The sequence below is a fragment of the Streptococcus sp. 3167 genome (assembly GCF_013277175.1).
GTDB classification, from domain to species: domain Bacteria; phylum Bacillota; class Bacilli; order Lactobacillales; family Streptococcaceae; genus Streptococcus; species Streptococcus pseudopneumoniae.
In genome coordinates, this window is the sequence record NZ_VMML01000024.1 from 1 (window position 1) to 55,959 (window position 55,959).

The 55,959-nt window shown below is 38.8% G+C and carries 60 protein-coding genes, 2 pseudogenes and 1 riboswitch (1 of these 63 only partly in view); of the genes and pseudogenes, 44 read left to right on the forward strand and 18 right to left on the reverse strand.

Going from position 1 to position 55,959, the window contains the following annotated elements; translation table 11 throughout:
- Window positions 1–180: 180 nt before the first annotated feature.
- The 3 genes from HT678_RS03825 to sdaAB are packed head-to-tail and all read right to left on the reverse strand — an operon-like array spanning window position 181 to window position 2,387.
- On the reverse strand, window positions 181–813 hold the full coding sequence (locus tag HT678_RS03825) for an HAD family hydrolase (RefSeq protein ID WP_023941060.1): 633 nt from the start codon (window positions 811–813) through the stop codon (window positions 181–183).
- Window positions 814–834: 21 nt separating this feature from the next.
- Entirely contained in the window at window positions 835–1,707 is an 873-nt protein-coding gene (gene sdaAA, locus HT678_RS03830; RefSeq protein WP_000500040.1) for an L-serine ammonia-lyase, iron-sulfur-dependent, subunit alpha, read from the reverse strand.
- Between the two features lie 8 nt (window positions 1,708–1,715).
- Window positions 1,716–2,387 (reverse strand): L-serine ammonia-lyase, iron-sulfur-dependent subunit beta, encoded by a 672-nt coding sequence (gene sdaAB / locus HT678_RS03835; protein ID WP_000838914.1) that lies wholly within the window; start codon window positions 2,385–2,387, stop codon window positions 1,716–1,718.
- 241 nt (window positions 2,388–2,628) lie between these two features.
- Between sdaAB and HT678_RS03840 the strand changes: the two genes are divergently transcribed.
- Window positions 2,629–3,201, forward strand: coding sequence for a LysM domain-containing protein (locus HT678_RS03840; protein ID WP_016398064.1), 573 nt, complete (start codon window positions 2,629–2,631; stop codon window positions 3,199–3,201).
- A gap of 51 nt (window positions 3,202–3,252) precedes the next feature.
- Here the strand turns inward: HT678_RS03840 and HT678_RS03845 are convergent, their stop codons facing one another.
- Window positions 3,253–4,116 (reverse strand): helix-turn-helix transcriptional regulator, encoded by an 864-nt coding sequence (locus tag HT678_RS03845; protein ID WP_172924604.1) that lies wholly within the window; start codon window positions 4,114–4,116, stop codon window positions 3,253–3,255.
- A gap of 465 nt (window positions 4,117–4,581) precedes the next feature.
- Between HT678_RS03845 and HT678_RS03850 the strand changes: the two genes are divergently transcribed.
- The 15 genes from HT678_RS03850 (at window position 4,582) to mnmG (ending at window position 18,866) form a co-directional block, all read left to right on the forward strand.
- A complete protein-coding gene (locus HT678_RS03850; RefSeq protein WP_031222872.1) occupies window positions 4,582–6,801 on the forward strand; it encodes a peptidase domain-containing ABC transporter in 2,220 nt (739 codons plus the stop codon).
- The gene (locus HT678_RS03855; RefSeq protein ID WP_001096141.1) at window positions 6,794–7,261 is read left to right on the forward strand and encodes a hypothetical protein; all 468 of its coding nucleotides are present in this window, start codon (window positions 6,794–6,796) and stop codon (window positions 7,259–7,261) included. Before HT678_RS03850 ends, HT678_RS03855 begins: the two co-directional genes overlap by 8 nt.
- On the forward strand, window positions 7,258–8,610 hold the full coding sequence (locus tag HT678_RS03860; RefSeq protein ID WP_023941054.1) for an HlyD family efflux transporter periplasmic adaptor subunit: 1,353 nt from the start codon (window positions 7,258–7,260) through the stop codon (window positions 8,608–8,610). The genes HT678_RS03855 and HT678_RS03860 overlap by 4 nt, the downstream gene beginning before the upstream one ends.
- 145 nt (window positions 8,611–8,755) lie before the next feature.
- Entirely contained in the window at window positions 8,756–9,079 is a 324-nt protein-coding gene (locus HT678_RS03865) for a hypothetical protein (RefSeq protein WP_023941053.1), read from the forward strand.
- A gap of 109 nt (window positions 9,080–9,188) precedes the next feature.
- Window positions 9,189–10,247: a hypothetical protein gene (locus HT678_RS03870; RefSeq protein ID WP_023941052.1), complete on the forward strand. Its 1,059-nt coding sequence runs from the start codon at window positions 9,189–9,191 to the stop codon at window positions 10,245–10,247.
- Window positions 10,248–10,561: 314 nt separating this feature from the next.
- Window positions 10,562–11,539: a hypothetical protein gene (locus HT678_RS03875; RefSeq protein WP_023941050.1), complete on the forward strand. Its 978-nt coding sequence runs from the start codon at window positions 10,562–10,564 to the stop codon at window positions 11,537–11,539.
- The gene (locus tag HT678_RS11910; RefSeq protein ID WP_023941048.1) at window positions 11,520–11,702 is read left to right on the forward strand and encodes a hypothetical protein; all 183 of its coding nucleotides are present in this window, start codon (window positions 11,520–11,522) and stop codon (window positions 11,700–11,702) included. Before HT678_RS03875 ends, HT678_RS11910 begins: the two co-directional genes overlap by 20 nt.
- Window positions 11,703–11,914: 212 nt before the next feature.
- Window positions 11,915–12,289, forward strand: coding sequence for an SPH_0224 family bacteriocin-like peptide (locus HT678_RS03880; RefSeq protein WP_000424406.1), 375 nt, complete (start codon window positions 11,915–11,917; stop codon window positions 12,287–12,289).
- A 6-nt stretch (window positions 12,290–12,295) separates the two neighbouring features.
- Window positions 12,296–12,478 (forward strand): hypothetical protein, encoded by a 183-nt coding sequence (locus tag HT678_RS11465; protein WP_000511666.1) that lies wholly within the window; start codon window positions 12,296–12,298, stop codon window positions 12,476–12,478.
- A gap of 18 nt (window positions 12,479–12,496) precedes the next feature.
- Entirely contained in the window at window positions 12,497–13,399 is a 903-nt protein-coding gene (locus tag HT678_RS03885) for a hypothetical protein (RefSeq protein WP_023941046.1), read from the forward strand.
- A 183-nt stretch (window positions 13,400–13,582) separates the two neighbouring features.
- The gene (locus tag HT678_RS03890; RefSeq protein WP_000424423.1) at window positions 13,583–13,888 is read left to right on the forward strand and encodes an SPAR17_0115 family bacteriocin-like peptide; all 306 of its coding nucleotides are present in this window, start codon (window positions 13,583–13,585) and stop codon (window positions 13,886–13,888) included.
- 333 nt (window positions 13,889–14,221) lie between these two features.
- On the forward strand, window positions 14,222–14,524 hold the full coding sequence (locus HT678_RS03895) for a hypothetical protein (RefSeq protein ID WP_023941044.1): 303 nt from the start codon (window positions 14,222–14,224) through the stop codon (window positions 14,522–14,524).
- Window positions 14,525–15,225: 701 nt separating this feature from the next.
- On the forward strand, window positions 15,226–16,347 hold the full coding sequence (gene mnmA / locus HT678_RS03900) for a tRNA 2-thiouridine(34) synthase MnmA (protein ID WP_079253030.1): 1,122 nt from the start codon (window positions 15,226–15,228) through the stop codon (window positions 16,345–16,347).
- A 140-nt stretch (window positions 16,348–16,487) separates the two neighbouring features.
- Complete coding sequence (locus tag HT678_RS03905; RefSeq protein WP_023941040.1) at window positions 16,488–16,943, forward strand: NUDIX hydrolase; 456 nt, start codon at window positions 16,488–16,490, stop codon at window positions 16,941–16,943.
- Window positions 16,944–16,952: 9 nt separating this feature from the next.
- Window positions 16,953–18,866 carry a tRNA uridine-5-carboxymethylaminomethyl(34) synthesis enzyme MnmG gene (gene mnmG / locus HT678_RS03910; RefSeq protein ID WP_023941038.1) on the forward strand — a complete coding sequence of 638 codons (1,914 nt, stop codon included), beginning with the start codon at window positions 16,953–16,955 and terminating at the stop codon, window positions 18,864–18,866.
- 306 nt (window positions 18,867–19,172) lie between these two features.
- Here mnmG and HT678_RS03915 read toward each other — a convergent pair whose 3' ends face one another.
- Together HT678_RS03915 and HT678_RS03920 are read right to left on the reverse strand one after the other, a co-directional pair.
- Window positions 19,173–20,852, reverse strand: coding sequence for a ribonuclease J (locus HT678_RS03915; protein ID WP_000331983.1), 1,680 nt, complete (start codon window positions 20,850–20,852; stop codon window positions 19,173–19,175).
- Window position 20,853: 1 nt separating this feature from the next.
- A complete protein-coding gene (locus HT678_RS03920) occupies window positions 20,854–21,087 on the reverse strand; it encodes a DNA-dependent RNA polymerase subunit epsilon (protein WP_000639571.1) in 234 nt (77 codons plus the stop codon).
- A 501-nt stretch (window positions 21,088–21,588) separates the two neighbouring features.
- On the opposite strand from HT678_RS03920, the pseudogene HT678_RS11915 reads away from it, so the two are divergent.
- Together HT678_RS11915 and HT678_RS03935 are read left to right on the forward strand one after the other, a co-directional pair.
- Window positions 21,589–21,682: pseudogene (locus HT678_RS11915) on the forward strand (phospholipase); the annotation flags it as partial.
- Window positions 21,683–22,056: 374 nt separating this feature from the next.
- On the forward strand, window positions 22,057–22,272 hold the full coding sequence (locus tag HT678_RS03935; protein WP_023935522.1) for a hypothetical protein: 216 nt from the start codon (window positions 22,057–22,059) through the stop codon (window positions 22,270–22,272).
- Window positions 22,273–22,593: 321 nt separating this feature from the next.
- Here HT678_RS03935 and cibB read toward each other — a convergent pair whose 3' ends face one another.
- Both cibB and cibA read right to left on the reverse strand, forming a co-directional pair.
- Window positions 22,594–22,746 (reverse strand): fratricide two-peptide bacteriocin subunit CibB, encoded by a 153-nt coding sequence (gene cibB, locus HT678_RS03940; protein ID WP_000974046.1) that lies wholly within the window; start codon window positions 22,744–22,746, stop codon window positions 22,594–22,596.
- 1 nt (window position 22,747) lies between these two features.
- Entirely contained in the window at window positions 22,748–22,933 is a 186-nt protein-coding gene (gene cibA / locus HT678_RS03945; protein WP_000180841.1) for a fratricide two-peptide bacteriocin subunit CibA, read from the reverse strand.
- Between the two features lie 177 nt (window positions 22,934–23,110).
- Here cibA and tsaB point away from each other — a divergent pair, with 177 nt between their 5' ends.
- From tsaB to HT678_RS03985, 8 genes are all read left to right on the forward strand, one after another.
- Window positions 23,111–23,794, forward strand: coding sequence for a tRNA (adenosine(37)-N6)-threonylcarbamoyltransferase complex dimerization subunit type 1 TsaB (gene tsaB, locus HT678_RS03950; RefSeq protein ID WP_138699715.1), 684 nt, complete (start codon window positions 23,111–23,113; stop codon window positions 23,792–23,794).
- On the forward strand, window positions 23,791–24,228 hold the full coding sequence (gene rimI / locus HT678_RS03955) for a ribosomal protein S18-alanine N-acetyltransferase (protein ID WP_172924606.1): 438 nt from the start codon (window positions 23,791–23,793) through the stop codon (window positions 24,226–24,228). Before tsaB ends, rimI begins: the two co-directional genes overlap by 4 nt.
- On the forward strand, window positions 24,218–25,228 hold the full coding sequence (gene tsaD / locus HT678_RS03960) for a tRNA (adenosine(37)-N6)-threonylcarbamoyltransferase complex transferase subunit TsaD (RefSeq protein WP_172924607.1): 1,011 nt from the start codon (window positions 24,218–24,220) through the stop codon (window positions 25,226–25,228). Before rimI ends, tsaD begins: the two co-directional genes overlap by 11 nt.
- A 104-nt stretch (window positions 25,229–25,332) precedes the next feature.
- Window positions 25,333–26,196 carry an XRE/MutR family transcriptional regulator gene (locus HT678_RS03965; protein ID WP_138705655.1) on the forward strand — a complete coding sequence of 288 codons (864 nt, stop codon included), beginning with the start codon at window positions 25,333–25,335 and terminating at the stop codon, window positions 26,194–26,196.
- Window positions 26,197–26,692: 496 nt separating this feature from the next.
- The gene (locus tag HT678_RS03970; protein WP_172924608.1) at window positions 26,693–28,618 is read left to right on the forward strand and encodes a protein kinase family protein; all 1,926 of its coding nucleotides are present in this window, start codon (window positions 26,693–26,695) and stop codon (window positions 28,616–28,618) included.
- Entirely contained in the window at window positions 28,618–29,844 is a 1,227-nt protein-coding gene (locus HT678_RS03975) for an MFS transporter (protein ID WP_172924609.1), read from the forward strand. The genes HT678_RS03970 and HT678_RS03975 overlap by 1 nt, the downstream gene beginning before the upstream one ends.
- 158 nt (window positions 29,845–30,002) lie before the next feature.
- Complete coding sequence (locus tag HT678_RS03980) at window positions 30,003–30,698, forward strand: AzlC family ABC transporter permease (RefSeq protein ID WP_172924610.1); 696 nt, start codon at window positions 30,003–30,005, stop codon at window positions 30,696–30,698.
- Window positions 30,688–31,011 carry an AzlD domain-containing protein gene (locus HT678_RS03985; protein ID WP_079252813.1) on the forward strand — a complete coding sequence of 108 codons (324 nt, stop codon included), beginning with the start codon at window positions 30,688–30,690 and terminating at the stop codon, window positions 31,009–31,011. Before HT678_RS03980 ends, HT678_RS03985 begins: the two co-directional genes overlap by 11 nt.
- A gap of 18 nt (window positions 31,012–31,029) precedes the next feature.
- Here the strand turns inward: HT678_RS03985 and HT678_RS03990 are convergent, their stop codons facing one another.
- Complete coding sequence (locus HT678_RS03990) at window positions 31,030–31,173, reverse strand: hypothetical protein (RefSeq protein WP_166736624.1); 144 nt, start codon at window positions 31,171–31,173, stop codon at window positions 31,030–31,032.
- Window positions 31,174–31,267: 94 nt separating this feature from the next.
- On the opposite strand from HT678_RS03990, the gene HT678_RS03995 reads away from it, so the two are divergent.
- The 9 genes and pseudogenes from HT678_RS03995 to HT678_RS11715 all read left to right on the forward strand — a co-directional run bounded on the left by HT678_RS03995 (window position 31,268) and on the right by HT678_RS11715 (window position 39,100).
- On the forward strand, window positions 31,268–32,098 hold the full coding sequence (locus tag HT678_RS03995; protein ID WP_000724930.1) for an amino acid ABC transporter substrate-binding protein: 831 nt from the start codon (window positions 31,268–31,270) through the stop codon (window positions 32,096–32,098).
- 153 nt (window positions 32,099–32,251) lie between these two features.
- Entirely contained in the window at window positions 32,252–33,106 is an 855-nt protein-coding gene (locus HT678_RS04000; RefSeq protein ID WP_000694496.1) for a MetQ/NlpA family ABC transporter substrate-binding protein, read from the forward strand.
- Window positions 33,107–33,205: 99 nt separating this feature from the next.
- Window positions 33,206–34,579, forward strand: a complete 1,374-nt coding sequence (locus tag HT678_RS04005; protein ID WP_050223309.1) for a M20/M25/M40 family metallo-hydrolase — start codon at window positions 33,206–33,208, stop codon at window positions 34,577–34,579.
- Window positions 34,572–35,633, forward strand: a complete 1,062-nt coding sequence (locus tag HT678_RS04010) for a methionine ABC transporter ATP-binding protein (RefSeq protein ID WP_000085651.1) — start codon at window positions 34,572–34,574, stop codon at window positions 35,631–35,633. Before HT678_RS04005 ends, HT678_RS04010 begins: the two co-directional genes overlap by 8 nt.
- A 1-nt stretch (window position 35,634) precedes the next feature.
- Entirely contained in the window at window positions 35,635–36,327 is a 693-nt protein-coding gene (locus tag HT678_RS04015) for a methionine ABC transporter permease (protein WP_000444653.1), read from the forward strand.
- Between the two features lie 130 nt (window positions 36,328–36,457).
- Window positions 36,458–37,327, forward strand: coding sequence for an Rgg/GadR/MutR family transcriptional regulator (locus HT678_RS04020; protein ID WP_050223307.1), 870 nt, complete (start codon window positions 36,458–36,460; stop codon window positions 37,325–37,327).
- A 184-nt stretch (window positions 37,328–37,511) separates the two neighbouring features.
- The gene (locus HT678_RS04025) at window positions 37,512–38,756 is read left to right on the forward strand and encodes a hypothetical protein (RefSeq protein ID WP_025170636.1); all 1,245 of its coding nucleotides are present in this window, start codon (window positions 37,512–37,514) and stop codon (window positions 38,754–38,756) included.
- Window positions 38,757–38,778: 22 nt separating this feature from the next.
- Window positions 38,779–38,997: pseudogene (locus HT678_RS04030) on the forward strand (hypothetical protein); the annotation flags it as partial.
- Window positions 38,975–39,100: a hypothetical protein gene (locus HT678_RS11715; protein WP_257379697.1), complete on the forward strand. Its 126-nt coding sequence runs from the start codon at window positions 38,975–38,977 to the stop codon at window positions 39,098–39,100. The pseudogene HT678_RS04030 and the gene HT678_RS11715, both read left to right, overlap by 23 nt.
- 92 nt (window positions 39,101–39,192) lie before the next feature.
- On the opposite strand, the gene HT678_RS04035 is transcribed toward HT678_RS11715, so the two are convergent.
- On the reverse strand, window positions 39,193–39,762 hold the full coding sequence (locus HT678_RS04035) for an MptD family putative ECF transporter S component (protein ID WP_000415698.1): 570 nt from the start codon (window positions 39,760–39,762) through the stop codon (window positions 39,193–39,195).
- A gap of 134 nt (window positions 39,763–39,896) precedes the next feature.
- Here HT678_RS04035 and HT678_RS04040 point away from each other — a divergent pair, with 134 nt between their 5' ends.
- The 5 genes from HT678_RS04040 (at window position 39,897) to nrdI (ending at window position 44,599) form a co-directional block, all read left to right on the forward strand.
- Window positions 39,897–40,511 (forward strand): DUF624 domain-containing protein, encoded by a 615-nt coding sequence (locus HT678_RS04040; RefSeq protein ID WP_023935553.1) that lies wholly within the window; start codon window positions 39,897–39,899, stop codon window positions 40,509–40,511.
- The gene (locus HT678_RS04045) at window positions 40,489–42,159 is read left to right on the forward strand and encodes a sensor histidine kinase (protein ID WP_078374262.1); all 1,671 of its coding nucleotides are present in this window, start codon (window positions 40,489–40,491) and stop codon (window positions 42,157–42,159) included. The genes HT678_RS04040 and HT678_RS04045 overlap by 23 nt, the downstream gene beginning before the upstream one ends.
- Window positions 42,160–42,170: 11 nt before the next feature.
- Window positions 42,171–43,457 (forward strand): response regulator transcription factor, encoded by a 1,287-nt coding sequence (locus HT678_RS04050; protein WP_050207614.1) that lies wholly within the window; start codon window positions 42,171–42,173, stop codon window positions 43,455–43,457.
- Between the two features lie 60 nt (window positions 43,458–43,517).
- Complete coding sequence (locus HT678_RS04055; RefSeq protein WP_023935558.1) at window positions 43,518–44,051, forward strand: hypothetical protein; 534 nt, start codon at window positions 43,518–43,520, stop codon at window positions 44,049–44,051.
- A 77-nt stretch (window positions 44,052–44,128) separates the two neighbouring features.
- On the forward strand, window positions 44,129–44,599 hold the full coding sequence (nrdI, locus tag HT678_RS04060; protein ID WP_050209058.1) for a class Ib ribonucleoside-diphosphate reductase assembly flavoprotein NrdI: 471 nt from the start codon (window positions 44,129–44,131) through the stop codon (window positions 44,597–44,599).
- Between the two features lie 292 nt (window positions 44,600–44,891).
- On the opposite strand, the gene HT678_RS04065 is transcribed toward nrdI, so the two are convergent.
- The 3 genes from HT678_RS04065 to HT678_RS04075 form a co-directional block, all read right to left on the reverse strand.
- Entirely contained in the window at window positions 44,892–46,154 is a 1,263-nt protein-coding gene (locus HT678_RS04065) for an NRAMP family divalent metal transporter (protein ID WP_000075789.1), read from the reverse strand.
- A gap of 309 nt (window positions 46,155–46,463) precedes the next feature.
- The gene (locus HT678_RS04070; protein ID WP_023939708.1) at window positions 46,464–46,922 is read right to left on the reverse strand and encodes a DUF3021 domain-containing protein; all 459 of its coding nucleotides are present in this window, start codon (window positions 46,920–46,922) and stop codon (window positions 46,464–46,466) included.
- The gene (locus HT678_RS04075; protein ID WP_000861956.1) at window positions 46,919–47,359 is read right to left on the reverse strand and encodes a LytTR family DNA-binding domain-containing protein; all 441 of its coding nucleotides are present in this window, start codon (window positions 47,357–47,359) and stop codon (window positions 46,919–46,921) included. The genes HT678_RS04070 and HT678_RS04075 overlap by 4 nt, the downstream gene beginning before the upstream one ends.
- A 205-nt stretch (window positions 47,360–47,564) precedes the next feature.
- Between HT678_RS04075 and mutL the strand changes: the two genes are divergently transcribed.
- A complete protein-coding gene (mutL, locus tag HT678_RS04080) occupies window positions 47,565–49,514 on the forward strand; it encodes a DNA mismatch repair endonuclease MutL (RefSeq protein ID WP_023939706.1) in 1,950 nt (649 codons plus the stop codon).
- 324 nt (window positions 49,515–49,838) lie between these two features.
- Here the strand turns inward: mutL and ribE (HT678_RS04085) are convergent, their stop codons facing one another.
- Genes ribE (HT678_RS04085) through ribD form a run of 4 tightly spaced genes read right to left on the reverse strand, consistent with a single transcriptional unit; the run spans window position 49,839 to window position 53,252 of the window.
- On the reverse strand, window positions 49,839–50,306 hold the full coding sequence (gene ribE, locus HT678_RS04085; RefSeq protein WP_001099497.1) for a 6,7-dimethyl-8-ribityllumazine synthase: 468 nt from the start codon (window positions 50,304–50,306) through the stop codon (window positions 49,839–49,841).
- Window positions 50,307–51,512: a bifunctional 3,4-dihydroxy-2-butanone-4-phosphate synthase/GTP cyclohydrolase II gene (locus HT678_RS04090; protein WP_031222701.1), complete on the reverse strand. Its 1,206-nt coding sequence runs from the start codon at window positions 51,510–51,512 to the stop codon at window positions 50,307–50,309.
- Between the two features lie 19 nt (window positions 51,513–51,531).
- Window positions 51,532–52,167 (reverse strand): riboflavin synthase, encoded by a 636-nt coding sequence (gene ribE / locus HT678_RS04095; RefSeq protein WP_000493842.1) that lies wholly within the window; start codon window positions 52,165–52,167, stop codon window positions 51,532–51,534.
- The gene (gene ribD / locus HT678_RS04100; protein WP_001284104.1) at window positions 52,152–53,252 is read right to left on the reverse strand and encodes a bifunctional diaminohydroxyphosphoribosylaminopyrimidine deaminase/5-amino-6-(5-phosphoribosylamino)uracil reductase RibD; all 1,101 of its coding nucleotides are present in this window, start codon (window positions 53,250–53,252) and stop codon (window positions 52,152–52,154) included. The genes ribE (HT678_RS04095) and ribD overlap by 16 nt, the downstream gene beginning before the upstream one ends.
- A gap of 132 nt (window positions 53,253–53,384) precedes the next feature.
- A riboswitch (FMN riboswitch) is annotated at window positions 53,385–53,499 on the reverse strand.
- 156 nt (window positions 53,500–53,655) lie between these two features.
- Between ribD and ruvA the strand changes: the two genes are divergently transcribed.
- The 3 genes from ruvA to HT678_RS04115 are packed head-to-tail and all read left to right on the forward strand — an operon-like array spanning window position 53,656 to window position 55,493.
- Window positions 53,656–54,249, forward strand: a complete 594-nt coding sequence (gene ruvA, locus HT678_RS04105) for a Holliday junction branch migration protein RuvA (protein ID WP_000271487.1) — start codon at window positions 53,656–53,658, stop codon at window positions 54,247–54,249.
- A gap of 9 nt (window positions 54,250–54,258) precedes the next feature.
- Complete coding sequence (locus tag HT678_RS04110; RefSeq protein ID WP_050111754.1) at window positions 54,259–54,822, forward strand: DNA-3-methyladenine glycosylase I; 564 nt, start codon at window positions 54,259–54,261, stop codon at window positions 54,820–54,822.
- Window positions 54,819–55,493 (forward strand): type II CAAX endopeptidase family protein, encoded by a 675-nt coding sequence (locus tag HT678_RS04115; protein ID WP_023939702.1) that lies wholly within the window; start codon window positions 54,819–54,821, stop codon window positions 55,491–55,493. The genes HT678_RS04110 and HT678_RS04115 overlap by 4 nt, the downstream gene beginning before the upstream one ends.
- 51 nt (window positions 55,494–55,544) lie before the next feature.
- On the opposite strand, the gene HT678_RS04120 is transcribed toward HT678_RS04115, so the two are convergent.
- Window positions 55,545–55,959, reverse strand: partial view of a S66 peptidase family protein gene (locus HT678_RS04120; RefSeq protein WP_023939701.1) — the final stretch only. It continues 617 nt past the right edge of the window; the window shows 415 of its 1,032 coding nt (coding positions 618–1,032); its start codon lies off the right edge, out of view — the gene reads right to left on this strand; the stop codon is at window positions 55,545–55,547.

A 55,959-nucleotide genomic window follows, 5' to 3' on the forward strand; every position in this document is an offset into this window, starting at 1 on the left:
CTGACTTCGTCAGTTCTATCTGCCACCTCAAAACGGTGTTTTGAGCTGACTTCGTCAGTTCCATCTACAACCTTAAAACAGTGTTTTGAGCAGCCCGCAGCTAGTTTCCTAGTTTGCTCTTTGATTTTCATTGAGTATTACTTCATTTTCTTCTGAAATGGAGTTGTTACCCAGTCTATGCTATTGAAAATACGCCAAAACTTCTAAGGGTTTGTGAGCGATATAATCAGGTTGATAGTTTAGTAGATCTGCTTGCTCTCCAAATCCCCAAGTGATGGCCAATTTCTGAATACCTGTTTCTCGAGCTCCCAGCATATCAAACTTGGTATCTCCGATGATGATGGCTTGTTCTGGTGCTAGTTGATGTGCCTGCAAGGCTTGGTGAATGACATCTGCCTTATGGGGTGCTTCAGGGCTAGAACCATAAATGCCATCAAAGAAATGATGGATTTCCAAGTTTTTTGCCATGTCTTGAGCAGTAGATGTATTCTTTGTCGTGGTGATGTAGAGTGGATAACTGCTCGATAACTCCTCAAGCAAGTCTATAATCTGAGGAAAGAGTTGAGTTTCATAGATGCCTTTTGCCTTATAGTAAGAACGATATATCTGCACGGCTTCAGAAATTTGGTCTTTGGACAGGCAGGTCGCAAAACTACTTTCAAGAGGTGGTCCCATAAAACCACGAATAGTTTTGGCATCAGGGCTAGGTACCCCCAGCTCTTTAAAGGTATAGGTAAAGGCATTGTGAATCCCGATAGAACTATCAACGAGGGTTCCATCCAAATCGAAAAAAATCGCTGTGATAGAGGTCATGGTTTCTCCTATTTGATAAGCTTATTCTCCGAAAATTTCTTTTTGGAGGCGACGACCAGTAGGGGTGGTAGCGAGTCCACCTTCAGCTGTTTCACGAAAGGCAGTTGGCATGCTTGCTCCTACTTGGTACATGGCATCGATCACTTCATCCACAGGGATTTTAGATTCAATACCTGCCAAGGCCATGTCTGCTGCGATGAAAGCAAAGCTAGCTCCCATGGCATTACGTTTGACACAGGGAACTTCGACCAAACCTGCAACAGGGTCACAGATGAGGCCTAGCATATTTTTAATGACAAAGGCAATAGCTTGACTGGCCTGATAAGGTGTTCCACCTGCAGCCAGAGTCAAGGCGGCAGCACTCATAGCAGAGGCTGAACCAACTTCAGCTTGACACCCGCCCTCAGCACCTGAGATGGAGGCATTGTTTGCGATGACTAGTCCAAAGGCACCAGCAGCAAAGAGGAAATCCAATTGTTGCTCGTGGCTGAGGTCTAATTTTTCAATAGCAGCAGTGAGAACGGAAGGGAGACAACCGGCACTTCCTGCGGTAGGAGTAGCGCAGACCAAGCCCATTTTAGCATTGTGTTCATTGACTGCGATAGCATTTCGGGCAGCAGAGAGAATCGTGTAATCTGATAAAGTTTTTTCGTTTTTGATGTAGTGATCCAATTTGGCAGCATCTCCACCTGTCAGGCCACTACGAGATTTATTTTCATTGAGGCCAAGTTGGACAGAGGCTTTCATAACTTCCAGATTGCGTTCCATGAGAAGGAAGACTTCTTCACGTTCGCGACCGGTCAATTCAAACTCTGTTGTAATCATGAGTTCTGCGACATTTCCTTGAAAGTCCAGATCTGCTTGCTCGACCAATTCTTTGATAGAATAAAACATGCTTCCTCCTATTTAAAGAAATTGACATTGTGGAGATGAGGGATTTTTCGAATTTCTTCGATAGCCTCATCACAGTTGCGACTGTCAACTTCGATAATCATAATGGCTTTTTCACCAGCTTTTTCACGAGTGACATTCATCTGGGCGATATTGATACCATAGCGGGAAAGCGCCTCTGTTACAAGAGCAATCATGCCTGGAATATCTTGATGAACGATGATGATAGTCGGTGTATTCATATTGAGAGAGACGGCAAAACCATTGAGTTCGGTTACCTGAATATTTCCTCCACCGATAGAAATACCAGTCACGCTGATGGTCTTGTGGACATTTTTGACGGTAATTTTAGTGGTGTTGGGGTGAGGGGCATTGCTGTCTTTCTGAATGGTCCAGACAATCTTGATACCACGCTTGTGGGCAATCTCCAGACTGTTTGGAATTTCAGGATCATCTGTATCCATGCCTAAAATACCTGCAACAAGGGCTAGGTCTGTTCCGTGACCACGATAGGTCTTGGCAAATGAGTTAAAAAGTTGGAATTCAACTTCTGTCGGAGTATCATCAAAAATGGAAGAGACAATCTTCCCAATACGAACAGCACCAGCGGTATGGCTACTAGATGGGCCAATCATAACTGGTCCGATGATATCAAAGACAGATTGAAAACGAAGTGATTTCATCAGTTTCCCCTTATAAAAATTCTTATCTCTATTATATCAAAGAATGAGGGTCTTGACTTTAATTGTGGATGAAAACCTTTCTAATACCTCAAATAGCATAAAAATAGTATCTTTTATGACAAAAAACACCTTATCTAGGGAAATAAAAAATAATTTTGTAATATTTCTACATAAAAGTGTCAAGAAACGGTAATATTTAAAGGGTATGATAGAACTATAGAAAGAAGGAGAATTTTCGAATATGAAATCAATAACTAAAAAGATTAAAGCAACTCTTGCAGGAGTAGCTGCCTTGTTTGCAGTATTTGCTCCATCATTTGTATCTGCTCAAGAATCATCAACTTACACTGTTAAAGAAGGTGATACACTTTCAGAAATCGCTGAAACTCACAACACAACAGTTGAAAAATTGGCAGAAAACAACCACATTGATAACATTCATTTGATTTATGTTGGTCAAGAGTTGGTTATCGATGGCCCTGTAGCGCCTGTTGCAACACCAGCGCCAGCTACTTATGCGGCACCAGCCGCTCAAGATGAAACTGTTTCAGCTCCAGTAGTAAGTGAAACAGTTGTTTCAACTGTAAGCGGATCTGAAGCAGAAGCCAAAGAATGGATCGCTCAAAAAGAATCAGGTGGTAGCTATACAGCTACAAATGGACGTTATATCGGACGTTACCAATTAACAGATTCATACCTGAACGGTGACTACTCAGCTGAAAACCAAGAACGTGTAGCAGATGCCTACGTTGCAGGACGTTACGGTTCATGGACTGCTGCTAAAAACTTCTGGCTTAACAATGGCTGGTATTAAGAACTAACGAACAAATAATATGTAAAGAGTCGAGGAAATCCCTCGGCTTTTTTATCTTTCCTTCGCTTGGTAATAGATCTCTACTTCTTTTTTGAGATGAGACAGCAGAGAAGTTTCCTCGGTTAGCTCCAGAAGGGAGAACCCTTTTTGGATAAGTTTAGAATCGTCTGTACAAATCCCAATACGGACATAGCAGATAGCCAGCCTGTCGTAGCTTTTCTTATTCTTGGCGTCCTCTAGTAAAGTGTAGCAGATTTGCTTACACATGTTTTTATCTTGATTGTATAGATAGAGTGTGGAAAGGTTGAGCAGGATTGCTATTCGCAAGTCATATAAATATTGATAGTTTTTATAGACTTCTAGGCGTTGCAATATTTTTCCAGTGATGAGATGGAGGTATTCAATGGGAAAACTGAAAAGAATGGTATTGAGGATTTTTAGATCACTCTCATACCATGTATCTTGTTTTTCAATTTTTCTCCAAAGTTTTTTGACAACCTGTTCTGCGTGATCTGATAGTTCACCTGCCCCGTGTTGACGGATATAAATGACAACTTCAAGCATATCTCTGATTTCTTCTATAGGGAGATCGTGGTGGGTCTTGAGGTAGTCTTGGCATTTTTGAAATAAATTGACAAGATCGCTGGTCCCGATAATGGAACGCATATTGAGATAGGTTTGTATAATCTCTGTGCGTTGACTTGGTTGATAAAGTTGACAGATATATTCAAACTCTTCAAAACTCATATTGATTTGACGGAGAAGAAATTCCATATTTTCATATTTTGGGGTTGTCTTGCCACTTTCGATTTTTGATAAGCTGGTTCTTGAGAGAACACCCCCACAGACCTCTTCTTGGGTCAGCCCCTTTGACTCACGTATTTCTTTATAGACCTTTCCGAAATCATAACGCATGATTTTCTCCTTTCTGTGAAAAAAGTTAACAAATAATAAAATCTTGTTAAAAATATTGTATCATAGCAGTGTAAAAAGTAAAAAAGAAAGTAAAAATAAATTTGTGAAAAAAGTTAACGTAATTTTGAAATGAGCTTAATAAGAGGTATGATGTAGGTAGAAAATAAAGATAGGAGAAAAAGTATGAATAAAAAAATATTTTGTATTCTAGTATGTATTATATCATTGATTAGTCTGGCTATAATCTTTCCATGGGGCTGGCCGATATAATGTAAGGGAGCTTGAGTTGTTAAAGGAGGCTTAGTCCTTGGACAAAAATCTGCTGTACTACAATGCTTGGAAAGATATCAAGAACAAAGAATGATACGGTTGAAAATAAACTAATTCAAGAACTACTGGGCAGTGATTGAGGTTTGGGTGACATCAAAGAAAAGTTAGATGAATTCTAAAGAATTGAGTATTTCTATGTTAAAAAAATATCCTTGTACGATGCAACATGACCAGTCAGATTGTGCTGCGGCAGTTGTTTCAACAGTTCTTTTATCTTACAAAAAGGAACTATCAATCATGAAGATTAGGGAAATTATTGGTACAGACATGTATGGAACGACTGTCAGTGGTATTGTTTCAGGTCTGAATAAGTTGAATTTTACAGTAAAAGCTGTTCGAGTAGCACTGGAAGATTTGACTCCAAAATTAACATTTCCTGCGATTCTTCAAGTTAAGAATGATTTAGGTCAAAATCATTTTGTGGTATTACATAGTATCAAAAGGAATAGTAAATTTTACGTAGCAGACCCTGCTAGTGGCATACGCAAGATGTCAAGTGACGAACTGGGAGAAATTTATCAAGGTATTACTCTTTTTATGGTTCCAAATTCGGATTTTGAAAGAGGGAAACTAAAGGGAAAAGGACTTCTTGATTTATTTGGAACGTTAATTTTTAATCAAAAAGGATTGATTAGTACAGTCATATTAGCTTCCTTTGTTTTAAGTATCATTGGTATTTTATCGAGTCTCTTTTCAAAAGTTATCATGGACGAGGTGATTCCATATGCTTTAAAAAATAGTCTGTATATGTTTTTGATAGTATTTGGAATAGTGTCGTTCTTACAGACTCTTCTATCTGCATTTCGTCAGCACGTTCTTTTGTTTCTATCTCGAAAAATTGATATACCGGTTTTAATGGGATATTATGACCATATTATTCATCTTCCTTATAGTTTTTTTGGAAGTCGTAGAGTTGGTGATGTTTTAACAAGATTTCAAGATGCGATGACGATAAAGAATGTGTTTACGTCAGTCTCTATTTCATTAGTCATGGATATCACCTTGTCAGTTATTAGTGCGGTTGTCCTTTGGACTATTAATCAATCTTTATTTCTGATATTAGTTTTTATGGTTATTGTTAACATCATTCTTATATACTGTTTTAAAAAGCCTTATAAAAAAATTAATCATGAACAAATGGAAGCAAATGGACTTCTTAATTCACAGTTAATTGAATCTATTCGTAACATTGATACCATTAAGTCTCAGCATGATGAGGAACAACGTTTAAACAAAATTGAAGAAAAATTTGTTCATACTTTAGAAATTGGTTATAAAGAGGGTGTTTTGCAGAATATTCAATCTACAATATCTTCAATGACCTCAACCATGGGTGGGTTATTATTTATGGGAGTGGGCGCCTTATTTATCATTGATGGAAAAATGACTATTGGGGACCTCTTGGTTTTTCAGACATTAAGTCAATATTTTACAGAACCTATTCAGAATTTAGTTGGCTTGCAGTTAACCTTTCAAGAGGTACAGGTTGCGGTTAGTCGGCTTCAAGAATTGATGGAAGTAGATCGTGAAGACATTGCCTTGGATTATAGTATTAGAGACTTCACCTTATGTGATGACATTGAATTTAAAGATGTAACATTTGCCTATGGTTCACGCCCTCCTGTTATCGAGGACTTTAATTTGCGAATTAAACAAGGAGAAAAAATAGCTTTTGTTGGAGAAAGCGGAGCAGGAAAAAGTACGCTAGTTCGTTTGTTATTAAGATTTATAAATCCGAGTGAGGGGAAAATTCGTATAGGAGAAAATGACTTATCAGATCTTGACTATGGTAAACTACGTAAGAAAATTTCCTACATTCCTCAGACCATAGAACTCTTTACAGGGACAATTATTGATAATCTAAAAATTGGTAATCCTTCTGTTACATATGAGGATATGGTGAGAGTTTGTCGTATTGTTGGTATTCATGATACGATTCAACGTCTTCAAAATCGTTATGGCTCCTTTGTAGAAGAAGGCGGTCAAAATTTCTCGGGTGGAGAGAAACAACGATTGGCTATTGCAAGAGCACTACTGAGTAAAGCTGATTTGTATATATTTGATGAGGCAACCTCTAACTTAGATTCATTTAGTGAACAGATTATTCAGGATTTAATCTTTAATAAAATAATGGATAAGACAACAATTGTAGTAGCCCACAGGCTGTCTACAATTCTTCGATGTGATAAGATATGCTTTTTAGAAAATGGGACTATTATGGAATATGGTACTCATGAAGAACTAATGGCGAAAAATGGAAAGTATGCTAGAATGGTTGGTTTGCAGAGCGTTCAAGTGAATCAACAAATTCAGTCACAGGCTGTGTTAGATACAGAGGAGGTTACTTATGGCTAAGTTAGAGGTAAAAGATAATAAAAAACTGGTACTAAAGTCAGTTATCTGTAAAAAGTTACATGATACAAAAGTAGAAGATGTAGATCAGGAAATTAATAAATTTCATCAACATTTGCAGTTGTTAAAAGCACAAATTTTTGGTCCATTAATTGTAAAAAGTTGTGGTACTACTATTCATGATGATGGATTAATAACGACTGATTTTGAGTTTTATATTCAAGCTCATAATGCTCAACAGTACAGTAACATTTATGATGTACAGGATTCTATCTCTGTTCCATATTGTTTATATGTTCGTTTTGAAGACAGTCCAGAGTATCTACAGTATGCGTATTCTAAATTGGATCTATATGTCTATGAAAATGATATTCAAACGGATGGGATTGTCTATACAGTTTATGTTAATTCTTCTCCTGAAAAAATGGTAGTAGATATTTTTAGACCAATTGTAAGCCTATGAAATTATATAATAAATCAGAATTACGTTATTCTCGTATTTTCTTTGATAAGAGACCACCAGCTTTTGCGTTTATTCTCATTATTTCAACTGCTATTATCTTAAGCGGTGCATTGGTTGGCGCAGCTTATATACCCAAAAACTATATTGTAAAAGCGAATGGAAATTCAGTTATAACAGGTACAGAGTTCCTATCAGCAATTGGTTCAGGGAAGGTAGTTACTTTACATAAGTCAGAAGGAGATATGGTAAATGCTGGAGATGTCATTATTTCGTTATCAAGTGGACAAGAAGGTTTACAAGCGAGCTCTTTAAATAAACAATTGGAGAAGTTACGTGCAAAAGAAGCTATCTTTCAAAAATTTGAACAATCATTAAATGAGAAATACAATCATTTATCTAATTCTGGTGAAGAACAGGAATATTATGGGAAAGTTGAATACTATCTGTCTCAGTTAAACTCGGAAAATTATAATAATGGTACCCAGTATTCAAAGATTCAGGATGAATATACGAAGTTGAATAAAATAACAGCTGAAAGAAATCAGTTAGATGCCGACTTGCAAGTTCTACAAAATGAATTGCTTCAACTTCAACAGCAAGGAGACTCCCCTTCCTTATCAGATACGACATCAGCTGATGATAAAGCTAAGTTAGAAACTAAGATATTAGAAATAACAACAAAAATCGAAGCATTAAAAACAAATATTACTTCTAAGAATAGCGAGATTGATAGTCAACAAAGCAATATTAAAGATATGAACCGTACCTATAATGATCCAACTTCTCAGGCTTATAATATTTATGCTCAATTAGTTAGTGAGTTAGGTACTGCTCGTTCAAACAACAATAAAAGTATTACAGAGCTTGAGGCTAATCTTGGAGTGGCAACAGGTCAAGATAAAGCTCATAGTATATTAGCGCCAAATGAAGGTACTCTGCATTATTTGGTACCTTTGAAACAAGGAATGTCTATTCAGCAGGGGCAAACGATAGCAGAAGTTTCAGGGAAAGAAAAAGGTTACTATGTAGAAGCTTTTGTACTTGCGAGTGATATTTCTCGTGTTTCGAAAGGAGCAAAAGCTGATGTTGCTATTACTGGTGTAAATAGTCAAAAATATGGAACACTAAAGGGACAAGTCAGACAGATTGATTCAGGAACGATTTCCCAAGAAACGAAAGAAGGCAATATTAGTCTTTATAAAGTCATGATAGAATTAGAAACCTTAACTCTAAAACATGGAAGTGAGACAGTCGTCCTCCAAAAGGATATGCCAGTTGAAGTGCGGATTGTCTATGATAAAGAAACCTATCTTGATTGGATTTTGGAAATGTTAAGTTTCAAGCAATAATTGGTTTTAAACATTAAGTCACCTATAAAATAAAGTAAGATAAAGGAAAGATATCTTATCTAGGTAACTAAGTGCTATAAACAAAGTCAACGATCACTTGTTAGGAAACTATCCTAACCATGCTTAATAAAAAAGGAGAATTTTAATGGAACTCGTATTACCAAATAATTATGTTGATCTTGAGCAAGAAGAGATGATGTATCTTGATGGGGGAGATGCACAAAACTTTGCACGTAATATTGGAGGTCTTTTATATAAACTGGGAGTTAATGCAGCTAACAGAGTAGCGGCTGGACTACCTTCTACTCTCACAATTGCGAAATGGGGGTATTGGACAGCGATGGCATATTTTCCAGGAATTACTACTAAATTAACAGCTATGACAGGTAATCCTATAGTTATAGGACTTGCTGCATTAGGAACAGCTGCAGCTGTTCACTATTTATGGAACAACAGAGTATATTATTAGTAGAAACTTTTCTATATAACTAGAATAAAGCAGGGTTTAAAACTCTGCTTTATCAAATATTGCTTTATAGAAAGTCCTCTGTGGGATTGAAAATGATAAGGTGTTTTGAATGAAAGATGATCAGAAATATTTATTAGCGGGACTTTATTCGCTTCTAGTTGCAATATTTTATTTTCCATTGATTGATTCCAAGGGGATTTTTGTAAGTATATTGATGGCGGTTTTACTTTTATATTTAATATACTTCATTGCAACAGTCATTCATATTGTGATAATTAAGTTTATAAGAAAAAAATCTTTTAAGTATTTGGTTCTATATCCATTTACTTACGATGGGAGCTGGAGATTTCAGCCTATAAACTTACTCTACTTTCCAGAAATGGTGAGAGATGTCATTCCGATTAATTTAGTTCAAGAGTATTGCCAAGGACAACCTTACGGACTGTTAAAAAAGATGCTGAAAAGAATTCGATTGTCACGAGAGATAGCTTTACTTCTGGCTACCATTATCGTCTATTTTTTTACGCATAGAATTCTACCTCTTTCAGTATTTACGTTCATGTTTTCTTATATATTGCTATTTGTACAATCTTATTTGGGTAGCAATACCGCTTGGATTGGAAATAGAAGATTAATAATAGATGATGAATTTGAAAAAATCTTGCTTTCAAAAAGTTATATAAAAGAAATATCATCTGCACGATACTCGGAATACTTGACATGTGAATACAAAAACCTTACACCAATCATATTGTTAGCTATTTTTGAAAATTTGCTTGACTCCTACTTGCTTCAGAATCAGAGTAAGGTTGACTTAGATATTTTTTATAAAGTTTTACCTTTGCTTTATAAAGAAAAATATACTATGGGATTCAATTACTTTGTAAGTTTAAATTATTTACTATATAAGGTTGGATTTTTGGGAATCATTTACGATAATGAAGCATTAAGAGATTTGTCAAAACAATATTTAAACAAAAATATTTCGGAATTACAAGATGGTTCTTTCGAGGGCGGTATACAAGATGCTGTTGCCTCTAAACAAATAGTAGTTATAAATGAATTTATAGCTTGTTTAAATTCCAGATGCATGCCATCCCAATATGATAGATTTTTTTATAAAGATAGACCTTATATTTTTTCCAGAAAGAGTCCTATTAAGGGGTGAAAATTTGTTACATTTGGATTAACAAGTGTCCTAGGGATTAGAAATAACTCTAGTATAGCTAGATATTTTTGAGTAACTAGAAATATCATTAGGCTACCCATATGATTGCCAGAAAAGATGGCTGATGAATCTTATTTATACTGTTGCAGTAGGCGTTGTCTAGGATAAATAAGCTATCTTGATGGGGGAGATTGGAATAATTTTAGTAGAAACATTAAAGGATTATGGGCAAGTAGCACAGGATTAGGTGATGCAATGTGCTAAGTTGGCTTGGTGTTAGCAGTAGTATTATTTAACAATGGAAAGTAGACTAAATGAAAAATAAGCGTTATTTTTTTGACACAATTTTAATAATTTTACTGCTTATAAGCACGATATTTTGTGTCAGCCCAGTATTTATAAAATTGGACATCTTAGGAACCCCCTCTCATGCCATCTTAACCTTTGTATTGGCGATACCGTTATTCTATATTTTGTCTCAATGCTTACATACTTTGCTATTACTAGTTTCCTCAATCTTTTGTAAATTAAGACCAATTTATTTTTATTTTATATTTGTGATTATTATAGGAGCTAGGAAATACTATCGAATTCTCTTTCACCAACTAATGGGATTTAGTCCAGGAGTAGCAGTGTTTTATAAGGAGAGTCAAACAACTAAGAATCTGTTTAAATTTTACTACTTCTTGTACTTTACAACACTAATTTCATACTATTTTTTCTTTACTTTTGTGTATGACAAATCGTTGCTTTTGCCTCTTATTCCATTTTCTATTATCATAGCATTAGTACAAAAACTTTATAGAATTGAGAATCAACAATTATTTCTGTTAAAATCAAAGGTACTAACAATACTGGAATCTAAGAGGGATTGTGAGTTTAATCTTCAGGATTATCATGAAATTTGGAAATTGCAATCAAAATCTGAGTTGCCATGCGTGGCTTTATCTTATATCAGTTTGATCAAGCCATATCTTTCAGAGAGTGTGCGTGAACAAATTGATTTATTAGAAGTTAAGCGATTTAAAAAAATAAATCATCCAATATCACTTTATGGTATGTTGGATGTTATAAAATTAAATCTATATTTACGGCATTATAATGAAAAAAATAAATATGAATCAATGTTAAAGAAAATTTTAGAGGTAAGACCAGACTTTGTTTTAATCGAGCAGAATATTGATGATAGTTTAAATAGCTCGCAACCATTATCTTTATCTTTAGCTATTTCAGAAATCCAACTTTTGCTTGAAGTGTATATAGGGATCAAACATGTTTCAATTAGGAGATAAAACTAGAATAACATTTGCTATTATAGGGGCAAGTTGCATATTAGTCAGTATGTATCTTATTCCACTTATTAAAACTGAGAATAAATTTTGGGAAATACTTTTATTTATATTAGGTGTATTGCTAATTGGAATTGCGTTACTAAGTCAAAAAAATAAATTTTGAAATAGTATTAGTGAGTTCGCAATCATTTATTGCTAGTGGTTTAGAACTGTTAAGTTTCAAGCAATAATTGGTTTTAAACCTTAGGTAACCTATAAAAACAAATAAGGTAGAGAAAGGATATCTTATTTAGGTAACTAAGTACTATAAACACAGTCGACAATCACTTTTTAGGAAACCATCCTAACTATGCTTAATAAAAAAGGAGAAAATAAATGGAACTCGTATTACCAAATAATTATGTTGCTCTTGAGCAAGAAGAGATGATGTATTTTGATGGGGGATTTTCTATTCCGAGATGGCCTGTTGCAACAGCCATTAATATAGCTTTTAATGATGTCTTAGGTGGAGGAGCAATCAGTCTAGTTAGAAATTATATTCGTAATTATGGTTTGCGGCGAGTTACAAGCGCAATTGCTGGAGCAGCTGCAAGATATGTTGGGGTACGAGTTGCAAATAGAGTGGCAGGATTTGCACTGTCTGCTATTAATGGATTTGCAGCTTGGATGTCAATTGGCGATGCTATTACAACAATCTGGGCCAATAATGATGTAAATAGGAGAGACCCAAATTTAAACGCCTTGTGGTAACTAGATATGGGTATTAAAATGGAAAAAATTTTTGTTATTATTTTTTTTGTATGTCTATTTATATCATCCATAACTTTTTTAGCCTATGATTTTGTTAGCGAAGAAATAAAAAAGTTGATTATTTGGATTAATGTCGTTTTTTTGATTTTAATCATAGCAATGATGATTTATCCAAAATTAAGAAAATGATAAGGACACTGTAAAATTATGATACGTAAACTAATTGTTTTCTTACTAATGCTCCCTCTTTTTGTCTTGTGGCTAGAGTTGCATGTCCTAGTGAATAACTTACTATTGAATCTAGAATCTCCCCTTGATTTTGTGATTAGTATGAGTCTTGCTTTCTGTAGTTTGATTTTACCAAAAATAGTTTTAGACATACTATACGCATTGAAAGATTTGTACAAGAAAGAAGCTCTTATTACGATTTTTCCTTTTATTTTTATAGGCAGGAAGAAAGTAAATGTGAGGTTCTCACCCTATTTTTCATTCCATCGAAAAAGTTTGTCGGTTGATGATTTAAAATCTAGAATGATATGGAGTTTTATTCTTGAAATAGCTATTATCCTAGTATTTATTTTAAAAATTCCTTTTGCAATCATCATGCTTACTACAATATTTTTCTGGACTATAATGGATATCAATCATCTCGTTTTTAATAAGACGGAATTTCTTTTTAATCAAAATAAGTGGGAAAAAGAAGATTCGTTTGAAAGCGATTTGACGAAAACGTTAAAGGATAAGATACAAAAATCAGAGCTAAGTTATTCTGACTTAATGTCTCTTCAGCTGTATGATGCGATGAACCAATCCACCTTTTTAACGGATAGTGAACTTTTTGAGGATATTTTGAAAAAAATCGAAGATTCTCATAACACCCTTCTGTGTACAGGTCTTGTCGAGTTACTGATGTATGAAATGTCTATTAGTAACAATAACAACTGGTCCAACAAGGTTGATAAAATTAGGATACACCTCATCAGAATCAATCAATTAGATTTTTTCTATTATACAAGTTGGTTAAGAAATAATTTTAATTTCTGTATGAATAGAGAGTATGATAAGATAAAATCACGAAGGATATTGATTAGTAATAAGAAGATAATCTAGATTCATACTGTTCGTACAACAAATGAAATAATTTCAACTAATTAGGTTTGCAAATCTGTTCATCTATAGAATATGATTAGGCAAAAAAGTATCTTATCTAGGTAACTAAGTGCTATAAACAAAGTCGATGCTCACTTGTTAGGAAACTATCCTAACCATGCTTAATAAAAAAGGAGAAAACAAATGGAACTCGTATTGCCAAATAATTATGTTGATCTTGAACAAGAAGAGATGATGTATCTTGATGGCGGAGAACCAATGTCAATTTCGGCCATTGTTGCCTTGGCTATCACAATTGGTGGCGCATCGTATAGCACAGGATATGTGTTAGGAGAAAGAGTCTACTATTCAGGATATAAAAACTCTGATTATCAAAAAAATAAGTGGGGTATTAGGGGAGCAATGCTGGTTGCATTTGGAGCAATAGGTGCAATAGTTATGCTCGGTTTTGAAAATAGATACTATGCTTTGGTTACTGGTAGAGGATAAAATGTTAAGAGTAATAGTAGTTATTCAATCTTTAGTAATAATACTGCTTGCTGTTGCTTTATTATTATCTCGGAAAAACTTTGATTCGTTAAATGTTGTTCTTATAATGATAATCGTATCACAATTGTTGTTATTAGTATATTTGATAAAATCAGGGAATCAGTGATTAGCTGTTATTTGAATTAAGTAAACTGTTAAGCTTCAAGCAGTAACTGGTTTTAAATATTTAAAATAAGATAAAGGAAGGAAGTCTAATTTAGGTAACTAAACAAAGCCTGCGATCACTTGTTAGGAAACTATCCTAACAAGTGATTAATAAAAAAGAGAATTTTGATGGAACTCGTATTACCAAACAACTATGTTACTATTGATGAAGAAGAGATGATGTATCTTGATGGTGAAGGGTGGCTTGCCTTGCTTTGTGGAGGTGTAGGTGGTGTCGCAAGCGGAATAGCAGGAGCTATAACTGGAGCGGCAGCTGGTGCAGCACTAGGGACAATAACCTTACCAGTTATTGGTACAGTTAGCTATGCATTCATTTTAGCTACTTGTGGTGCAGCAACAGGTTATATGTCAGGCTATATTACCGGCTATAATTTCGGTAGGATATTGGAAAGTAATTTAGGCTGGGACTAGTTATGAAAGATAAAAAAGTACAACTATTTGCGACTATAGTATTTATTATGAATCTATTATTAGCTATCGTGAGTTTATTTGATACTAGTATTTTTAAGCATGTTTTCCTTATAGTGAGCTATCTGGTAATCATGTTTGCCTTTCTTATCTATATTGTTGCTAAATACATTCAATCACGGAATAATGGAAGGTAAGTATAGGATATTTTATGTGCCTATTCAATCATGGGCATCTTTATCGATTACCATTTCATTTTCGGCTTAGAAAAGAAAGGACAAGGTTAAAACAATTTCTTCAATAAAGGAGTCAAGATTGGCTCCTTTCCTTGTCTTCTCCAACCAAGCATGTTATAATGAATACTGCTCAAGCGACCTTCAATCGTTAAGCACACACGACCTTCAATCGTGAACTAGTCATTTCGTTTATCTTTTATTACGTCGTTAACTCGAAATGAGATGCAAGCTGAGCTTGTCTGATTTATAACCTCAATCAGTCTCCCAGACTGATTGAGCGAACTCAAGTTATGCCTGCGACTCGTTGCCTATCATATTTTCATTTTAAGATGATAGGCTAAAATGGTCTCCCAGACCATTTTACTACTAAAAGCAAACGAAATGACTGTACTCAAATAAATTCTATTGAAAGTCATAGTAAATAGAATTTTGAGGGGTATAAATAAACGAATAGATGGGAGACCTACCATGAGTGATAACTCTAAAACACGTGTTGTCGTGGGGATGAGTGGTGGTGTTGATTCGTCGGTGACGGCTCTTTTGCTTAAGGAACAGGGCTACGATGTGATCGGTATCTTCATGAAGAACTGGGATGACACAGATGAAAACGGTGTCTGTACGGCGACCGAAGATTACAAGGATGTGGCTGCGGTGGCAGACCAGATTGGCATTCCCTACTACTCTGTCAATTTTGAAAAAGAGTACTGGGATCGCGTTTTTGAGTATTTCCTAGCGGAATACCGTGCAGGACGCACGCCAAATCCAGATGTTATGTGCAACAAGGAAATCAAGTTCAAGGCCTTTTTGGACTATGCCATGACCTTGGGGGCAGACTATGTAGCTACTGGGCATTATGCCCGTGTAGCGCGTGATGAGGATGGCATTGTTCACATGCTTCGTGGCGTGGACAATGGCAAGGACCAGACCTATTTCCTCAGCCAACTTTCGCAAGAACAACTTCAAAAAACCATGTTCCCACTAGGACATTTGGAAAAGCCTGAAGTTCGAAAACTAGCAGAAGAAGCAGGCCTTTCGACTGCTAAGAAGAAAGACTCGACAGGGATTTGCTTTATCGGAGAAAAGAACTTTAAAAACTTCCTCAGCAACTACCTGCCAGCTCAGCCTGGTCGCATGATGACTGTGGATGGTCGCGATATGGGCGAGCATGCAGGTCTTATGTACTATACAATCGGTCAGCGTGGCGGACTCGGTATCGGTGGGCAACACGGCGGTGACAATGCCCCTTGGTTCGTTGTCGGAAAAGATCTAAGCAAGAATATTCTCTATGTAGGACAAGGATTCTACCATGATTCGCTCATGTCAACTAGCCTAGAAGCCAGTCAAGTCCACTTTACTCGTGAAATGCCAGAAGAGTTTACGCTAGAATGTACGGCTAAATTCCGTTACCGTCAGCCTGACTCTAAGGTGACCGTCCATGTCAAAGGAGACAAGGCAGAGGTCATCTTTGCAGAACCACAACGCGCGATTACACCAGGACAGGCAGTTGTCTTTTACGATGGCGAAGAATGTCTAGGTGGTGGTTTGATTGACAATGCTTACCGAGATGGACAAGTTTGTCAGTACATTTAGATTGACAAATTTTCTCAATTTGCTACAATAATAAAAGCAATAGAAATGATGGTCAAAGCTCATGGATGTTGCAGGCTTTTTTGTCCTGCACTTCTTTGGAGTTTTGACTGTTTTTGTGTCGTTTAAGGGAAAGGACAAGAATGATTCAACAAGATTTTCGGACAAAAACAGGAAATACAGTTTTTGGAGTTCGGGCGACAGCTTTGATTGTCCAAAATCGTAAGTTCCTAGTTACTAAAGACAAGGGCAAGTATTATACTATCGGCGGTGCTATCCAAGTCAATGAAAGCACGGAAGATGCGGTAGTCCGTGAAGTGAGGGAAGAACTGGGGGTCAAAGCTCAAGCTGGGCAACTAGCTTTCGTGGTTGAAAATCGTTTTGAACAGGACGGTGTTTCCTATCACAACATCGAATTTCACTATCTGGTGGATTTGCTTGAAGATGCCCCATTGACCATGCAGGAAGATGAGAAGAGGCAGCCTTGTGAATGGATTGACTTGGACCAGCTCCAGGATTTCCAACTAGTCCCAGCCTTTTTAAAAACAGCCTTACCAGATTGGGACGGCCAACTAAGACACATTCATCTTGAGAAATAGGAGAGAAATATGATTTATAACTTTACTGAAGAATACGATATTATTGTAATTGGTGCGGGACACGCTGGGGTTGAGGCTTCCCTGGCTGCCAGCCGTATGGGTTGTAAGGTTTTGCTTGCGACTATCAACATTGAAATGCTGGCTTTCATGCCTTGTAACCCCTCTATCGGTGGTTCTGCCAAGGGGATTGTCGTGCGTGAAGTCGATGCCCTCGGTGGCGAGATGGCCAAGACCATTGACAAGACTTACATCCAGATGAAGATGCTTAACACAGGGAAGGGGCCAGCTGTCCGTGCCCTTCGTGCGCAGGCTGATAAGGAACTTTACTCTAAGGAAATGCGCAAGACGGTTGAAAATCAAGAAAATTTGACCCTTCGTCAGACCATGATTGATGAGATTTTGGTTGAAGATGGTAAGGTTGTCGGTGTCCGTACAGCTACCCACCAAGAGTATGCTGCCAAGGCTGTTATCGTGACGACAGGAACGGCCCTCCGTGGGGAAATTATCATTGGAGACCTCAAGTATTCATCAGGTCCTAACCACAGCTTGGCTTCTATTAACCTTGCTGACAATCTTAAGGAATTAGGACTCGAAATTGGTCGTTTCAAGACAGGAACACCTCCACGTGTCAAGGCTTCTTCTATCAACTACGATGTGACCGAGATTCAGCCAGGGGACGAAGCGCCTAATCACTTCTCATACACTTCACGTGATGAGGACTATGTCAAGGATCAAGTGCCATGCTGGTTGACCTACACCAATGGTACCAGTCATGAGATTATCCAAAACAACCTCCACCGTGCGCCTATGTTTACAGGTGTGGTCAAGGGAGTGGGACCTCGTTACTGTCCGTCGATTGAAGACAAGATTGTGCGCTTTGCGGATAAGGAACGCCACCAACTTTTCCTAGAGCCAGAAGGGCGCAATACAGAGGAAGTCTATGTCCAAGGACTTTCAACCAGTCTGCCTGAGGATGTCCAACGTGAGCTGGTTCATTCTATCAAAGGTTTGGAAAATGCAGAGATGATGCGAACAGGTTATGCCATCGAGTACGATATGGTCTTGCCACACCAGTTGCGTGCGACTCTGGAAACCAAGAAAATCTCCGGACTTTTCACTGCTGGTCAGACTAATGGAACGTCAGGTTATGAAGAGGCAGCAGGCCAAGGGATTATCGCTGGGATCAATGCGGCTCTGAAAATCCAAGGTAAACCTGAGTTGATTTTGAAGCGCAGTGACGGTTATATCGGAGTGATGATTGATGACTTGGTGACCAAGGGAACCATTGAACCCTACCGTCTATTGACCAGTCGTGCTGAATACCGTCTCATTCTCCGTCATGATAATGCTGATATGCGTTTGACTGAGATGGGACGTGAGATTGGTCTTGTGGATGATGAACGCTGGGCTCGTTTTGAAATCAAGAAAAATCAATTTGACAATGAGATGAAACGCTTAGACAGCATCAAACTCAAGCCAGTCAAGGAAACTAATGCCAAGGTTGAGGAGATGGGCTTCAAGCCGTTGACAGATGCAGTGACAGCCAAGGAATTCCTTCGCCGTCCAGAAGTTTCTTATCAAGATGTGGTGGCCTTCATCGGACCAGCTGCAGAGGACTTGGATGACAAGATTATCGAATTGATTGAAACAGAAATCAAGTACGAAGGCTATATTTCCAAAGCCATGGACCAGGTTGCTAAGATGAAACGTATGGAAGAAAAACGCATTCCAGCCAATATTGATTGGGATGACATTGATTCTATCGCAACCGAAGCTCGTCAGAAGTTCAAACTCATCAATCCAGAAACCATCGGTCAAGCCAGCCGTATTTCGGGAGTAAACCCAGCAGATATTTCTATTTTGATGGTGTATCTGGAAGGTAAAAATCGTAGTATTTCTAAAACTCTTCAAAAATCAAAATGATACGTCGTCGGCTTCTTACGAATGAGTTCAAAGCTTGGCTTTGATTCATCTCCAACCTCCCATAGTTCCCCGAACTATGGGAGCTAACTCAAGTTATGCATTTTCCTAGCCTTCTGGTCTGATTTTCATTGAGTTTTAATCTCAAAAGAAAGCATAGAGAAAAACAGCTCCGAAGACGGGGCTGTTTTGTTGACTTGTACTCAATGAAAATCAAANNTTTGAGGTTGTGGATAGAACTGACGAAGTCAGTAACCATATATACGGCAAGGCGAAGCTGACGTGGTTTGAAGAGATTTTCGAAGAGTATTATTCTTCATCTGGTGTGAGGATCATCGGGATGATAATCGGTTCACGTTCGGTATTTTCATAGAGGAAGGGGCGAATAGCGTTGACAATGGCACCATTGACAGATTGCACGCTAGCATCCTTGTTTTTCAGTGCGATACGAATGGCATTGAAGAGGATACGCTGGCTTTGGCGAATCAGGTCGCCAGACTCTCTCATGTAGACAAAGCCTCGGCTGAGGATGTCTGGACCAGATAGAATCATCTGCGACTTGAAGTCAACAGTTGCGACTGCTAAAACGACACCGTCTTCAGATAGATCACGACGGTCTTTGAGGACAGCTGCGCCGATTTCACCGATACGATTTCCATCGACATAGATGTCTTGGGCGTTGAAATGACCTGCAATACGAGCTGAGTCAGCAGTAAGGGCAAGCACATCACCATTACTCATGATAAAGATATTGTCCTTCTCAACACCAGTATCCACTGCTAGTCCAGCGTGGACTTTTTGCATGCGGTATTCACCGTGGACAGGCATGAAGTATTTTGGCTTAATCAAGCGGAGCATGAGTTTTTGCTCTTGCTGGCCACCGTGTCCAGATGTATGGATATTGTTCACTTTACCGTGGATAACTTCGACACCAGCTTCAGAAATGATGTTAATCAGCTTGTTAACGCTAGTAGTGTTTCCAGGGATTGGACTTGAAGAGAAGATGACCGTATCGCCTGGTTGGAGTTGCACCTGACGGTGGGTTCCGTTGGCGATACGAGAGAGGGCTGCCATCGGCTCACCCTGACTACCTGTACAGAGGATGAGAACTTCTCCTGCAGGGTAGTCTTTGATTTCATTTGGCTCGATAAAGGTTCCCTTAGGAGCTTTGATGTAGCCAAGATCGATTCCGTTGACAATGGCCTTTTCCATAGAACGGCCAAAGACCGCAATCTTACGTCCAGTCTTAACAGCGGCTTCTGTTGCTTGTTGGAGACGAAAGATATTTGAGGCAAAGGATGCAAAGATGATACGTCCTTCAATGCCTTGGATAATCTTCATGATGGACTGACCAACGACTTTTTCAGAGTTGGTAAAGGTTGGCACTTCCGCATTTGTTGAGTCAGACAGAAGACAAAGCACGCCTTCTTCACCAAGGGCAGCCATACGATGCAAGTCTGCAGGTTCTCCAACTGGAGTAAAGTCGAACTTGAAGTCGCCCGTACAAACGATTTTTCCTTGAGGAGTATGAATGACAATTCCCAAAGGCTCTGGAATGGAGTGAGTCGTTCTAAAGAAAGTTGCCTTGAGATTTTTAAAGGTCAACTCAGTATTGTGGTTGATTTCGTAAAGTTTGGCGTTGCGCAAGAGGCCGTGTTCTTCGAGTTTCCCACGGATCAAAGCCAAGGCAAGTGGTCCAGCGTAGATAGGGACATTTGCTTGCTTGAGAAGGAATGGAATCCCACCGATGTGGTCCTCATGTCCGTGGGTAATCAAAACAGCCTTGACGCGGTCGATGTTGTCTACGATGTAAGAGTAGTCAGGAATGACATAGTCGATACCAAGCAAGTCATCTTCTGGGAATTTAATCCCAGCATCGACGATGATAATCTCGTCTTGGTATTCAATCCCGTATGTATTTTTCCCGATTTCTCCCAGACCACCGATGGCAAAAACGCCGACTTCTTCAGGTTTAAGAGTATAGGCCATATTAGAACTCCGTGATTTCGAAGGCGCCAGTTTCTTTTTCGTAATCTAGCAATTTGTCAGACAAGAGTTCGATATACTCGATATTGTACTCTGGGCGATTTTCTTCGACAAGTTGGCGAGCAGCGATACGGCCCTCAAGTTCTGAGTTGGCATCGATGTCTAGGTAAAGTGCGCGTGTTGTTTCACGGCGTGGGCTACGTTCTTTTGTTTCTTGATAAAAAACTTTGTAAATCATATAGTTCCTTTCTATTTACAGGTCAGCTTATTCCAAACTTTTAGCAGAGATTTGCTTGATTTCATTCCATTTTGTGTCTAGATTGACCTTGATTCGTTACAATTATTTCAATTATACCACAAAATGAAAAATTAGTAAAAGACGGAAACGAGAAAGTCATGGGACGATTTGCTGAGTAAACGCTTGCAATATCAAAAAGTATATGCTATAATAATAGAAAGAAATAGTCTAAGCTGGAAAGGAAATAATTCGGAAACTATATTGTTTAGTGCTATTGATATTATGTTTAACTTTATAGATACTTCTGAATTGGATAAAGTTACCGAATTGAATGAACATAGTTTCCCTGTAGTTAGATTAGATAAAGCAGAGGAGCTCGGTTTAGACAATGAAGCTTTGGAGGTAGGGCGTGTTTTAAACGAAATCGTAACGGATATAGAGACTAACGGAGAGTCAACTGATTTGGCTAGAATGGATCGCTCTCTTTTTCCTATAGGCTCTTATGGTAATTATTGTGGTTATGGGAAATAATGGATATTCTATTCCAGCTATTGATGATTTAGATATGGCTTGTTTCTATCATGATAAGTGTTTTAAGGGATTTTTAGCAGATAATAGAAGTTGCAATGCCGCATTCCTAATAAGATTATCTCCTATTGTAGCAAATAATGCTTGGAATACAACTAAAGGAGCATATGCAAGAGCAGCTGTGGCTCTATTTTCTAGATTCGTATAAGACTAAGTTTTTGTAAAATATGAGTTGTTACGTAAAAGTGTTGATATGAATATTGGTGTCTATGAACAGAATCTTATTTTATAAGTTTTAACTTATCTTTTAAGGTTTCTGTTTATAGGCGCTTGTAGATGTGTTTATGTCTTTAAAAAATATATTTGCGATATTAAAAATGGATACTTATGCAATATTTCACTTTACTTATTAAGATAATTTTAAACTAAGGAGGTTGCCCTATGTATAACTTATTTGCTTTTGCTATCGGAGCTCGCTTGGTAGCTTTTATTGTTTTTGTTGCTTGCGTTTATGGAGGGAATCTTCTATTTGCCAAACTGGAACGACGACAAACCAAGTTCTTGTGGAAAATTACCTTTGTGACTCTCTACTCGCTTTTTCTCCTCCTTGTAACCTATGTCGTTTGGTTTGTATTTTACTTTGGATTAAATGCTTAGATGCCCCGCTTATGCTGGGGCTTTTTGTTTGGTGGCAAAAGATAGTAAATTTATGACACGAAAATTCCACCCCATCTATCAAGATGAGGTGGTCTTTGCATTTTTCTAAAATGACATGACAATCGAATTTTCAGAGCTTATTATTTTTATGGGAGTCATTGTTCTGCTCAAAAATAGAGTTGAAGCATAAAAATAAAACAATACAAACAGATAGATCAATTGGTAAAGGGATAGTAGTCATGTTTAAATCATTGAGAATGCTGAGCAAACTGTAAGAGATGAAGACAATAACATTTATCCTTCTAAAAATGTGTTTCTTATCTAGCATGACTTACCAAACTTTTTACGAAGGTCTTTTCCAATGGTATAACCTGCCATAAATAAAGCGATACCAACACCTACACCAAAGCCACCCTTTATTTCTTGCAATTCCTTAGTAGAAATTTCACAATAGTTGTTCAAATCTTTCATCATATTAATCTCCTCCTAAAAAATAACCAGCTGCCAAACCAGAACCTATAAGTGCTGTTCCACCTGCAATAGCTTTCCAAGATACTGCTACTCCAAAGATAACCAAGGGAGCGAGACCGCCATCAATATCTGATAATTCATTTTCAGATAAGGATAAAAATTGATTGTCAAGAACGTCAAAATTTGTCATTGAACTTTCCTCCTTTTTTCTTGTTCACTTTTATATTCGTAAAAGAAAAGGAAAAGTGAACATTTTTTTAAATTATTTTTAGTTAAGTGAGGGCATTTTTGTTTGGGGATAAAGAAAATTCCCATGTGCCAGCTTTTGTAGTATAATAGTAAGCAGACAAAAAGATAGGAATGTGTTATGAAAGTATTAGCTTTTGATACGTCTAGCAAGGCTCTTTCTCTGGCTATTTTAGAGGACAAGCAGGTTCTTGCCGAGACGACGATTAATATCAAGAAAAATCACAGCATTACCCTTATGCCTGCCATCGATTTTTTGATGGCAAGTTTGGATTGGACACCCAAGGATTTAGACCGAATCGTGGTGGCGGAAGGACCAGGTAGCTATACAGGCTTGCGAATTGCGGTAGCAACTGCCAAGACCTTAGCTCATACCCTGAACATCGAGTTGGTTGGTATGTCGAGTCTCTTGGCTCTGGTGCCCTACCAACAAGAAGGTTTGTTTGTCCCCTTGATGGATGCGCGTCGCAATAATGTTTATGCAGGATTTTATGAAAATGCCAAACCTGTCATGCCAGAAGCGCACTTACCCTTTGAGCGAGTGATTGAGTTAATCAAGGGCGCTAGTCAGGTAACCTTTGTCGGAGAAGTTGGCACCTTTGTGGAGCAGATTCAAGAACACTTGCCAAGGACTAATTTCAAAGAAACCCTGCCTAATGCAGCCAATCTTGCTCTTTTGGCCTGGGACAAGGAAGCAGACTCCTTACACGACTTTGTGCCTAACTACCTCAAGCGTGTCGAGGCTGAGGAAAACTGGCTCAAGAACCATACCGAGTCTGGCGAGTCTTACATTAAACGCCTATGATAGAAATCAAACGAATCCAACAGCAGCCTGATCTAGCTAAAGCCATCTACGCTGTTATGATAGCTGTTTACCCAGTCAGTCCTTGGACGCTGGAACAAATCCAAGCTGACCTATTCCAAGACCAGACTTGGTATGCTCTGGCCTATGATGGGGCAGAAGTGATTGGATTTCTAGCTGTGCAGGAAAATATCTTTGAGGCAGAAGTCTTGCAAATCGCTGTTAAAGGAGACTATCAGGGTCAGGGGATTGCGTCAGCCTTGTTTGCTCAATTGCCGACAGACAAGGAGATTTTCCTCGAAGTCAGAAAGTCAAATCACCGAGCGCAAGCATTTTACAAGAAAGAAAAGATGGCAGTCATCGCTGAGCGAAAGGCCTACTACCATGACCCATTCGAGGACGCCATCATCATGAAGAGAGAAATAGATGAAGGATAGATATATTTTAGCATTTGAGACATCCTGTGATGAGACCAGTGTCGCCGTATTGAAAAATGACGATGAGCTCTTGTCCAATGTCATTGCTAGTCAAATTGAGAGTCACAAACGTTTTGGGGGCGTAGTGCCTGAAGTAGCTAGTCGTCACCATGTCGAGGTCATTACAGCCTGTATCGAGGAGGCACTAGCAGAAGCAAGGATTACCGAAGAGGACGTGACAGCTGTTGCGGTTACCTATGGACCAGGCTTAGTTGGAGCCTTACTAGTCGGTTTGTCAGCTGCTAAGGCCTTTGCTTGGGCTCATGGACTTCCGCTGATTCCTGTTAACCATATGGCTGGTCACCTCATGGCCGCTCAGAGTGTGGAGCCTTTGGAGTTTCCCTTGCTAGCCCTCTTGGTCAGCGGTGGACACACAGAGTTAGTTTATGTTTCTGAGGCCGGTGATTACAAGATTGTTGGGGAAACGCGAGATGACGCGGTTGGGGAGGCCTATGATAAGGTCGGCCGTGTCATGGGCTTGACCTATCCTGCAGGTCGTGAGATTGACGAACTTGCTCATAAAGGTCAGGATATTTATGATTTCCCACGTGCTATGATTAAGGAGGATAATCTGGAGTTTTCATTCTCAGGTTTGAAATCTGCCTTTATCAATCTTCACCACAATGCTGAGCAAAAGGGAGAAAGTCTGTCTACAGAGGATTTGTGTGCTTCCTTCCAAGCAGCTGTACTGGATATTCTCATGGCTAAAACCAAGAAGGCTTTGGAGAAATACCCTGTTAAAACCCTTGTCGTGGCAGGTGGCGTGGCAGCCAATAAAGGTCTCAGAGAACGCCTAGCAACTGAAATCACAGATGTCAATGTCATCATTCCACCTCTGCGTCTCTGCGGAGACAATGCAGGTATGATTGCCTATGCCAGTGTTAGCGAGTGGAACAAAGAAAACTTTGCAAACTTGGACCTCAATGCCAAACCAAGCCTCGCTTTTGATACCATAGAATAAAGAGTCAGCTTAAGGCTGGCTCTTTTATTTTTTCTAACTATCAGAATATTTTGACAAATGAACACAAATAATGATATAATATGCAAAAGCTAGGAGGTGGTAGGATGATTGAAAAAATGGAATTGGGGGAATTTTACAAGGAACTGCGCCTGGCTAGAAAGCTCAAGCAGTCAGATGTGGCTTGTGCTGGACTAACAGCCTCTCAGTTGTCCAAGTTTGAACTAGGGCAGTCTATGCTATCTGCGGACAAGCTGATCCTAGCCATCCAAGGAATCAATATGAATTTTGATGAGTTTGGTCATAAGCTCAATAACTATCAAGAATCTCCACATATGCAGATTGGTAGGAGGGTTGTGGATCGCTTTGCCCACCAAGATATAGCTGGCTTAGAGCAACTGTTGGAGGAAGTCGAGCAAGGACAGATGGCAGAGACCTATCGTTGTTTGAATGCCATTGTGATTAAAAATGCTATTCATTCCTTAGATAAAAATTATCCCCTAGCAGAGGAGGATAGCGAGTTTTTGACCACTTATCTCTATGCTATTGAGTCTTGGACCTGGTTTGAACTCTACCTTTTTTGCAATACTATGCCCTTCTTGAGTAACCAAGATTTGATATTTTTATCAACTTCTTTACTTGAGAAATCCAAAGAATTTAAAGAGTTAGTACACAATCGATTGTATATGAAGCAAGGACTCTTAAATATCTTATCAGAGTTCATGGAGCGAAAACTTTTCTCCTACATCCCAATCTTTGAAGCCGAGTTGGAGAGTATGCTGCGTCCATACGATGTTTTTGAAAAAGTATTGTGGCAGTTTTTAAAGAAAATGCAGATTTTTCTTCAAACCAAAGGAAGCAATCAAAAAGAGATTGAACACTTTATCCAATCTCTGCAAGTATTAGAAAATCCACAATTGATAGCCCTTTTTGAATTGCGCTTGCAGCAATACAAAGAACTTATCGATTAGTTAGAAATGGCAAAATGATAATAATATCAGCAACGATTGTCAATAATGTTAAAATTTGTTTCTTCATAGTTGCTCCACTCCTTAATTAGTAATAACTTTATTATACCAGGGAAATAATCAAATCTACCAAAATCGCAAATCTGAAATTTCTATAAGCAAAAATGTCAAATATGCGATTTTTTAAAATAAGCCAATTTTCGTGTTATACTGTCCTTGTAAAGCACTTGAAGCAAATCCTAGGTCGCAGAAGTGGTTTATAAGTAAAAATAATTGGAGGAGAAGCATATGACAGCATTTGTACATGAATTAACACGCGAATCAGAAAGATTCAATCAGTCTGAAAGAGTGACAATTACTTTCTTTTGTACAGTATTGTAAAAGATACTCAATTATTAAGTTTATTTTTATACTTATAAAGGTTTTGGAATTTTAATGTAGAAAATGCCAACTGAGGTAATTGCTAAAGAACAAGTCATCATAACAACAGGAGAAAAGAATGTATAAATATAAAATTGTAGACGAAGAAAGTTTGCCTATTTATGGTTATAAAATTCATATATCAGCAACGCTTGGTAATTATAAGGAAATGTACAATCTTCTTTCTCCTTTGTTAGATGATAGAAAGATATCTTATAAGTATATATATCGGGAAGAAGATGTGGCCTATAATTTCTCTGTTAGAGAATCGCCTGCTAATTCGGGGAAATACTTTACGATTTATCCTGAAAATGACCATGCTTTTCGCAATATATTAGAACTTCTTTACCAAACTATTCCTAAAAATATGGAGGGAATTTATATTCTAAGCGATCGTGCCTATAAAGATTCCAATACAATTTTTTACAGATATGGTTTCTTTAGAGAAGAATTGGAGTATTTAGAAAAAGGTATTCCGACTTTACTAGGGCCAAATGGAGAAAAGTGGCAAGACTACCAAAAACCATATTTTAACTTACCAGAATGGATTCAAGATATTCAAGAGAATACATTTATAAAAGATTCATACTTAGCAAGAAATTATAGACTAAAAACTGTACTATCACAGTCAAATGGAGGAAATGTCTATCAAGTAGACTCAGTGATAGGAGGGAAAAAATATATTTTAAAGGAGTGTCGACCTCATATTATTTCTTTTGGACGAGTAGAGAATCAAACTCTTAGAAAAAATGAATATGAAATTTCAAAAAAATTACTAGACCGTGTTCCAACTATACACGAAACGGTTACAGAGTGGATTAACCAATATTATATTTATGAGTTTATAGATGGTAGTGATTTATTAAAATCTACAAAACCATACTCTATTGTTAGTTATCAGAAGTCTAATAAGGAGTTAAACGCTAAGAAATTTAAAAGTTTTTTATTAATTACTAAGGAATTGTTAGAATTGGTTGAATATTTTCATAGTCGAAATATTATTTTAAATGATATACATCCCGGAAATTTTATAAAATCAGAGAATAAACTTTACTTTGTAGATTTAGAAAATAGTTATGAGTATGATGATAAACCAGCTATTGGTTTGTATAGTGTAATCAGCTTAAAAGAATGGAACTCTATAGATGGCAAAGTATCTGATTGCCATAAAGTTGGGAATTTACTATTATTTTTGTTGGCTAGATTGCATGTGAAATCAGTGGACGATTTATCACAATCATATCATATTTTAAATTCTTTATTGGCTGAATTTGGTTTAAAAACAAATTTTACAAGTATTATAGAAAAACTATTTTCTAAGGATGCAACAGTATCTGATATCCTTAAAGATTTAAATGAAATTTATGTTTATCAAATTGAATCCCTGCATGGTTTAGATGAGGTTCTAACTGGTCAACCAGAAAGATCTTTTACTATTACTGAGATTATTAATAAAGAACTAGTCAATTTTCAACGATATGAGAATGCTAAAAATAATCAGCTATTAGTGCAACATCTGATGCATAGAGAAAAAAATTTAGGACTAGATGGATTGTCTGGCTTACTTATTTTGATGAAAATATATGACTTTGATTGCGATATTATTGATTATGGAATTAATATCATTATTGAAAAATTAATTGTGACAGATAATGGTAGGATGGTTCCGATAGAATCAAATTTAGTTTCACCTTATCTAAATAATGGGACAGCAGGATTTATTCGTGCTTTGATTTTTATAGATTTTGAAAAGTATACAGATCTAATCAAAGAATTATCTGAAGGATTAATTACAGAATTTGCTCAATATTCAGATTTTTGGAATGGTATGCTAGGGATAGCTGATACATTGTTAGAACTGTATTGTTATTTTAGAGTAAGAAAATATAAAGAAGTTGCATTGTCTTTGTTAAATACAGTAGAGTGCTATGTGAAGTATTCTAAAGCAGATAAGCAAGAGTACCTTTATGTGTTATCTAAGTACATGGATATGAAGGAGTTGTAATGAAAGTATTTCTTCAAAATAGAGATTTTAGGCAATTAACTATCAACCAGTGGATTTCAACTCTTGGGGATACGATTTTTTATCTGGCCTTCCTGAATTATGTGGCAGATGCCTCTTTTGCCCCTCTGGCGATTTTACTCATCACTATTTCAGAAACCCTGCCCCAAGTTCTACAAATCTTTCTGGGAGTTTTAGCGGATTTTCAACATCATCGTGTCTTGAAATACACAGTCATTAGTTTTGCAAAATTTTTGCTTTACTCTATAGTGTCCTTGTCCCTTTCAGGGCAGTCCTTTTCCTTAGTACTAGTAGCCTTTATTTGTCTGATTAACCTCTTGTCTGACACATTGAGTTATTTTTCAGGCGCCATGCTCACTCCGATTTTCATTAGAATTATTGGGCAAGACCATCTGGCAGAAGCTATTGGCTTTAAACAGTCAACTGTTAGTTTAGTGAAAACAATCAGTAATATCCTAGGAGGAGTCTTACTAGGTATTCTATCTATCCAGTTTATTTCCTTACTGAACGCTCTTACATTTTTAATCGCATTTTTAGGTATCCTATTCATAAAAAATGATCTCTTGAAAGTAGAAAAAACGATTAGCTATCAAGAAGGACTCTCTGTAAAATCCTTTTGCCAGCATTTGCTCCAATCATCGAAATTGATATGGAATATGAATAAGGTGCTCTTGGTTTTATTTATTATTTCTATTAGTCAAGCAGTGATAAATGTTACAGTTCCTGTTTCTACTCTGTTTTTGAGAAATCAACCCTTTTTGAATTTACAAACAGGTCAATCTCTTGCCTTGCTATCCACACTAGAATTATCAGCCCTGATTGTCGGAAGCCTTGTAAGTGGCTATCTGAAAAATACGATTTCTATAAAAACAGCTCTCTATGCCTCACTTGTCATCCAGTTGCTTCTTCTAGTAGGATTTGCCACAGTTCGTTTTGACTGGATTCTCATCTTTAGTACCTTGGATGCCTTTTTCGCAGGTATTCTCTCTCCTCGATTACAGGAACTCGTCTTTAAACAAATACCTGAGGAGTCAATGGGAGCAGTTCAATCTTCTATCGGTGCCATTACGGTTGTTTTACCTAGCTTATTTACAATAGCTTTGGTAACCATTGCTACTAGCTTTGGAACTCTGGCAGTTAGCTTTGTTTTATTGCTATTTCTTCTAGTTGCCTTTTTCATGCTTCTGAATATTCGTGAAAGTATTTAGCGGAGAATTTCTATAATATATATTTGAGACTGGATTGCCAGTCTTTTTATGATGGTCAAAATCAACAGACTTTTTTCTCTTTCCTGAATGTGTTATAATAGTCCATGCTGTGGCTGGAGTCTTTTCAGCCCACCTATTAAGACAATATGAGGAGAAAGATGAAAGAAAAAGGATTTTGGGAGGGATCGCAGGCAGCTATGCCAACGACCCTTGGTTATGTCAGTATCGGACTGGCCTGTGGGATTATCGGTGCGCCCTATGTGACACCTGTAGAGATGGGCTTGATGAGCCTCTTTGTTTATGCTGGGAGTGCCCAGTTTGCCATGCTGGCCCTGATTGCGGTTCAAGCACCTGTGGCAGCTATTGCTATGACGGTTTTTTTGATTAATTTGCGTCTCTTTTTGTTGAGTTTGCATGCGTCAACCTATTTCCGTCATACTAGTCTCTGGCACAATATCGGTATGTCTAGTATCTTGACGGATGAGACTTATGGTGTTTTGATGGGCGAATTGGCCCATACAGACAAGGTCAATCCTATGTGGATGCACGGAAACAATCTCAACAGTTATGTGGCTTGGTTTGTGGGGACAGTAGTCGGAACGGCTCTGGGGGGTCTGTTACCAAATCCAGAGATCTTTGGTTTAGATTTTGCCCTGGTTGGGATGTTCATCGGCATTTTTGCTTCGCAATTCCAGATTATACAAAGACGGATTCCTGTCCGCAATCTGCTGATTATCCTAGCGGTTGTTGCGGTATCCTTCTTTTTACTCTTGACAGTGGTGTCTCAGTCACTAGCTGTTCTCTTTGCGACGCTACTTGGTTGTACAATGGGGGTGATTTTAGATGGTCAGTAAGTATCTTTTATTAGCAGTTATTTTCTCTGGCTTGGTGACCTGGATTCCCCGTATGATTCCTTTCATCTTGGTCAAGTATAAGGGCTTGCCTGCGATTGTTGAGCATTTTTTGAAGTTCTTGCCCGTTTCTATTATCTTTGCTTTGATTCTTTCAAGCGTAGTGACAGGTAATGTTGGGAGTCTTCCTCAAATCAAATGGCTGGACTTCTTAGCAGTCTTTCCGACGGCTTGGGTGGCCTTTCGTTACCGCAATCTAGTCGGTACGGTTCTCTTTGGAGTGGTCTTAATTGCCGTCTTGCGTTTGGTCTTTTAATACTCTTCGAAAATCTCTTCAAACCACGTCAGCTTTGCCTTTCCGTAGGTATATGTAACTGACTTCGTCAGTCTTATCTCCAACCTCAAAACAGTGTTTTGAGCAACCTGTGGCTAGCTTTCTAGTTTGCTCTTTGATTTTCATTGAGTATAAATCAGCCATAAAGAAAACTTATCACAGAGATAGATATCATATAATGGCGTAAATGGTCTTTTTCTGTTAAGATTATAAGGTATTCTATTTTGGAGGAAATGACATGAAAAAAATCGTTAAATACTCATCTCTTGCGGCCCTTGCTCTTGTTGCTGCAGGTGTGTTAGCAGCTTGCTCAGGTGGTGCTAAGAAAGAAGGAGAAGCAGCTAGCAAGAAAGAAATCATCGTTGCAACCAATGGATCACCAAAGCCATTTATCTATGAAGAAAATGGCGAATTGACTGGTTACGAGATTGAAGTCGTTCGCGCTATCTTTAAAGATTCTGACAAATATGATGTCAAGTTTGAAAAGACAGAATGGTCAGGTGTCTTTGCAGGTCTTGACGCTGACCGTTACAATATGGCTGTCAACAATCTTAGCTACACTAAAGAACGTGCGGAGAAATACCTTTATGCCGCACCAATTGCCCAAAACCCTAATGTCCTTGTAGTGAAGAAAGATGACTCTAGTATCAAGTCTCTCGCTGATATCGGTGGAAAATCGACGGAAGTCGTTCAAGCCACTACATCAGCTAAGCAGTTAGAAGCATACAACGCTGAACACCCGGATAACCCAACTATCCTTAACTATACTAAGGCAGACTTCCAACAAATCATGGTACGTTTGAGCGATGGCCAATTTGACTATAAGATTTTTGATAAAATCGGTGTTGAAACAGTGATCAAGAACCAAGGTTTGGATAACTTGAAAGTCATTGAACTTCCAAGTGACCAACAACCGTACGTTTACCCACTTCTTGCTCAAGGTCAAGATGAGTTGAAATCATTTGTAGACAAACGCATCAAAGAACTCTACAAAGACGGAACGCTTGAAAAATTGTCTAAACAATTCTTCGGAGACACTTACCTACCAGCAGAGGCTGATATTAAATAATTTCTTGAAATCATCCATTCTGAATAAGATGGGTGATTTCTCAGTTCTTAGATATATAGTTTTAAACTATATATCTGACTATCTAATAACAATTTGTGAAATAAAACAAAGTATGAGATACTAGTACGGTATTATTTTTAAGGAGAAAGAATCATGAAAATCAAAAAATGGCTTGGCCTAGCAGCCCTTGCTACAGTCGCAGGTTTGGCTCTTGCAGCTTGCGGAAACTCAGAAAAGAAAGCAGACAATGCAACAACTATCAAAATCGCAACTGTCAACCGTAGCGGTTCTGAAGAAGCTCGTTGGGATAAAGTTCAAGAATTGGTTAAGAAAGACGGAATCACTTTGGAATTTACAGAGTTCACAGACTACTCACAACCAAACAAGGCAACTGCTGATGGCGAAGTAGACTTGAACGCTTTCCAACACTATAACTTCTTGAACAACTGGAACAAAGAAAACGGGAAAGACCTTGTAGCGATTGCTGATACTTACATCTCTCCAATCCGCCTTTACTCAGGTTTGAATGGAAGTGACAACAAGTACACTAAAGTAGAAGACATCCCAGCAAACGGAGAAATCGCTGTACCGAACGATGCTACAAACGAAAGCCGTGCGCTTTACTTGCTTCAATCAGCTGGCTTGATTAAATTGGACGTTTCAGGAACTGCTCTTGCAACAGTTGCTAACATCAAAGAAAATCCAAAGAACTTGAAAATCACTGAATTGGATGCTAGCCAAACAGCTCGTTCATTGTCATCAGTTGACGCTGCTGTTGTAAACAATACCTTCGTTACAGAAGCAAAATTGGACTACAAGAAAGCACTTTTCAAAGAACAAGCTGATGAAAATTCAAAACAATGGTACAACATCATCGTTGCGAAAAAAGATTGGGAAACATCACCAAAAGCTGATGCTATCAAGAAAGTGATCGCAGCTTACCATACAGATGAAGTGAAAAAAGTTATCGAAGAAACATCAGACGGTTTGGATCAACCAGTTTGGTAATAAGAAACAGGGAGGTGGGAGAGAGAATTCCACCTCTTGCTTTTGTATAGAGCATGGATTGTAAAGAAGACTATAGTTTCATAGAAAGGTAGAGAGAATATGGTTTTTCCTAGTGAACAAGAACAGATTGAAAAATTTGAAAAGGATCATGTAGCCCAGCATTATTTTGAGGTTTTGCGTACCTTGATTTCTAAGAAGTCGGTCTTTGCCCAGCAGGTTGGACTTAAGGAAGTCGCAAACTATCTGGGTGAGATTTTCAAGCGTGTGGGGGCTGAAGTGGAGATTGATGAGACTTACACGGCGCCTTTTGTCATGGCGCATTTCAAGAGTTCACGTCCAGATGCCAAGACCCTGATTTTCTATAACCACTATGACACTGTGCCAGCGGACGGAGATCAGGTCTGGACAGAGGATCCCTTTACGCTTTCGGTGCGCAATGGTTTCATGTATGGACGTGGGGTTGATGACGACAAGGGTCATATCACAGCTCGTTTGAGTGCTTTGAGAAAATACATGCAGCACCACGATGACCTGCCTGTCAATATCAGTTTTATCATGGAGGGAGCGGAGGAATCGGCTTCGACAGACCTGGATAAGTATTTGGAAAAGCATGCGGATAAACTCCGTGGGGCGGATTTGTTGGTCTGGGAACAAGGAACCAAAAATGCCTTGGAACAGCTGGAAATTTCTGGTGGAAATAAGGGGATTGTGACCTTTGATGCCAAGGTGAAAAGTGCTGATGTGGATATCCACTCGAGTTATGGTGGGGTTGTGGAATCAGCTCCTTGGTATCTCCTCCAAGCCTTACAGTCTCTTCGTGCTGCGGATGGCCGTATCTTGGTTGAAGGTTTGTACGAAGAAGTACAAGAGCCAAATGAACGAGAAATGTCCTTGGTGGACACTTACGCTCAACGCAATCCAGGGGAAATCAGCCAGATTTATGGTTTGGAATTGCCTCTCTTACAAGAGGAGCGTGCAGCCTTTCTAAAACGTTTCTTTTTTGAACCAGCTCTTAATATCGAAGGGATTCAGTCAGGTTATCAAGGGCAAGGGGTTAAGACTATTTTGCCAGCAGAAGCTAGCGCTAAGTTAGAAGTTCGTTTGGTTCCTGGTCTAGAACCGCATGATGTTCTGGAAAAAATTCGGAAACAGCTAGACAAAAATGGCTTTGATAAGGTAGAATTATACTATACCTTGGGAGAGATGAGCTATCGAAGCGATATGAGCGCACCAGCCATTCTCAATGTGATCGAGTTGGCCAAGAAATTCTATCCACAGGGCGTTTCAGTCTTGCCGACGACAGCGGGGACAGGACCTATGCATACGGTCTTTGATGCCCTAGAGGTGCCAATGGTGGCCTTCGGTCTAGGAAATGCCAACAGCCGAGACCACGGTGGAGATGAGAACGTGCGAATCGCCGATTACTACACCCATATTGAATTAGTAGAGGAGCTGATTAGAAGCTATGAGTAGAGATATTATCAAGTTAGATCAGATCGATGTGACTTTTCACCAAAAGAAGAGAACCATCACAGCGGTCAAGGATGTGACCATTCACATCCAAGAAGGGGATATTTACGGAATTGTTGGATATTCTGGAGCAGGGAAATCAACCCTTGTACGGGTGATTAATCTCTTGCAAAAGCCATCTGCAGGGAAAATTACCATTGACGATGATGTGATTTTTGATGGCAAGGTGGCCTTGACGGCAGAGCAGTTACGTCGTAAACGTCAAGATATCGGGATGATTTTCCAGCATTTTAACCTGATGAGCCAGAAGACTGCAGAGGAGAATGTAGCCTTTGCCCTTAAACACTCTGGACTCAGCAAGGAAGAAAAGAAGGCTAAAGTAGCTAAGTTGTTGGACTTGGTTGGCTTGGCGGATCGTGCTGAAAACTACCCTTCACAACTATCTGGAGGGCAAAAACAGCGTGTAGCCATTGCGCGTGCCTTGGCAAATGATCCAAAAATCTTGATTTCAGACGAGTCAACTTCTGCCCTTGACCCTAAGACAACCAAGCAGATTTTGGCCTTGTTGCAAGATTTGAACCAAAAATTAGGCTTGACTGTTGTCTTGATTACGCATGAAATGCAGATTGTCAAAGATATTGCCAACCGTGTGGCGGTTATGCAGGACGGGCATTTGATTGAAGAGGGTAGTGTGCTTGAAATCTTCTCAGACCCTAAACAACCTTTGACTCAAGACTTTATCTCAACAGCCACAGGTATTGACGAAGCCATGGTCAAAATCGAGAAGCAAGAAATCGTGGAACACTTGTCTGAAAACAGCATTTTGGTGCAGCTCAAGTACGCAGGGGCTTCAACAGACGAGCCACTTTTGAATGAGTTGTACAAGCATTACCAAGTAACGGCTAATATTCTCTATGGGAATATCGAAATTCTCGATGGTACTCCTGTTGGAGAATTGGTTGTAGTCTTGTCAGGTGAAAAAGCAGCGTTGGCAGGTGCCCAAGAAGCCATTCGTCAAGCAGGTGTACAACTAAAAGTATTGAAGGGAGGACAGTAAGATGGAATCATTGATTCAAACCTATTTACCAAATGTCTATAAGATGGGCTGGGCTGGTCAAGCAGGCTGGGGAACAGCCATCTACCTAACCCTTTATATGACAGTTCTTTCCTTTATCATCGGAGGGCTCTTGGGACTGGTGGCAGGTCTTTTCCTTGTCTTGACAGCGCCAGGTGGTGTCTTGGAAAATAAGGTCGTCTTCTGGATTTTAGATAAGATTACCTCTATTTTCCGTGCGGTTCCTTTCATCATTCTCTTGGCAGTCTTGTCACCCTTCTCTCATCTAATCGTAGGAACAAGCATTGGTCCAAATGCAGCTATCGTACCCCTATCTTTTGCGGTCTTTGCCTTCTTTGCCCGTCAAGTGCAGGTTGTCTTGGCTGAATTGGATGGTGGTGTCATTGAGGCGGCTCAAGCGAGCGGAGCGACTTTCTGGGACATCGTGGGTGTTTACCTATCAGAAGGTCTTCCAGATTTGATCCGTGTGACGACTGTGACCTTGATTTCCCTTGTTGGGGAAACAGCTATGGCGGGTGCGGTTGGAGCTGGTGGTATCGGTAACGTAGCCATCGCTTATGGATTTAATCGCTACAATCACGATGTGACCATCTTGGCAACCATCATTATCATCTTGATTATCTTTACAATCCAATTCTTGGGAGACTTCTTGACCAAGAAATTGAGCCATAAATAAAAAAGGGCTAGGCAATCTGTACATCATTCATAGGAGTTGTCGTTATCGTCAAGACTTGAAATTTTCTGTACTGGTTGCTATCAATCATCACTTTTATGAGTTAGAGAGTTAAGCATTGTGGGGAGTCAATATGCAAAATCTGGGAGAAGTTTTTAAAGAATTGAGAAAGAGTCGGAATGTATCTCTACAGGAGGCGACGGGAGGAGAGTTTACTTATTCCATGCTGAGCAAATTTGAGCGTGGAGAAGCAGACTTATCATCTATGAAATTGATTACTGCCTTAGATAACATCCATTCTGATTTGAATGAATTTATGTACTTGGTACGTGGTTTTTCTCAGAAAAAGGCTTTGGCTTTTCAAGAAAATCTCTGGGAACTATATGATAGAGAAGGGATTGATTCTCTCCACGCCTTGTATGAAGAGACGATTCAAAAGTATAGATCAAGTGGTGAAAAAAGCTATCTTTTACAAATGATTCGTATCAAAAGCCTTCTTGTGTTTTTTGATTCAGAAATAAGGGCAACGGATGAAGAACTGACTTTTCTCTATGACTATTTTTTTACTATTGATATCTGGGGAAATTATGAATTGGAACTATTTTCAACGATTTCTACTTTGTTTCCTCTGCCCCTCTATTTTAAATATTCTAGGGAGATGTTGCAAAAGACGGATTTATTAGGCTCTTTACCTAGTAACAAAGTCGGTATTGATACCATTTTAATTAATGGACTTTTTAAAGCGATAGAGGAAAAGGATAAATTAAAAGCAGACTATTTTGTTTTTCAGATTGAAAAACGAGATCTACCAGAATCTCAAGCTTATCTTAAAATCATTTATATGATTGCTAAAGGGTATTATGATACGATTTTTAAAGTAGAAAATAAGGGTCTTGAAAAAATCCAGAGGGGCATTACAATCTTACAAGATTTAGAGTATATAGATGGTGCAAGATACTATGAAAACTATTTTGCAAATCAGCTTTCAAATAAAGATTTGTAATATATTCTCGTTACATCGACTGATGAAAAATAAATAGCCTTGTAGATGGAGTGATAATTAGTAGTTTCTAGGCGCTAGAGTTTCTATTTTCAGAAAAAATATATTACAAAAAAGTGGGGAGCCCCGCTTTTTTTGTTAGACTGGATTCAATAGAATACTCTTTGAAATGTGAGAAAGACCTGTTATGAAACTATTCTTAAGACATCATTTATTTAGAATACTTACCTTATCGAGGTTTTTAAGCTCAAGTGGAGCTTATATTTATAATCTGGTATTTATTGTTTATGCTGCGAGTCTACCCTTTAAAAATATAGCTGTATTTATGGCGAATATGATTACGATTTTACCTTTCCTATTTACTTTTTATGCTGGGATTAAGGCTGATCATACTCGGAATAAAGCAGGGACAATTATTTGGGTTGGTTGTGTGCAAAGTCTACTATTTCTTTTGATTGCTAGTGTGATTCATGATCAGAACTTCGTGACGTTTGCTTTTATCTGTATGGTTAATATCTGTTCAGATATTTTATCGGATTATACAGCAGGCCTTCGTATGCCGATTATCCAGCATAATATTTCAGAAGATAAGCTCTATGAAGCTTATTCCTTTACTCAGTTTGTTTCCTATTTATCAAATCTAGGAGGTCAAGCCTTAGGAGTGTGGTTACTCACAACAAGCCACCAAGATTTTTCTTTTGTTGCAATTGTGAATGCTGGCTTCTTTTTACTATCTTCTCTTATTTTGTTCAAAAATAGAAGAGAATTGACGCATTTGTCTGTAACAGTAGAGAATGAACCTATTAGTTTACTTCAACAAGTTAAGGCAATCTATGCGGACATGGATGATATCTTTAGACAGAGAGAAAGTAAATCATTGTTTAAAATTATTCTTGTCATTTTGGTAATGAATACTTTGGGAGGAGCTGTTGGAGGTATTTATCACTTTTACTTATTAGACCATACTATCTATCATTTCAGCTATGCTCAAGCCTTATTTTTAATTGAATGTGTTAGCTTGGGAGGAGCTATTCTTGGTAGCCTAACTCCCCATGATTATTTTGGGAAATGGTCTTTTTCAAGCTTGTTATCGCTCAATGCAATTCTGTTTGTATTGCTTGCTACTGCTAATATTTTAGATTTTTCTCCTCTAGTAGGTGTTGTTTGCTTAGCCTTTGTCATGTATTTGATGTCGAAATCAATGCCTAAATTAGATACTCTGTTACTGTCTAATTTGAGTGCGGATGTATTAGCTAGAAGTAATAATCTCTTGAGTATGATTTTTTCCCTAACATTACCCTTGGGGATGTCTGTATTTTCCTTCTTAGCTTTGCAAGATATCAGGCTTTGTTGGTGGGTATTTTTGGTAGTGAGTGTGATAGGGTTGATTTTATCACTAGAAAAAAGAAGTTTTTCAGGTAAAAAAGTTTAACCTAGGCAAATCAGGCTTACTAGAAGGTCTTCCAGATTTGATTCGTGTGACGACTGTAACCTTGATTTCCCTTGTTGGTGAAACAGCTATGGCTGGTGCGGTTGGAGCTGGCGGTATTGGTAACGTAGTCATCGCTTATGGATTTAACCGCTACAATCACGATAAAACTATCTTGGCAACCATCATTATCATTTTGATTATCTTTAAATTCATACTCAATGAAAATCAAAGAGCAAAGTAGGAAACTAGCCGCAGGTTGCTCAAAACACTGTTTTGAGGTTGGAGATAAGACTGACGAAGTCAGTTACATATACCTACGGCAAGGCGACGTTGACGTGGTTTGAAGAGATTTTCGAAGAGTATCAATTCTTGGGAGACTTCTTGACCAAGTCTTGAGCCATAAATAAAAAAGAGCCGCCTGGCTCTTTTTAACTAATCAGATTTTCTGTGCAAATTTTTTACTCAAGGCTTGTCCAATCAAGGCACCCACTAGGGCTCCGATGACAATACTTGCGATAAATAGAAGGACAGTTCCAGGGTTTGGCGCAACCATGATACGGTCGATATATTCTTGCGATTTTCCTCTTGCTAGAAGGGTTGCCATATAGGCTTGGGGTGCAATCCACATGAGTAAGATTGGTCCTGCTGTGCTAAAGGCAAAGAGTATGAAAGAAAGGAAATTCTTAGTTTGGTTCTTGTATTTTCCGAGGTTAGCTACTCCATCTGCTAGCAGCCCACAGATAATTCCAGGAAGGAAGGCACCGGCACCGTGTTTAGTTCCCAAGAAAAAGAGAGCAATAACAAGACCGATAGTGGTAACGGCTCCAAAGCGCGGAACTTTTGCGACTAGAATCATATAGACGCTACCGCCGACAAGGGCAGTAAAAGCAGGCGCATAAAACATGTTTCCAGTTTGGTCAAGGAGATTGCCCAAAAGAACACCAATCCCCATGCAGAGGAAGTAAAGAACTGCAAAAAGCAGTGTAGTTAAGATAGATTTTTCCATGAATTGTCTCCTGATCATTTTTTCACAATTCTCATTTTACCATGGTTTGATGGGATTGTAAATGGATACTAGAAGTTTTTGAAAACGCTTGAAATATGATATAATAGTTTCATAGTTATTTTTAGGAGGATATCATGGGGAGATTTTTAGACTTTGTCTTTAATCGTTTCTTTTTAGGGATGATTGCGACAGCCTTCTTTTGGCTATTAACCTTGGTGGGAGGGATTATCCTTGGTCTAGCGCCTGCTAGTGCCACCTTGATGAGCCTATATGCAGAACATGGTTATAGCTTTCGGGAATACAGTTTGAAGGAGGCCTGGTCTCTTTATAAGCAAAATTTTGTCTCAAGCAACCTGATTTTCTATAGCTTTCTAGGAGTGGATCTAGTTTTGGTTTATGGCCTGTATCTCTTGGTACAATTGCCTCATCAGACCATTGTTCATTTGATTGCGACCTTTTTAAATGTTCTAGTAGTTGCCCTGATCTTTTTGGCTTATACAGTATCTTTGAAATTACAAGTTTATTTTGATTTGTCCTATCGAAATAGCCTCAAACTATCCTTGATTGGCATCTTTATGAGCCTAGCAGCTGTGGTCAAGGTTCTCCTTGGGACCGTGCTACTTGTAGCAATTGGTTACTATATGCCTGCTCTGCTTTTCTTTGTAGGAATTGGGATGTGGCATTTCTTTATCAGTGATATGTTGGAACCGGTCTATGAAAGTATCCATGAAAAATTGGCGACAAAGTAGGATGAAGCAGTTTTGGCTACATACGCTTCTGCGAACCTACAGTTCAGTGATGATTATTATTATTGCGAGTTTTGCAATCTTACTCTCTTACGCTGACTGGGATTCACGGGAAAAGGAAGCCCAGAGAGTAGCCCAGCGTGTAACTGCTAGAACAGTGAGTGAAATTGAATATTACCATAGAGAATCAACCCAGATAGCTCAGGCTTTAGTTGAAAATCAAGCTCGTATTGAGGGAATCTATAAATACTTTAGCCTTAGCATGCCAGACTATTTTTACTGGCAATTAGAGCGGAAAGCTTCGCCTTATGTATCAGTCTCTCTGCATGAAAATGTTGATGACCTCTATGTTCGAAATGATTTTGTAACTGGAGTGGCCATTGCTTTTCAAGATTACAAGGAAGTCTATGTTTCTACTAAAGACAAACGTAGTGGAGAAAAAATCAGGGCTGAGGATTTCAAACCAGCAGGAAATAGTTTTGCCATTCCGGTGTCAGATCCAGTGTCAGATCAAGACTTAGGAGTGATTTACATCTCCTTGGATCCTGCTGTTTTATACCATGCCATTGATAATACTAGAGGTCATACTCCGATGGCAGTAACAGTGACCTCACCTTTTGATACGGAGATTTTTCATATTGGTGAAACAGTTGATAAGGAGAGTGAAAATTGGCTAGTTGGCTTAACCTCTCATGGATATCAGGTTCAGGTGGCAGTTCCCAAAAACTTTGTTTTACAAGGAACAGTGACTAGCTCTGCTTTGATTGTGGGCTTGAGCCTTCTCTTTATTATCATTCTTTATCTGACTTTGAGGCAGACTTTTGCTAATTACCAAAAGCAGGTAGTGGATTTAGTAGAATCCATTCAAGTCATTGCTCAAGGCGAAGAGGGGCGTCGGATTGACATTTCCGAAAAAGATCAGGAATTACTCCTAATCGCGGAGACGACCAATGATATGTTGGATCGCTTGGAAAAGAATATCCATGATATTTACCAGTTAGAGCTTAGTCAAAAAGATGCCAATATGCGAGCCTTGCAGGCGCAAATCAATCCTCATTTTATGTATAATACGCTGGAGTTCTTGCGCATGTATGCAGTTATGCAGAGTCAAGATGAGTTGGCAGATATCATTTATGAATTCAGTAGTCTCTTGCGTAACAATATTTCCGACGAAAGAGAGACCCTCCTCAAACAGGAATTAGAATTTTGCCGTAAATATAGCTACCTCTGCATGGTTCGCTATCCCAAGTCCATTGCCTATGGTTTCAAGATAGATCCAGAGTTAGAGAATATGAAAATTCCTAAGTTTACCTTGCAACCGCTGGTAGAAAATTATTTCGCGCATGGTGTTGACCATAGACGGACAGATAATGTGATTAGCATCAAGGCTCTTAAACAGGATGGTTTTGTGGAAATTTTAGTGGTAGATAATGGTCGTGGGATGTCTGCTGAAAAGCTGGCAAATATTCGAGAAAAATTAAGTCAGAGACATTTTGAACACCAAGACAGCTACAGTGATCAAAGGCAGTCTATCGGGATTGTCAATGTCCATGAGCGTTTTGTGCTCTATTTTGGGGAACGATATGCTATTAGTGTAGAGTCTGCAGAGCAAGCAGGTGTTCAGTATCGTATTACAATTCAAGATGAGTAGAAAGGGAGAAAATGTATAAAGTATTATTAGTAGATGATGAGTACATGGTGACAGAAGGTCTGAAACGTTTGATTCCCTTTGATAATTGGGATATGGAGGTCGTCGCAACAGCCAGTCATGCCGATGAAGCCCTAGAATATGTTCAGGAAAATCCCATCGATGTCATCATTTCAGATGTCAATATGCCCGACAAAACAGGGCTTGATATGATTCGGGAGATGAAAGAAATCTTACCAGATGCTGCCTATATCTTGCTCTCAGGTTATCAGGAGTTTGATTATGTAAAAAGAGCCATGAACCTTAGTGTAGTGGACTATTTGGTCAAGCCTGTTGATAAGGTAGAGTTAGGAAATCTGCTGGAGAAGATTGCAGGTCAGCTTGGAGAGAGAAGAAAGAAAAGTCAGACCCTCAGTCAAGATTTAGATGAGGCTGGATTTGTCAGTTATTTAGGAGGTAAGGAGAATTGGTGGATAGGTCTATCCAAGGAAAAGCAAGGTTCCTTCACCATTCCCTACTATGTATTGGGTCAAGACTGGCAGATTTTCATTTCTGACCAACCCCTAGATGGTTTAGTCGTTACTCCCTTTGAAGCTCCCTATCAAGAACACTTTGAAGGCTGGAAGCTGAATGCTGAGAAAGCCCTCTTTTACGGCTCTGTAAATCTACAACAGTCTCAGAGTCTCTTTGCCTATTACGAACCGATTTATAGGGTTATCATTCAGGGGAATCTCAATCAAATCGTGGAAGAGTTAAACCTCTTGGAGAAAGTGGTTCTTGAAAATACACCGCGTGTTCCGATTACCAAACAGCTTTTTATCCAGTTTGTCATGGATGTCTTTCACTTGTTTGAACATCTCAAAGCTGATGATATGACGGACATTGTCAAAACCATTCATGCTATTCAAGCCTTCGATGAATTGGTTTCTTATATCAAGGAAACTCTGACCAGCTTTTTCGGTCAATACCGTATGAATGAAAATGTGGTCAGTGTGCTGGAAGTCATTGGTCGTGATTACCAAAAAGAGCTTTCCCTCAAGGATATCAGTAAGGCTCTCTTTATCAATCCTGTCTATCTAGGGCAGTTGATTAAGCGAGAAACCGATTCGACCTTTGCAGAGTTACTAAACAAACAACGTATTAAGGCTGCCCAGCAGCTCTTGCTTTCAACCAGTGACAGTATCGAAGATATTTGTTATGCTGTTGGTTACAGTAACCTTGGATATTTCTATAAAGTGTTCCGAAAATTGTGCGGAAAATCGCCAAAAGCTTACCGAAAACAGGTAGAAACGATACTATAAGATTTGTATTCCTTTGCAAAAAGTGCTATAATATGAATAATATTATCAGGAGGTTCTATTATGAAAAAGAAACCAATTTATCTATGGGTCTTGCTAATCTTGTCTGCCCTTATTTCAGCTATGTCTCTGTTTGGAATGTTGAGTCCCTTACCTAGCAAAGAAGCCCTTCGTGCCGCTCAGAAACAAGTTGCAGGGGTCAGTGCTCAGCAATTAGAAGACAACATCAATTACAGCTATAGAGTAGCAGAATCAACTCATTCTATTTTTAATATGGCCTTGATTGTGCTATCTGCTATTTTAGTGGTTGTAGCGATTGTCTTCCTTATTCGTAAGAATTTGCAATATGCAAACTATACTTATGTCGGCTATGTTTTGCTAGCCATTATTGGTTCGATTTATGGCTATGTTGGTTTACAGGATGCTGTGCAGTTAGTTCACGATGAAACCATGCGTTTAGGGATAAGTGTTATTTCACAAGCCGTTAGCATTCTCTCTATCGTCATCAATGTTCTTTTCCTAGCCCTTGTCTTCTACAAGATATGGCGTCAGCAGAAAGCCTTGGCAGAAGAAGAGGAAGCAGAAAATCTTGCTTAAGTATTGACAAAAAAGAGCTATCAAGTTACAATCTTGGTAGTTCTTTTTCGATTAAAAATAAAATCATGGAGGAAAATATGAAGACAATTTCTTTAGTTTATATTAGTTTGAGTGGCAATACTGAGAGTTTTGTGACGCGCTTGAAAGACTATCTCTTGTCCCAGTACGAGGGGATTGAGGTCCAAAAGATTCATATCAAAGATTTGGTCAAGGAAGGCCAAGATTTCTATGAAATGGACCATCCCTATGTCGCTTTTTTGCCAACCTACCTAGAAGGTGGGAATGGCGTGGATAACGGAGATGTCGAGATATTGACGACACCAGTGGGGGATTTTATCGCCTATGGTGACAATGCTAGTAAGTGTTTTGGCGTGGTTGGCTCAGGAAATCGTAACTTTAATAACCAATACTGCCTGACAGCTAAGCAATACAGTCAACGTTTTGGTTTCCCTGTCTTGGCTGACTTTGAAATGAGAGGCATGCTGGAAGATATCAAACGTGTTGCAGCGATTATCGCAGATTTGTATGAGTTGGAAAAGGAGAATTAATACTCAATGAAAATCAAAGAGCAAACTAGGAAGCTAGTCGCAGGTTGCTCAAAGCACAGCTTTGAGGTTGCAGATAGAGCTGACGTGGTTTGAAGAGATTCTCGAATAGTATAAAGTTCTTATAAGAGGTGGTTGAAGTTGTTCAACTGTTTTTTGAGTATAAACAGTCTTTAAGAACGTAAAAAAGCATAAGTTCAGGTCTTCAAAACCTTGTTCTTATGCTTTTTATCATAGAAATATTTGCTGAATTTTCTCTTGAAATGAAACCTTATCTTCATCTCGCGCTTGTCCCTTACCCTGCTTTTCCGATTGCGAGTGCGTAGATAAAGAAGATGGCGAAGCCAAAGAGGAAAATCAATCCTGCAATGGCAAGGTGTTTGAGCCAAGAAGGAAGATTTTTGTTTTCACGCGTTACCAAGGCATAATTCAAAAGAGCGAAGAATGGTGTTGTCAGGAAAGAGCCAATCATGGCAAAGCGGAGCATGGTTGATACCTGACCAGCGAAGAACTTGATAATGACGATACCGATGATAGCAGTGATGGTCATCCAGATGTTCAAAGATTTACGATTGTCCTCTTTTTGACTGATTAGCAGTCGGAGAGATTCCTGATTGACGCGAGAATAGCCATCGATAACAGTGATAACTGTTCCAAAGATACATAAGAAGGCAATAAAGGTAATCAAGTAACGGGACCATTCGCCAAGAACAGAGGCATACATGCCCACGAATTGAGAGATGTATTTGGCTGAAGCGGCTTCAACCGCCTGCCCTGTAGGATACTGAATCAGTGCTCCCAGTGCCACAAAGAAGACGGCTAGGATAGCTGTTCCAATATAACCAGTGTTAAAGTCAAACAGAGCGTCTTCTGTGTTAAAGTTGACGGTCTTTCTCTTTTCAGCTGACCAAAGTGAATTGATAGCTGAAATTTCAATAGGAGCCGGCATCCATCCTAGGAGGGAGACGATGAAGGGCAGAGCTGCCATTTGCCAAGGTGTTTTCTCAACAAAATCAGAGCTGTATTCGGGATGCTTGACCGCCGCAATGATAACTGCAAGAACAGTCGCAATGGTCAAAGCAGACATAATCCATTTGACCATGCCGTCTAAAAGTTTGTAGCCTCCAAAGAGTAACATAGCCCAAATGATGGCAACGAGAATGAGGGACCACTGAGTGATGCTAAGACCAATCATTGGGAAGGCGCTGGCGATGATAGCTGAGCACAGAATGGCAACACCAGCCGTGTTGACCATAGCCGAAAAGACATTGAGGATAAAGAAAATCCAGAGATAGAGTTTTCCTTTTTCGGCATAACCTTCAACCAAAGTCTTTCCAGTATCAGCGGTGTATTCAGCACCAAAACGGAAAAATGGATATTTAAAGACATTAGCTAAGATGACCAAGAGAAGTAGAGACCAACCGTAAGAACCGCCAGCTTGAGTGGAAGATACAATGTGAGAACCGCCAACAGCGGCAGTTGCCATTAGGATTCCAGGTCCCATTGCTTTTAGCTTGCTTGCCCAGGTTGATTGATTTAAGGAAATAGCTTGCGACATGATAAATACTCCTTTTTGAATTTTCAGAATAATCTGGATATGTAATCTATATTCTACAAAAAATTTTGGAAAAATGTAAGAGTATTTTGAAAAAAGATAGAAAATTTACAAAGAAGATCTGAAATAACTGTTATGATATAGCGGATTGAAACTAGAATAGTACACCTCTGCTTCTAAAACATTGTTAGAAATCGATTTGACTGTCCTGATCGATTTATCCTGTTCTTATTTCATTTCACTATAGTAAGGTGCAGCAGGATAAAGAAAAACCGAGAAGTTTCTTTCTCGGATTTGCTTATTATGAGGTGCCTATTTTCTATGCTCCAAGAGTTGATTGATGTGATCTACTTTTTTAGCCTCTCTTTTATAGAGAATAGCCCAGATGATGAGATAGACAATCGCAAACTCGATAATGAGCTGGAGGTAGAAAATCCAGTGGAAAGGGAACCAACTAGCAAGAGTTGCTAGTGGGACGAAGCCAGCCAGCATAAGGAAGAAATGAGTCAGAGTGGCACGAAGCATGCTCCAGTCACGGCTGAATAAGCGGTTGCCAAAGTTGAAGAGCATACCAATGGCTGCCCAGATAAGTGTGCAGTAGAGCAAGACCAAGGCACCGTGAACCTGATGCTGATCCATCACTTGACCGATGAGAGAGTAGGGATTTAGTGGTGCGTAGGTATTTGGTGCATAAATGAGTGAAAAGAGGATAGAGAGGATGAGGCCGATAAGAACACCGGCAGCTGCATCGTGAAATACTTGTTTTTTCATAGTTCTAATTTCTCCTTGATGGTTTTTAGATAACGGCGTGAAGAGTAGGTGAAGCTTTCGTTTTTCAAGAAAATTTCTACCAGACCGTTTGGCGTGAGCTTGAGGTGAGAGATGGAATCGATATTGATGATTTCTGATTGGGAAATTTGGATAAAATTGGTTGGCAAGAGTTTAAGAACCTGATAGAGTCGCAAATCAATGCTGTAGGTCTGACTCGCGGTTTCTGCTAGAACCTTCCGATTCTCGATATAGAAGCGCTGAATCTTGCCAATCTCAACTAGATAGACCTGATCATCGATTTTTCCTTTGATTTTTTCTCTTTGGTCCAGATTTTCTGCGAACTCGATGACTTTCTGGACTTTTTCGGTTTCTTGAGGTGCTTGGACAATCAGCTTTTCCTCCTCGTAAGTCTCACTAATCTGTAGTTCTACTTTCATAGTTTTCTCTCCTTTTCAGTTATACAAGGTTGTGATCACTTCCTGTATATCCTTATTAAACACTATTTTATAGCCCATGGCAAGGAACCTTGTCTATGTGGAGGGATTGGGCTCCTATGTGGTGGAGCTTTTCTGTTCTTTCTGAAATATGGTATAATAGCACTAATCAATTTCTAGGAAAATAGATACGGAAAGGGGCTGAAAGATGTCTCATATTATTGAATTACCAGAGGTGTTGGCAAACCAGATTGCAGCTGGGGAGGTCATTGAACGTCCTGCCAGTGTGGTCAAAGAGTTGGTAGAAAATGCTATTGACGCTGGTTCTAGTCAGATTATCATTGAGATTGAGGAAGCTGGTCTCAAGAAAATCCAAATCACAGATAATGGTCATGGAATTGCCCACGATGAGGTGGAGCTGGCTCTGCGTCGTCATGCGACTAGTAAGATAAAAAATCAAGCAGACCTCTTTCGGATTCGGACGCTTGGTTTTCGTGGTGAAGCCTTGCCTTCTATTGCGTCTGTTAGTGTCTTGACTCTGTTAACGGCGGTGGATGGTGCTAGTCATGGAACCAAGTTAGTAGCGCGTGGGGGTGAAGTTGAGGAAGTCATCCCAGCGACTAGTCCTGTGGGAACCAAGGTTTGTGTGGAGGATCTCTTTTTCAACACGCCTGCCCGTCTCAAGTATATGAAGAGCCAGCAAGCAGAGTTGTCTCATATCATTGATATCGTCAACCGTCTGGGCTTGGCCCATCCTGAGATTTCTTTTAGCTTGATTAGTGATGGCAAGGAAATGACGCGGACAGCAGGGACTGGTCAATTGCGCCAAGCAATCGCAGGGATTTACGGTTTGGTCAGTGCCAAGAAGATGATTGAAATTGAGAACTCTGACCTAGATTTCGAAATTTCAGGTTTTGTGTCCTTGCCTGAGTTGACTCGGGCTAACCGCAATTATATCAGCCTCTTTATCAATGGCCGTTATATCAAGAACTTCCTGCTCAATCGTGCAATTCTTGACGGCTATGGCAGTAAGCTCATGGTGGGGCGTTTTCCACTGGCTGTCGTTCACATTCATATCGACCCTTATCTAGCGGATGTCAATGTGCATCCAACCAAGCAAGAGGTGCGGATTTCCAAGGAAAAAGAACTGATGACGTTGGTCTCAGAAGCTATTGCAAATAGTCTCAAGGAACAAACCTTGATTCCAGATGCCTTGGAAAATCTTGCCAAATCGACCGTGCGTAATCGTGAGAAGGTGGAGCAAACTATTCTCCCACTCAAAGAAAATACGCTCTACTATGAGAAAACTGAGCCGACAATACCTAGTCAAGCTGAGGTGGCTGATTATCAGGTAGAATTGACTGATGAAGGGCAGGATTTGACCCTGTTTGCCAAGGAAACCTTGGACCGATTGACCAAGCCAGCAAAACTGCATTTTGCAGAGAGAAAACCTGCTAACTACGACCAGCTAGACCATCCAGAGTTAGATCTTGCTAGCATCGATAAGGCTTATGACAAACTGGAGCGAGAAGAAGCATCCAGCTTCCCAGAGTTGGAGTTTTTCGGACAAATGCACGGGACTTATCTCTTTGCCCAAGGGCGAGATGGACTTTACATCATAGATCAGCACGCTGCTCAGGAACGGGTCAAGTACGAGGAGTACCGTGAAAGCATTGGCAATGTTGACCAGAGCCAGCAGCAACTCCTAGTGCCCTATATCTTTGAATTTCCTGCGGATGATGCCCTGCGTCTCAAGGAAAGAATGCCTCTCTTAGAGGAAGTGGGCGTCTTTCTAGCAGAGTACGGAGAAAATCAATTTATTCTACGTGAACATCCTATTTGGATGGCAGAAGAAGAGATTGAATCAGGCATCTATGAGATGTGCGACATGCTCCTTTTGACCAAGGAAGTTTCTATCAAGAAATACCGAGCAGAGCTGGCTATCATGATGTCTTGCAAGCGATCTATCAAGGCCAATCATCGTATTGATGATCATTCAGCTAGACAACTCCTCTATCAGCTTTCTCAATGTGACAATCCCTATAACTGTCCTCACGGACGTCCTGTTTTGGTGCATTTTACCAAGTCGGATATGGAAAAGATGTTCCGACGTATTCAGGAAAATCACACCAGTCTCCGTGAGTTGGGGAAATATTAAAAGTATAAAAAAGTCTGGGAAAAATGTTCAAAATCAGAAAAACGCATAAAATCAGGTGTTCAAAAACCTTGATTTTATGCGTTTTATCATAGAAATATTTACTTCATTTTTTCCTAATTCTTTTCGAAAATCTCTTCAAACCAGGTCAGTTTTATCAGTAATCTCAAAACAGTGTTTTGAGCTAATTTTGCTAGTTTTGTCTGTAACATCGAAGTTGTGTTTTACCACTCTGCGACTGGTTTCCTAGTTTGCTCTATGATTTTCACAGAGTATTAAATTGCGATTTTGCCAAGTTTCTTTATTCGTCTAAAAGTAGAGTCTGTTCTATGCGTCTAATGTACGAATTAGGTTGACCATTTCAATAGCGCCTTGTGCACACTCAGAACCCTTATTTCCTGCTTTAGTGCCAGCTCGTTCTATGGCTTGTTCAATTGTATCTGTCGTTAGCACACCAAACATAACTGGGATTTCGCTATTTAAACTGATTTGGGCGATTCCCTTAGATACCTCGCTACATACATAATCATAATGACTTGTATTCCCTCTAATGACAGCTCCCAAGCAGATAATTGCATCATATTTTTTACTTTTTGCCATTTTTGATGCAATCAGAGGTATTTCAAAAGCTCCTGGAACCCAGGCCACCTCGATATCTTTCTCGTTTACATTCTCTCTTTTGAGATTATCCAGTGCTCCAGATAATAATTTTGAAGTTATAAATTCATTAAATCTCGCTACAACAATACCGATTTTAATATCGTTCGCTACTAAATTACCTTCATAAGTGTTCATTTATTTTTCCTCCATATTTAAAATGTGACCCATTCGATTTTTCTTTGTTTCTAAATAAAAACTATCGTAAGGATTGGCTTCTATTTCGATTGGTATTCTACTGGAAATGGTAATTCCATATTTTTCTAACTGTTCAACTTTGTCAGGATTATTTGTCAGTAAATGTAGTGACTGTAGTCCTAGGTCTTTAAGCATTTGTGCTCCAATATGATATTCTCTTAAATCACCTTCAAAGCCTAATGCAAGATTGGCATCAAGCGTATCCATGCCTTGATCTTGTAAATGATAGGCTTTTAATTTATTGATAAGTCCAATTCCTCGTCCCTCCTGTCGCAAGTAAAGTAAGACACCCGAACCATTCTCAACAATCATTTTCATAGCTTTATCGAATTGCTGTCCACAATCGCAACGTAAAGAGCCTAAAACATCTCCTGTTAAACATTCGGAGTGGACCCGACATAATACATTGGCTTCATCCTCTATGTTTCCCATAATAAGAGCAAGATGATGTTCCCCATTTAGTTTATCTATATAGCTAATTGCTTTGAAATTACCGTATCTAGTAGGCATATTGACAGTTGAAACTCGTTCTACCAGCTGATCATATACTTTTCTATATTCTTGTAATTCTTTGATGGTAATTAGTGGAATCTTGTGTTTCTTCGAGAACTGAATTAAATCATCTGTTCTCATCATTTTGCCATCATGATTCATTATTTCACAACATAGGCCACACTCTTTTAGTCCAGCTAATTTTAATAAATCAACAGTTGCTTCTGTGTGTCCATTTCTTTCTAGAACACCACCTTTTTTTGCAATTAAAGGAAACATGTGTCCTGGCCTGCGAAAATCAGAGGGTGTTATATCTTCAGCTACACACATACGTGCGGTCAGTCCTCTTTCCTCGGCAGAAATACCTGTGGTCGTTTCTTTATAATCAATTGAAACTGTAAAAGCAGTCTTATGATTATCTGTATTGTTTTCAACCATAGGTGAAAGCATTAATTGATTAGCTAAACTTTCGCTCATAGGCATACAAATTAATCCTTTGGCATAAGTAGCCATAAAATTAACATTTTCTGTTGTAGCTGCTTGTGCAGAACAAATTAAGTCTCCTTCATTTTCTCTATCCTTATCGTCTATAACAAGAACAAGTCGTCCCTTCTGCAATGCTTCTAATGCTTCTTGTATTTTTCGATATTCCATTGACTGATTATCCTTTCTGCTAAAATCCATTTTGATATAATAGTTCCTTAGATATTTCTGATTTTGGAGAATTATCCATCAGTTTTTGCACATATTTACCTAAGATATCATTTTCAAGATTTACTGTACTCCCGACTTGTTTACTCTTAAGAATGGTTTGTTCCAAGGTATGAGGGATAACAGATACTGAAAAGTTTACTTTGGAGACTTTAGCGACAGTCAAACTAATGCCGTCAATTGTAATAGATCCTTTTTCAACTATTAAATCTAAAATTTCTTTTTGTGTGTTGATTTGATACCATACAGCATTATCATCTTTTTTTATTGACGAGATTTTTCCTGTACCATCAATGTGTCCTGTAACGACGTGACCCCCAAGTCGACCGTTGACAGATAAGGCTCTTTCTAGATTCACCTCACTTCCATGTTTTAATAGAGTAAGAGCTGTTCGACTCCATGTTTCATTCATTACATCAACTGTAAAGGATTGATGATTGAAATGAGTAACTGTAAGACAGATACCATTTACTGCTATACTATCGCCTAAATGGATATCCGTTAATATTTTTGAGGCTTTAATTGATAGTTTACAATTACGAGAGTCTTTCTGTATTCTTTCAACTTTTCCGATTTCTTCAATTATTCCTGTGAACATGGATAAATCACTTCACTTTCTATGAGATAGTCATTTCCTATTTGAGAAAAAGCATAAGGTTTCAATCTAATAGCGTCATTTGGCAAAGAAATGCCTTCACCTCCGACAGGAAACTTGGCACTGCCTCCAAAAATTTTTGGTGCAATATATATTTTCAGCTCATCAACAATTTGTTGTTCCAAAGCACTCCAATTCATTAGACTGCCCCCTTCTAGAACTAGGCTATCAATCTGCATGTTTCCTAGATGTTGCATTAAACTCGATAAGTCTATATGATTGCCTTTTTTCTTTATGGAAAGTATTTCACAGCCATGATTTTGATATAGCTTCATTTTATTTTTGTCTTCAGAGGAAGTGGCAATGTAAGTTTTAATATCATTTGCTGTTTTTACGATTTTAGAGGTAAGAGGAGTTCGTAAATGTGTATCGCATATGATACGGATAGGATTTTTCCCTTCCTCCAATCTACATGTCAGCAAAGGATCGTCTTGAATAACAGTATTGACTCCCACCATAATTGCACTAACATGGTGTCGTAACTGATGCACATGCTTTCTTGCTTCTTCTTCAGTAATCCATTTGGATTGATTTGTTTTAGTGGCTATTTTTCCATCCATTGACATTGCATATTTCATAAAAACATAGGGTACATGCTGGGTAATATACTTTCTAAAACTTTTTATTAAGTTAAGACACTCATTTTCTAAAATTCCAACAGTAACTTGAAGATTATTTTCCTCAAGTATCTTTACTCCTTTTCCAGATACAATAGGATTACAGTCTAGGCTTCCAATGACTACTCTTGTAATACCACTATCGATTATAGCATCTATACAGGGAGGTGTTTTCCCGAAGTGACAACAGGGTTCAAGTGTTACATAAAGCGTCGCTCCGACAGGGGATTTTCTACAGTTTTTAAGAGCATTTCTCTCAGCATGTGGGCCACCAAAAAACTCATGATAACCTTGTCCGATGATGTGATTATCTTTTACAATAACTGCGCCGACCATAGGATTGGGGTTGACGTAACCAGCCCCTTTTTGTGCCAGTTTTATTGCTAATTTCATATATTTTGAATCGCTCATCTCACTACCTCCAAAAAATATACCTTGAATAGGGAACTACTCAAGGCATACAAAAGAAAACTTATGCGATTAACAAAAATGCTCTGAAATGACAAGTAATCATTTCAGAGCACGCAAAAAGCACAAATATACTTTTATCTTCTTTCATCCAGACTATACTGTCGGCTTTGGAATTTCACCAAATCATGCCTTTCGGCTCGTGGGCTATACCACCGGTAGGGAATTGCACCCTGCCCTGAAGATAGTTATTCAATTACAGATGATTATAGTACTTAATTTTGAATATGTCAACAGATAAATACCGATTGTTTTTGATATACTGTATTTGTGATAATCGATTCTCGCTCCTCGGATAAAGAAAATATGATATACTAGATAAACGAAATAAGAGAGAAGGAACACTATGTACGCATATTTAAAAGGAATCATTACCAAAATTACTGCCAAATACATTGTTCTTGAAACCAATGGTATTGGTTATATCCTGCATGTGGCCAATCCTTATGCCTATTCAGGTCAGGTTAATCAGGAGGCTCAGATTTATGTGCATCAGGTTGTGCGTGAGGACGCCCATTTGCTTTATGGATTTCGCTCAGAGGATGAGAAAAAGCTCTTTCTTAGTCTGATTTCGGTTTCTGGGATTGGCCCTGTATCAGCTCTCGCCATTATCGCTGCCGATGACAATGCTGGCTTGGTTCAAGCCATTGAAACCAAGAACATCACCTACTTGACCAAGTTCCCTAAAATTGGCAAGAAAACAGCCCAGCAGATGGTGCTGGACTTGGAAGGCAAGGTAGTAGTTGCAGGAGATGACCTTCCTGCCAAGGTCGCAGTGCAAGCAAGTGCTGAAAACCAAGAATTAGAAGAAGCTATGGAAGCCATGTTGGCTCTGGGTTACAAGGCAACAGAGCTCAAGAAAATCAAGAAATTCTTTGAAGGAACGACAGATACAGCTGAGAACTATATCAAGTCGGCCCTTAAAATGTTGGTCAAATAGGAGCAGAGAATGACAAAACGTTGTTCGTGGGTCAAGATGACCAACCCGCTCTACATCGCCTATCATGATGAGGAGTGGGGTCAGCCCCTCCATGATGACCAAGCATTGTTTGAGTTGTTGTGTATGGAAACCTATCAGGCAGGCCTGTCTTGGGAAACGGTACTCAACAAACGCCAAGCTTTCCGAGAAGCCTTTCATAGCTATCAAATTCACTCAGTCGCAGAGATGACTGACACTGAATTGGAAGCCATGCTGGAGAATCCAGCTATCATTCGAAATAGAGCCAAGATTTTTGCTACACGCGCTAACGCCCAAGCCTTTCTACAGTTACAGGCAGAGTACGGCTCTTTTGATGCCTATCTTTGGTCTTTTGTTGAGGGGAAAACTGTCGTTAACGATGTTCCTGATTATCGCCAAGCCCCAGCTAAAACACCCTTATCTGAGAAATTAGCCAAAGATCTCAAAAAACGAGGCTTCAAGTTCACAGGCCCAGTCGCTGTTTTGTCCTTTATGCAGGCTTCAGGGCTAGTTGATGACCACGAGAATGATTGTGAGTGGAAAGGTCTTAAATGATGTCTAACAAAAATAAGGGAATTCTGATTTTTGCGATTCTCTATACAGTCCTCTTTGTGTTTGATGGCGTTAAATTGCTGGCTTCTTTAATGCCATCTGCCATTGCAAATTATCTAGTTTATGTAGTTTTAGCTCTATATGGTTCTTTTTTATTTAAGGATAGATTGATCAAACAATGGAATGAGATTAGAAAGACTAAAAGGAAATTCTTCTTTGGCGTCTTAACAGGATGGCTTTTTCTCTTTCTGATGACTGTTGTCTTTGAATTTGTATCAGAGATGTTGAAGCAGTTTTTTGGGCTAGTCGGACAAGGTCTAAACCAGTCGAATATTCAAAGCACTTTTCAAGAGCAACCAATACTGATAGCTGTTTTTGCTTGTGTTATTGGATCTCTGGTAGAAGAATTAATTTTCCGTCAAACTCTATTGAGATATTTGAGAAAAAGTCTGCCAACTTGGCTGAGTATCTTTATAGCCGGCCTTGCTTTTGCCTTAACTCATATGCACAGCTTGGATCTATCCGAGTGGGTCGGTGCAGTCGGTTATCTAGGTGCTGGCCTTGCCCTTTCTATTACTTATGTGAAAGAAAAGGAGAATATCTACTATCCTCTACTTATTCACATGTTAAGCAACAGCCTCTCCTTGATCATTTTAGCTATCAGTAGTATGTGATGAAAATACCAGTAATGATACTGAGAAAAAGCTGAGAAACTTTTCCCAGCTTTATTTGTTATAGTCAAAGCGAATGACTTGTTCCTGTGCATCTACATGAGCATGGACCCCAAAGGGTACAATTGCTCTTGGAGTTGCGTGGCCGACATTCAGATTATAGACAATCGGGATATTGCTGTCAATGATATCCAATAGTGCCTCTTTATAGTCATCATGGAAAGTTTCATCCATAGGTTTTCCGACCAAGAGTCCATTGATGACCGCGAATATGCCAGTGTCCTTTAAAGTTAGCAACATCTTTTTGAAGTCTTCTGTCTTAGGCTGTTCTTCGCTTGTTTCGAGCAAGAGGATTTTCCCTTCCCAGTCTGACAAGTCAGGGAAAAGTTTGTATTTTTGGCAGAGCTCCGTGCTATCTGCGTATCGAGAGTTGTCAAAGATATCGTAGAGGGATTCGAGGCAACCACCG

What these genes read in the sequence shown, in the direction of transcription:
- HT678_RS03985 (WP_079252813.1), top strand. Translation starts at nt 30,688, where the DNA reads ATGGTCAGTAAGTATCTTTTATTAGCAGTTATTTTCTCTGGCTTGGTG.
- HT678_RS03915 (WP_000331983.1), bottom strand. Translation starts at nt 20,852, where the DNA reads ATGGCCTATACTCTTAAACCTGAAGAAGTCGGCGTTTTTGCCATCGGT.
- HT678_RS03935 (WP_023935522.1), top strand. Translation starts at nt 22,057, where the DNA reads ATGTATAACTTATTTGCTTTTGCTATCGGAGCTCGCTTGGTAGCTTTT.
- mnmA (WP_079253030.1), top strand. Translation starts at nt 15,226, where the DNA reads ATGAGTGATAACTCTAAAACACGTGTTGTCGTGGGGATGAGTGGTGGT.
- HT678_RS03890 (WP_000424423.1), top strand. Translation starts at nt 13,583, where the DNA reads ATGGAACTCGTATTGCCAAATAATTATGTTGATCTTGAACAAGAAGAG.
- HT678_RS04070 (WP_023939708.1), bottom strand. Translation starts at nt 46,922, where the DNA reads ATGAAAAAACAAGTATTTCACGATGCAGCTGCCGGTGTTCTTATCGGC.
- HT678_RS03970 (WP_172924608.1), top strand. Translation starts at nt 26,693, where the DNA reads ATGTATAAATATAAAATTGTAGACGAAGAAAGTTTGCCTATTTATGGT.
- HT678_RS03860 (WP_023941054.1), top strand. Translation starts at nt 7,258, where the DNA reads ATGAAATTATATAATAAATCAGAATTACGTTATTCTCGTATTTTCTTT.
- HT678_RS03895 (WP_023941044.1), top strand. Translation starts at nt 14,222, where the DNA reads ATGGAACTCGTATTACCAAACAACTATGTTACTATTGATGAAGAAGAG.
- HT678_RS11465 (WP_000511666.1), top strand. Translation starts at nt 12,296, where the DNA reads ATGGGTATTAAAATGGAAAAAATTTTTGTTATTATTTTTTTTGTATGT.
- ribE (WP_001099497.1), bottom strand. Translation starts at nt 50,306, where the DNA reads ATGAACACTTATGAAGGTAATTTAGTAGCGAACGATATTAAAATCGGT.
- ribD (WP_001284104.1), bottom strand. Translation starts at nt 53,252, where the DNA reads ATGAGCGATTCAAAATATATGAAATTAGCAATAAAACTGGCACAAAAA.
- HT678_RS04000 (WP_000694496.1), top strand. Translation starts at nt 32,252, where the DNA reads ATGAAAATCAAAAAATGGCTTGGCCTAGCAGCCCTTGCTACAGTCGCA.
- HT678_RS03990 (WP_166736624.1), bottom strand. Translation starts at nt 31,173, where the DNA reads ATGGCTGATTTATACTCAATGAAAATCAAAGAGCAAACTAGAAAGCTA.
- HT678_RS04025 (WP_025170636.1), top strand. Translation starts at nt 37,512, where the DNA reads ATGAAACTATTCTTAAGACATCATTTATTTAGAATACTTACCTTATCG.
- ruvA (WP_000271487.1), top strand. Translation starts at nt 53,656, where the DNA reads ATGTACGCATATTTAAAAGGAATCATTACCAAAATTACTGCCAAATAC.
- HT678_RS03875 (WP_023941050.1), top strand. Translation starts at nt 10,562, where the DNA reads ATGAAAAATAAGCGTTATTTTTTTGACACAATTTTAATAATTTTACTG.
- HT678_RS03885 (WP_023941046.1), top strand. Translation starts at nt 12,497, where the DNA reads ATGATACGTAAACTAATTGTTTTCTTACTAATGCTCCCTCTTTTTGTC.
- HT678_RS04065 (WP_000075789.1), bottom strand. Translation starts at nt 46,154, where the DNA reads ATGTCGCAAGCTATTTCCTTAAATCAATCAACCTGGGCAAGCAAGCTA.
- HT678_RS04010 (WP_000085651.1), top strand. Translation starts at nt 34,572, where the DNA reads ATGAGTAGAGATATTATCAAGTTAGATCAGATCGATGTGACTTTTCAC.
- HT678_RS04075 (WP_000861956.1), bottom strand. Translation starts at nt 47,359, where the DNA reads ATGAAAGTAGAACTACAGATTAGTGAGACTTACGAGGAGGAAAAGCTG.
- HT678_RS03905 (WP_023941040.1), top strand. Translation starts at nt 16,488, where the DNA reads ATGATTCAACAAGATTTTCGGACAAAAACAGGAAATACAGTTTTTGGA.
- HT678_RS04055 (WP_023935558.1), top strand. Translation starts at nt 43,518, where the DNA reads ATGAAAAAGAAACCAATTTATCTATGGGTCTTGCTAATCTTGTCTGCC.
- nrdI (WP_050209058.1), top strand. Translation starts at nt 44,129, where the DNA reads ATGAAGACAATTTCTTTAGTTTATATTAGTTTGAGTGGCAATACTGAG.
- HT678_RS04050 (WP_050207614.1), top strand. Translation starts at nt 42,171, where the DNA reads ATGTATAAAGTATTATTAGTAGATGATGAGTACATGGTGACAGAAGGT.
- ribE (WP_000493842.1), bottom strand. Translation starts at nt 52,167, where the DNA reads ATGTTCACAGGAATAATTGAAGAAATCGGAAAAGTTGAAAGAATACAG.
- HT678_RS04090 (WP_031222701.1), bottom strand. Translation starts at nt 51,512, where the DNA reads ATGGAATATCGAAAAATACAAGAAGCATTAGAAGCATTGCAGAAGGGA.
- HT678_RS04035 (WP_000415698.1), bottom strand. Translation starts at nt 39,762, where the DNA reads ATGGAAAAATCTATCTTAACTACACTGCTTTTTGCAGTTCTTTACTTC.
- HT678_RS03850 (WP_031222872.1), top strand. Translation starts at nt 4,582, where the DNA reads ATGTTAAAAAAATATCCTTGTACGATGCAACATGACCAGTCAGATTGT.
- HT678_RS03920 (WP_000639571.1), bottom strand. Translation starts at nt 21,087, where the DNA reads ATGATTTACAAAGTTTTTTATCAAGAAACAAAAGAACGTAGCCCACGC.
- HT678_RS04045 (WP_078374262.1), top strand. Translation starts at nt 40,489, where the DNA reads ATGAAAAATTGGCGACAAAGTAGGATGAAGCAGTTTTGGCTACATACG.
- HT678_RS11715 (WP_257379697.1), top strand. Translation starts at nt 38,975, where the DNA reads ATGAAAATCAAAGAGCAAAGTAGGAAACTAGCCGCAGGTTGCTCAAAA.
- HT678_RS03980 (WP_172924610.1), top strand. Translation starts at nt 30,003, where the DNA reads ATGAAAGAAAAAGGATTTTGGGAGGGATCGCAGGCAGCTATGCCAACG.
- HT678_RS03845 (WP_172924604.1), bottom strand. Translation starts at nt 4,116, where the DNA reads ATGCGTTATGATTTCGGAAAGGTCTATAAAGAAATACGTGAGTCAAAG.
- HT678_RS04015 (WP_000444653.1), top strand. Translation starts at nt 35,635, where the DNA reads ATGGAATCATTGATTCAAACCTATTTACCAAATGTCTATAAGATGGGC.
- sdaAB (WP_000838914.1), bottom strand. Translation starts at nt 2,387, where the DNA reads ATGAAATCACTTCGTTTTCAATCTGTCTTTGATATCATCGGACCAGTT.
- HT678_RS04005 (WP_050223309.1), top strand. Translation starts at nt 33,206, where the DNA reads ATGGTTTTTCCTAGTGAACAAGAACAGATTGAAAAATTTGAAAAGGAT.
- HT678_RS03840 (WP_016398064.1), top strand. Translation starts at nt 2,629, where the DNA reads ATGAAATCAATAACTAAAAAGATTAAAGCAACTCTTGCAGGAGTAGCT.
- HT678_RS04020 (WP_050223307.1), top strand. Translation starts at nt 36,458, where the DNA reads ATGCAAAATCTGGGAGAAGTTTTTAAAGAATTGAGAAAGAGTCGGAAT.
- HT678_RS11910 (WP_023941048.1), top strand. Translation starts at nt 11,520, where the DNA reads ATGTTTCAATTAGGAGATAAAACTAGAATAACATTTGCTATTATAGGG.
- HT678_RS04040 (WP_023935553.1), top strand. Translation starts at nt 39,897, where the DNA reads ATGGGGAGATTTTTAGACTTTGTCTTTAATCGTTTCTTTTTAGGGATG.
- HT678_RS03975 (WP_172924609.1), top strand. Translation starts at nt 28,618, where the DNA reads ATGAAAGTATTTCTTCAAAATAGAGATTTTAGGCAATTAACTATCAAC.
- HT678_RS03965 (WP_138705655.1), top strand. Translation starts at nt 25,333, where the DNA reads ATGATTGAAAAAATGGAATTGGGGGAATTTTACAAGGAACTGCGCCTG.
- HT678_RS03855 (WP_001096141.1), top strand. Translation starts at nt 6,794, where the DNA reads ATGGCTAAGTTAGAGGTAAAAGATAATAAAAAACTGGTACTAAAGTCA.
- cibB (WP_000974046.1), bottom strand. Translation starts at nt 22,746, where the DNA reads ATGATGAAAGATTTGAACAACTATTGTGAAATTTCTACTAAGGAATTG.
- rimI (WP_172924606.1), top strand. Translation starts at nt 23,791, where the DNA reads ATGATAGAAATCAAACGAATCCAACAGCAGCCTGATCTAGCTAAAGCC.
- mnmG (WP_023941038.1), top strand. Translation starts at nt 16,953, where the DNA reads ATGATTTATAACTTTACTGAAGAATACGATATTATTGTAATTGGTGCG.
- tsaD (WP_172924607.1), top strand. Translation starts at nt 24,218, where the DNA reads ATGAAGGATAGATATATTTTAGCATTTGAGACATCCTGTGATGAGACC.
- HT678_RS03880 (WP_000424406.1), top strand. Translation starts at nt 11,915, where the DNA reads ATGGAACTCGTATTACCAAATAATTATGTTGCTCTTGAGCAAGAAGAG.
- sdaAA (WP_000500040.1), bottom strand. Translation starts at nt 1,707, where the DNA reads ATGTTTTATTCTATCAAAGAATTGGTCGAGCAAGCAGATCTGGACTTT.
- HT678_RS04110 (WP_050111754.1), top strand. Translation starts at nt 54,259, where the DNA reads ATGACAAAACGTTGTTCGTGGGTCAAGATGACCAACCCGCTCTACATC.
- HT678_RS03870 (WP_023941052.1), top strand. Translation starts at nt 9,189, where the DNA reads ATGAAAGATGATCAGAAATATTTATTAGCGGGACTTTATTCGCTTCTA.
- HT678_RS03995 (WP_000724930.1), top strand. Translation starts at nt 31,268, where the DNA reads ATGAAAAAAATCGTTAAATACTCATCTCTTGCGGCCCTTGCTCTTGTT.
- mutL (WP_023939706.1), top strand. Translation starts at nt 47,565, where the DNA reads ATGTCTCATATTATTGAATTACCAGAGGTGTTGGCAAACCAGATTGCA.
- cibA (WP_000180841.1), bottom strand. Translation starts at nt 22,933, where the DNA reads ATGACAAATTTTGACGTTCTTGACAATCAATTTTTATCCTTATCTGAA.
- HT678_RS03865 (WP_023941053.1), top strand. Translation starts at nt 8,756, where the DNA reads ATGGAACTCGTATTACCAAATAATTATGTTGATCTTGAGCAAGAAGAG.
- HT678_RS03825 (WP_023941060.1), bottom strand. Translation starts at nt 813, where the DNA reads ATGACCTCTATCACAGCGATTTTTTTCGATTTGGATGGAACCCTCGTT.
- tsaB (WP_138699715.1), top strand. Translation starts at nt 23,111, where the DNA reads ATGAAAGTATTAGCTTTTGATACGTCTAGCAAGGCTCTTTCTCTGGCT.
- HT678_RS04115 (WP_023939702.1), top strand. Translation starts at nt 54,819, where the DNA reads ATGATGTCTAACAAAAATAAGGGAATTCTGATTTTTGCGATTCTCTAT.